At 43.6% G+C, this 55133-nt stretch carries 75 protein-coding genes (2 of these 75 cut by a window edge); 65 read left to right on the top strand and 10 right to left on the bottom strand.

The window, feature by feature from the left end:
* The 10 genes from KFT32_RS06915 to KFT32_RS06870 form a co-directional block, all read left to right on the top strand.
* On the top strand, nt 1-7 hold the end of the coding sequence (locus KFT32_RS06915; protein WP_211746414.1) for a phage tail protein. It extends 398 nt beyond the left edge of the window; the window shows 7 of its 405 coding nt (coding positions 399-405); its start codon lies off the left edge, out of view; it ends in the stop codon at nt 5-7.
* Nucleotides 4-333, top strand: a complete 330-nt coding sequence (locus KFT32_RS06910; protein ID WP_211746413.1) for a GPW/gp25 family protein — start codon at nt 4-6, stop codon at nt 331-333. The genes KFT32_RS06915 and KFT32_RS06910 overlap by 4 nt, the downstream gene beginning before the upstream one ends.
* Nucleotides 333-1457: a baseplate assembly protein gene (locus KFT32_RS06905; protein WP_211746412.1), complete on the top strand. Its 1125-nt coding sequence runs from the start codon at nt 333-335 to the stop codon at nt 1455-1457. Before KFT32_RS06910 ends, KFT32_RS06905 begins: the two co-directional genes overlap by 1 nt.
* Nucleotides 1450-2007: a phage tail protein gene (locus tag KFT32_RS06900; RefSeq protein ID WP_211746411.1), complete on the top strand. Its 558-nt coding sequence runs from the start codon at nt 1450-1452 to the stop codon at nt 2005-2007. The genes KFT32_RS06905 and KFT32_RS06900 overlap by 8 nt, the downstream gene beginning before the upstream one ends.
* 15 nt (nt 2008-2022) lie before the next feature.
* Nucleotides 2023-3600, top strand: coding sequence for a tail fiber protein (locus tag KFT32_RS06895; RefSeq protein WP_249435713.1), 1578 nt, complete (start codon nt 2023-2025; stop codon nt 3598-3600).
* 13 nt (nt 3601-3613) lie between these two features.
* On the top strand, nt 3614-4024 hold the full coding sequence (locus tag KFT32_RS06890; RefSeq protein WP_211746410.1) for a hypothetical protein: 411 nt from the start codon (nt 3614-3616) through the stop codon (nt 4022-4024).
* Nucleotide 4025: 1 nt separating this feature from the next.
* Nucleotides 4026-4169: a hypothetical protein gene (locus KFT32_RS06885; protein WP_211746409.1), complete on the top strand. Its 144-nt coding sequence runs from the start codon at nt 4026-4028 to the stop codon at nt 4167-4169.
* A gap of 87 nt (nt 4170-4256) precedes the next feature.
* Complete coding sequence (locus KFT32_RS06880; RefSeq protein WP_211746408.1) at nt 4257-4544, top strand: hypothetical protein; 288 nt, start codon at nt 4257-4259, stop codon at nt 4542-4544.
* Nucleotides 4545-4557: 13 nt separating this feature from the next.
* Nucleotides 4558-4836, top strand: coding sequence for a phage holin family protein (locus KFT32_RS06875; protein ID WP_211746407.1), 279 nt, complete (start codon nt 4558-4560; stop codon nt 4834-4836).
* On the top strand, nt 4823-5740 hold the full coding sequence (locus KFT32_RS06870) for a peptidoglycan recognition protein family protein (RefSeq protein ID WP_211746406.1): 918 nt from the start codon (nt 4823-4825) through the stop codon (nt 5738-5740). Before KFT32_RS06875 ends, KFT32_RS06870 begins: the two co-directional genes overlap by 14 nt.
* Before the next feature lie 58 nt (nt 5741-5798).
* Here KFT32_RS06870 and KFT32_RS06865 read toward each other — a convergent pair whose 3' ends face one another.
* The 3 genes from KFT32_RS06865 to KFT32_RS06855 all read right to left on the bottom strand — a co-directional run bounded on the left by KFT32_RS06865 (nt 5799) and on the right by KFT32_RS06855 (nt 7309).
* A complete protein-coding gene (locus KFT32_RS06865) occupies nt 5799-6011 on the bottom strand; it encodes a hypothetical protein (RefSeq protein WP_211746405.1) in 213 nt (70 codons plus the stop codon).
* A gap of 101 nt (nt 6012-6112) precedes the next feature.
* Nucleotides 6113-7012, bottom strand: a complete 900-nt coding sequence (locus tag KFT32_RS06860; RefSeq protein WP_211746404.1) for a hypothetical protein — start codon at nt 7010-7012, stop codon at nt 6113-6115.
* 72 nt (nt 7013-7084) lie between these two features.
* Nucleotides 7085-7309, bottom strand: a complete 225-nt coding sequence (locus KFT32_RS06855) for a transcriptional regulator (RefSeq protein WP_211746403.1) — start codon at nt 7307-7309, stop codon at nt 7085-7087.
* A gap of 176 nt (nt 7310-7485) precedes the next feature.
* Here KFT32_RS06855 and KFT32_RS06850 point away from each other — a divergent pair, with 176 nt between their 5' ends.
* The 5 genes from KFT32_RS06850 (at nt 7486) to KFT32_RS06830 (ending at nt 10680) form a co-directional block, all read left to right on the top strand.
* Nucleotides 7486-8295: a ParM/StbA family protein gene (locus tag KFT32_RS06850; protein ID WP_211746402.1), complete on the top strand. Its 810-nt coding sequence runs from the start codon at nt 7486-7488 to the stop codon at nt 8293-8295.
* Nucleotides 8288-8494, top strand: a complete 207-nt coding sequence (locus tag KFT32_RS06845) for a hypothetical protein (protein WP_211746401.1) — start codon at nt 8288-8290, stop codon at nt 8492-8494. Before KFT32_RS06850 ends, KFT32_RS06845 begins: the two co-directional genes overlap by 8 nt.
* A gap of 2 nt (nt 8495-8496) precedes the next feature.
* Entirely contained in the window at nt 8497-8706 is a 210-nt protein-coding gene (locus KFT32_RS06840) for a hypothetical protein (RefSeq protein WP_211746400.1), read from the top strand.
* Nucleotides 8707-8834: 128 nt separating this feature from the next.
* Entirely contained in the window at nt 8835-10082 is a 1248-nt protein-coding gene (locus tag KFT32_RS06835; protein ID WP_211746399.1) for an FtsK/SpoIIIE domain-containing protein, read from the top strand.
* Entirely contained in the window at nt 10072-10680 is a 609-nt protein-coding gene (locus KFT32_RS06830; protein ID WP_211746398.1) for a replication-relaxation family protein, read from the top strand. The genes KFT32_RS06835 and KFT32_RS06830 overlap by 11 nt, the downstream gene beginning before the upstream one ends.
* Before the next feature lie 178 nt (nt 10681-10858).
* Here KFT32_RS06830 and KFT32_RS06825 read toward each other — a convergent pair whose 3' ends face one another.
* Both KFT32_RS06825 and KFT32_RS06820 read right to left on the bottom strand, forming a co-directional pair.
* Nucleotides 10859-11083: a helix-turn-helix transcriptional regulator gene (locus KFT32_RS06825; RefSeq protein WP_211746397.1), complete on the bottom strand. Its 225-nt coding sequence runs from the start codon at nt 11081-11083 to the stop codon at nt 10859-10861.
* Nucleotides 11084-11318: 235 nt separating this feature from the next.
* The gene (locus KFT32_RS06820; RefSeq protein ID WP_211746396.1) at nt 11319-11669 is read right to left on the bottom strand and encodes a helix-turn-helix domain-containing protein; all 351 of its coding nucleotides are present in this window, start codon (nt 11667-11669) and stop codon (nt 11319-11321) included.
* 230 nt (nt 11670-11899) lie between these two features.
* Here KFT32_RS06820 and KFT32_RS06815 point away from each other — a divergent pair, with 230 nt between their 5' ends.
* The 35 genes from KFT32_RS06815 to KFT32_RS06645 all read left to right on the top strand — a co-directional run bounded on the left by KFT32_RS06815 (nt 11900) and on the right by KFT32_RS06645 (nt 29490).
* The gene (locus KFT32_RS06815) at nt 11900-12145 is read left to right on the top strand and encodes a helix-turn-helix domain-containing protein (RefSeq protein WP_211746395.1); all 246 of its coding nucleotides are present in this window, start codon (nt 11900-11902) and stop codon (nt 12143-12145) included.
* Nucleotides 12146-12149: 4 nt separating this feature from the next.
* The gene (locus KFT32_RS06810) at nt 12150-12356 is read left to right on the top strand and encodes a helix-turn-helix domain-containing protein (RefSeq protein ID WP_211746394.1); all 207 of its coding nucleotides are present in this window, start codon (nt 12150-12152) and stop codon (nt 12354-12356) included.
* Nucleotides 12357-12391: 35 nt separating this feature from the next.
* A complete protein-coding gene (locus tag KFT32_RS06805; protein ID WP_211746393.1) occupies nt 12392-13186 on the top strand; it encodes an ORF6N domain-containing protein in 795 nt (264 codons plus the stop codon).
* On the top strand, nt 13183-13671 hold the full coding sequence (locus KFT32_RS06800; RefSeq protein ID WP_211746392.1) for a helix-turn-helix domain-containing protein: 489 nt from the start codon (nt 13183-13185) through the stop codon (nt 13669-13671). Before KFT32_RS06805 ends, KFT32_RS06800 begins: the two co-directional genes overlap by 4 nt.
* Before the next feature lie 16 nt (nt 13672-13687).
* Entirely contained in the window at nt 13688-13849 is a 162-nt protein-coding gene (locus tag KFT32_RS06795; protein ID WP_211746391.1) for a hypothetical protein, read from the top strand.
* A gap of 79 nt (nt 13850-13928) precedes the next feature.
* Nucleotides 13929-14183 carry a DUF7667 family protein gene (locus tag KFT32_RS06790; protein WP_211746390.1) on the top strand — a complete coding sequence of 85 codons (255 nt, stop codon included), beginning with the start codon at nt 13929-13931 and terminating at the stop codon, nt 14181-14183.
* A 156-nt stretch (nt 14184-14339) separates the two neighbouring features.
* Nucleotides 14340-14555 (top strand): hypothetical protein, encoded by a 216-nt coding sequence (locus KFT32_RS06785; protein WP_211746389.1) that lies wholly within the window; start codon nt 14340-14342, stop codon nt 14553-14555.
* A complete protein-coding gene (locus KFT32_RS06780) occupies nt 14552-14815 on the top strand; it encodes a hypothetical protein (RefSeq protein ID WP_211746388.1) in 264 nt (87 codons plus the stop codon). The genes KFT32_RS06785 and KFT32_RS06780 overlap by 4 nt, the downstream gene beginning before the upstream one ends.
* Nucleotides 14745-16274 carry an ATPase gene (locus tag KFT32_RS06775; RefSeq protein ID WP_211746387.1) on the top strand — a complete coding sequence of 510 codons (1530 nt, stop codon included), beginning with the start codon at nt 14745-14747 and terminating at the stop codon, nt 16272-16274. Before KFT32_RS06780 ends, KFT32_RS06775 begins: the two co-directional genes overlap by 71 nt.
* Before the next feature lie 25 nt (nt 16275-16299).
* A complete protein-coding gene (locus KFT32_RS06770; protein WP_211746386.1) occupies nt 16300-16557 on the top strand; it encodes a hypothetical protein in 258 nt (85 codons plus the stop codon).
* Nucleotides 16557-16925: a hypothetical protein gene (locus tag KFT32_RS06765; RefSeq protein WP_211746385.1), complete on the top strand. Its 369-nt coding sequence runs from the start codon at nt 16557-16559 to the stop codon at nt 16923-16925. Before KFT32_RS06770 ends, KFT32_RS06765 begins: the two co-directional genes overlap by 1 nt.
* The gene (locus tag KFT32_RS06760) at nt 16922-17080 is read left to right on the top strand and encodes a DUF6906 family protein (protein ID WP_211746384.1); all 159 of its coding nucleotides are present in this window, start codon (nt 16922-16924) and stop codon (nt 17078-17080) included. Before KFT32_RS06765 ends, KFT32_RS06760 begins: the two co-directional genes overlap by 4 nt.
* A 3-nt stretch (nt 17081-17083) precedes the next feature.
* Nucleotides 17084-17278 carry a hypothetical protein gene (locus tag KFT32_RS06755; RefSeq protein ID WP_211746383.1) on the top strand — a complete coding sequence of 65 codons (195 nt, stop codon included), beginning with the start codon at nt 17084-17086 and terminating at the stop codon, nt 17276-17278.
* 2 nt (nt 17279-17280) lie between these two features.
* Nucleotides 17281-18198: a RecT family recombinase gene (locus KFT32_RS06750; protein ID WP_211746382.1), complete on the top strand. Its 918-nt coding sequence runs from the start codon at nt 17281-17283 to the stop codon at nt 18196-18198.
* A gap of 142 nt (nt 18199-18340) precedes the next feature.
* Nucleotides 18341-18553 (top strand): hypothetical protein, encoded by a 213-nt coding sequence (locus KFT32_RS06745; protein WP_211746381.1) that lies wholly within the window; start codon nt 18341-18343, stop codon nt 18551-18553.
* Entirely contained in the window at nt 18553-18765 is a 213-nt protein-coding gene (locus KFT32_RS06740) for a hypothetical protein (RefSeq protein ID WP_211746380.1), read from the top strand. The genes KFT32_RS06745 and KFT32_RS06740 overlap by 1 nt, the downstream gene beginning before the upstream one ends.
* Nucleotides 18755-19504, top strand: coding sequence for an MBL fold metallo-hydrolase (locus KFT32_RS06735; protein WP_211746379.1), 750 nt, complete (start codon nt 18755-18757; stop codon nt 19502-19504). The genes KFT32_RS06740 and KFT32_RS06735 overlap by 11 nt, the downstream gene beginning before the upstream one ends.
* Before the next feature lie 21 nt (nt 19505-19525).
* The gene (locus KFT32_RS06730; protein ID WP_211746378.1) at nt 19526-20377 is read left to right on the top strand and encodes a replication protein; all 852 of its coding nucleotides are present in this window, start codon (nt 19526-19528) and stop codon (nt 20375-20377) included.
* Nucleotides 20295-20720 (top strand): hypothetical protein, encoded by a 426-nt coding sequence (locus tag KFT32_RS06725; protein WP_211746377.1) that lies wholly within the window; start codon nt 20295-20297, stop codon nt 20718-20720. The genes KFT32_RS06730 and KFT32_RS06725 overlap by 83 nt, the downstream gene beginning before the upstream one ends.
* Nucleotides 20710-22041: a replicative DNA helicase gene (locus tag KFT32_RS06720; protein WP_249435727.1), complete on the top strand. Its 1332-nt coding sequence runs from the start codon at nt 20710-20712 to the stop codon at nt 22039-22041. Before KFT32_RS06725 ends, KFT32_RS06720 begins: the two co-directional genes overlap by 11 nt.
* Nucleotides 22016-22252: a hypothetical protein gene (locus KFT32_RS06715; RefSeq protein WP_211746375.1), complete on the top strand. Its 237-nt coding sequence runs from the start codon at nt 22016-22018 to the stop codon at nt 22250-22252. Before KFT32_RS06720 ends, KFT32_RS06715 begins: the two co-directional genes overlap by 26 nt.
* Before the next feature lie 11 nt (nt 22253-22263).
* Nucleotides 22264-22587 (top strand): hypothetical protein, encoded by a 324-nt coding sequence (locus KFT32_RS06710; protein ID WP_211746374.1) that lies wholly within the window; start codon nt 22264-22266, stop codon nt 22585-22587.
* Complete coding sequence (locus KFT32_RS06705; protein WP_211746373.1) at nt 22572-23138, top strand: RuvC family protein; 567 nt, start codon at nt 22572-22574, stop codon at nt 23136-23138. Before KFT32_RS06710 ends, KFT32_RS06705 begins: the two co-directional genes overlap by 16 nt.
* 83 nt (nt 23139-23221) lie before the next feature.
* Nucleotides 23222-23785, top strand: a complete 564-nt coding sequence (locus tag KFT32_RS06700) for a hypothetical protein (protein ID WP_211746372.1) — start codon at nt 23222-23224, stop codon at nt 23783-23785.
* Nucleotides 23785-24189, top strand: a complete 405-nt coding sequence (locus tag KFT32_RS06695) for a hypothetical protein (protein WP_211746371.1) — start codon at nt 23785-23787, stop codon at nt 24187-24189. The genes KFT32_RS06700 and KFT32_RS06695 overlap by 1 nt, the downstream gene beginning before the upstream one ends.
* Nucleotides 24176-24682 (top strand): dUTP diphosphatase, encoded by a 507-nt coding sequence (locus KFT32_RS06690; RefSeq protein ID WP_211746370.1) that lies wholly within the window; start codon nt 24176-24178, stop codon nt 24680-24682. Before KFT32_RS06695 ends, KFT32_RS06690 begins: the two co-directional genes overlap by 14 nt.
* Nucleotides 24683-24717: 35 nt before the next feature.
* A complete protein-coding gene (locus KFT32_RS06685; protein ID WP_211746369.1) occupies nt 24718-25269 on the top strand; it encodes a hypothetical protein in 552 nt (183 codons plus the stop codon).
* Nucleotides 25270-25309: 40 nt separating this feature from the next.
* Complete coding sequence (locus KFT32_RS06680) at nt 25310-25489, top strand: hypothetical protein (RefSeq protein WP_211746368.1); 180 nt, start codon at nt 25310-25312, stop codon at nt 25487-25489.
* A gap of 35 nt (nt 25490-25524) precedes the next feature.
* Nucleotides 25525-25770, top strand: a complete 246-nt coding sequence (locus KFT32_RS06675) for a hypothetical protein (RefSeq protein WP_211746367.1) — start codon at nt 25525-25527, stop codon at nt 25768-25770.
* Nucleotides 25771-25838: 68 nt separating this feature from the next.
* Nucleotides 25839-26036: a hypothetical protein gene (locus tag KFT32_RS06670; RefSeq protein WP_211746366.1), complete on the top strand. Its 198-nt coding sequence runs from the start codon at nt 25839-25841 to the stop codon at nt 26034-26036.
* Nucleotides 26037-26046: 10 nt separating this feature from the next.
* Nucleotides 26047-26400 carry a hypothetical protein gene (locus tag KFT32_RS06665; protein ID WP_211746365.1) on the top strand — a complete coding sequence of 118 codons (354 nt, stop codon included), beginning with the start codon at nt 26047-26049 and terminating at the stop codon, nt 26398-26400.
* Between the two features lie 80 nt (nt 26401-26480).
* Nucleotides 26481-27167: a putative metallopeptidase gene (locus KFT32_RS06660; protein WP_211746364.1), complete on the top strand. Its 687-nt coding sequence runs from the start codon at nt 26481-26483 to the stop codon at nt 27165-27167.
* 63 nt (nt 27168-27230) lie between these two features.
* Entirely contained in the window at nt 27231-27686 is a 456-nt protein-coding gene (locus KFT32_RS06655; protein WP_211746363.1) for an ArpU family phage packaging/lysis transcriptional regulator, read from the top strand.
* Between the two features lie 51 nt (nt 27687-27737).
* Nucleotides 27738-27983 carry a hypothetical protein gene (locus tag KFT32_RS06650; RefSeq protein WP_211746362.1) on the top strand — a complete coding sequence of 82 codons (246 nt, stop codon included), beginning with the start codon at nt 27738-27740 and terminating at the stop codon, nt 27981-27983.
* Nucleotides 27925-29490 (top strand): recombinase family protein, encoded by a 1566-nt coding sequence (locus KFT32_RS06645; protein ID WP_249435726.1) that lies wholly within the window; start codon nt 27925-27927, stop codon nt 29488-29490. The genes KFT32_RS06650 and KFT32_RS06645 overlap by 59 nt, the downstream gene beginning before the upstream one ends.
* 12 nt (nt 29491-29502) lie before the next feature.
* Here the strand turns inward: KFT32_RS06645 and KFT32_RS06640 are convergent, their stop codons facing one another.
* Nucleotides 29503-29679 (bottom strand): helix-turn-helix domain-containing protein, encoded by a 177-nt coding sequence (locus KFT32_RS06640; RefSeq protein ID WP_211746360.1) that lies wholly within the window; start codon nt 29677-29679, stop codon nt 29503-29505.
* Between the two features lie 278 nt (nt 29680-29957).
* Here KFT32_RS06640 and KFT32_RS06635 point away from each other — a divergent pair, with 278 nt between their 5' ends.
* The 4 genes from KFT32_RS06635 (at nt 29958) to KFT32_RS06620 (ending at nt 33960) form a co-directional block, all read left to right on the top strand.
* Nucleotides 29958-30815, top strand: coding sequence for a MurR/RpiR family transcriptional regulator (locus KFT32_RS06635; RefSeq protein ID WP_211746359.1), 858 nt, complete (start codon nt 29958-29960; stop codon nt 30813-30815).
* A 6-nt stretch (nt 30816-30821) separates the two neighbouring features.
* Nucleotides 30822-31547 carry a glucosamine-6-phosphate deaminase gene (gene nagB, locus KFT32_RS06630; RefSeq protein ID WP_211746358.1) on the top strand — a complete coding sequence of 242 codons (726 nt, stop codon included), beginning with the start codon at nt 30822-30824 and terminating at the stop codon, nt 31545-31547.
* 1 nt (nt 31548) lies between these two features.
* On the top strand, nt 31549-32778 hold the full coding sequence (gene nagA, locus KFT32_RS06625; RefSeq protein WP_211746357.1) for an N-acetylglucosamine-6-phosphate deacetylase: 1230 nt from the start codon (nt 31549-31551) through the stop codon (nt 32776-32778).
* 189 nt (nt 32779-32967) lie between these two features.
* A complete protein-coding gene (locus tag KFT32_RS06620; RefSeq protein ID WP_211746356.1) occupies nt 32968-33960 on the top strand; it encodes a phosphotransferase family protein in 993 nt (330 codons plus the stop codon).
* Nucleotides 33961-34068: 108 nt separating this feature from the next.
* On the opposite strand, the gene KFT32_RS06615 is transcribed toward KFT32_RS06620, so the two are convergent.
* On the bottom strand, nt 34069-35430 hold the full coding sequence (locus tag KFT32_RS06615) for a dipeptidase (protein ID WP_211746355.1): 1362 nt from the start codon (nt 35428-35430) through the stop codon (nt 34069-34071).
* Between the two features lie 233 nt (nt 35431-35663).
* Here KFT32_RS06615 and KFT32_RS27580 point away from each other — a divergent pair, with 233 nt between their 5' ends.
* The 7 genes from KFT32_RS27580 (at nt 35664) to KFT32_RS06580 (ending at nt 48817) form a co-directional block, all read left to right on the top strand.
* Nucleotides 35664-38084, top strand: coding sequence for a helix-turn-helix domain-containing protein (locus KFT32_RS27580; RefSeq protein WP_211746354.1), 2421 nt, complete (start codon nt 35664-35666; stop codon nt 38082-38084).
* 399 nt (nt 38085-38483) lie between these two features.
* Nucleotides 38484-39419 carry an ABC transporter permease gene (locus KFT32_RS06605; RefSeq protein WP_211746592.1) on the top strand — a complete coding sequence of 312 codons (936 nt, stop codon included), beginning with the start codon at nt 38484-38486 and terminating at the stop codon, nt 39417-39419.
* A 54-nt stretch (nt 39420-39473) separates the two neighbouring features.
* Complete coding sequence (locus KFT32_RS06600; RefSeq protein WP_211746353.1) at nt 39474-40358, top strand: carbohydrate ABC transporter permease; 885 nt, start codon at nt 39474-39476, stop codon at nt 40356-40358.
* 31 nt (nt 40359-40389) lie between these two features.
* A complete protein-coding gene (locus KFT32_RS06595) occupies nt 40390-41916 on the top strand; it encodes an extracellular solute-binding protein (protein ID WP_211746352.1) in 1527 nt (508 codons plus the stop codon).
* 24 nt (nt 41917-41940) lie between these two features.
* Nucleotides 41941-45234, top strand: coding sequence for a glycosyl hydrolase (locus KFT32_RS06590; RefSeq protein WP_211746351.1), 3294 nt, complete (start codon nt 41941-41943; stop codon nt 45232-45234).
* A gap of 6 nt (nt 45235-45240) precedes the next feature.
* A complete protein-coding gene (locus KFT32_RS06585) occupies nt 45241-46530 on the top strand; it encodes a Gfo/Idh/MocA family oxidoreductase (protein WP_211746350.1) in 1290 nt (429 codons plus the stop codon).
* 118 nt (nt 46531-46648) lie between these two features.
* The gene (locus tag KFT32_RS06580; protein ID WP_349304872.1) at nt 46649-48817 is read left to right on the top strand and encodes a glycoside hydrolase family 88/105 protein; all 2169 of its coding nucleotides are present in this window, start codon (nt 46649-46651) and stop codon (nt 48815-48817) included.
* A gap of 84 nt (nt 48818-48901) precedes the next feature.
* On the opposite strand, the gene KFT32_RS06575 is transcribed toward KFT32_RS06580, so the two are convergent.
* Entirely contained in the window at nt 48902-49780 is an 879-nt protein-coding gene (locus KFT32_RS06575; RefSeq protein WP_211746349.1) for a DUF72 domain-containing protein, read from the bottom strand.
* 193 nt (nt 49781-49973) lie between these two features.
* Here KFT32_RS06575 and KFT32_RS06570 point away from each other — a divergent pair, with 193 nt between their 5' ends.
* Nucleotides 49974-50969 carry an MBL fold metallo-hydrolase gene (locus KFT32_RS06570; RefSeq protein WP_211746348.1) on the top strand — a complete coding sequence of 332 codons (996 nt, stop codon included), beginning with the start codon at nt 49974-49976 and terminating at the stop codon, nt 50967-50969.
* A 138-nt stretch (nt 50970-51107) separates the two neighbouring features.
* Here KFT32_RS06570 and KFT32_RS06565 read toward each other — a convergent pair whose 3' ends face one another.
* On the bottom strand, nt 51108-51686 hold the full coding sequence (locus tag KFT32_RS06565) for a phosphatidylglycerophosphatase A family protein (RefSeq protein ID WP_211746347.1): 579 nt from the start codon (nt 51684-51686) through the stop codon (nt 51108-51110).
* Nucleotides 51687-51808: 122 nt separating this feature from the next.
* Between KFT32_RS06565 and KFT32_RS06560 the strand changes: the two genes are divergently transcribed.
* The 3 genes from KFT32_RS06560 (at nt 51809) to KFT32_RS06550 (ending at nt 54354) form a co-directional block, all read left to right on the top strand.
* Complete coding sequence (locus KFT32_RS06560) at nt 51809-52864, top strand: GerMN domain-containing protein (RefSeq protein WP_211746346.1); 1056 nt, start codon at nt 51809-51811, stop codon at nt 52862-52864.
* Nucleotides 52865-52964: 100 nt separating this feature from the next.
* On the top strand, nt 52965-53720 hold the full coding sequence (rph, locus tag KFT32_RS06555; RefSeq protein ID WP_211746345.1) for a ribonuclease PH: 756 nt from the start codon (nt 52965-52967) through the stop codon (nt 53718-53720).
* Nucleotides 53721-53727: 7 nt separating this feature from the next.
* Nucleotides 53728-54354: an XTP/dITP diphosphatase gene (locus tag KFT32_RS06550; RefSeq protein ID WP_211746344.1), complete on the top strand. Its 627-nt coding sequence runs from the start codon at nt 53728-53730 to the stop codon at nt 54352-54354.
* A 114-nt stretch (nt 54355-54468) separates the two neighbouring features.
* Here KFT32_RS06550 and asnB read toward each other — a convergent pair whose 3' ends face one another.
* On the bottom strand, nt 54469-55133 hold the 3' portion of the coding sequence (asnB, locus tag KFT32_RS06545) for an asparagine synthase (glutamine-hydrolyzing) (protein WP_211746343.1). 1180 nt of this gene lie beyond the right edge of the window; the window shows 665 of its 1845 coding nt (coding positions 1181-1845); its start codon lies beyond the right edge, outside the window; it ends in the stop codon at nt 54469-54471.

The following is a 55133-nucleotide window of genomic DNA, read 5'->3' as shown; positions in this document are numbered from 1 at the left end:
CGTATGATTGAACATAAAGTATTAGGCCAGCAGCCAGCAATGCGCTTTGGTCTTACGGGTATTGATTCAATAAAACAAAACATACAGGTCGTAGCAACTACCTTTGCTGGCACGGTCCCTTTGGATCGTGCCTTTGGTATATCTGGGGATGTTATGGATCGACCTTATCAGGTAGCGCAGGCACTCCTGATCAATGAATTGATGGCTGCAATCACGGAGTTTGAACCACGAGCTGAGGTGATCAGCATTGAGTTTGAAACAAGCACAGAAGAAGCAGAACAAGGCAAATTGGTCCCGATCATTAAGTTTGTAGAGAAGGAGGTGGTGCAATAATGGCACTGGTCGAGTTACCGGAAATCAAATTTGTTGAAGATGATGCGGAAAAAGTTTTTGGGGAAATGGTTACTGTCTTTCAGGGATTTACAGGGGAAACGCTTAACCGAGCGGATCCGGAAATGTTGGCTTTACGATCCTTTGCTCAAATCATTATCCAGCAGCGTGTATTGATCAACAGAGTTGCAAAGGGCGAGTTGCTAAGGTACGCAAAAGGAATTGTACTGGATTACTTGGGTGATCCTAAGACACCGATATTACAGGCAGAGCCTGCAATATCAATTGTACGGTTTACATTGTCCATTCCGCTTGTAACACCGCAGACGATCCCAGTGGGGACCCGACTCGCACCGGAAGGCGCGGAAGGATCGTTATTATTTGCAACGAAAGTATCTTTAACGATTCCGGCAGGGAACACAACGGCTGATGTGCTTGTCGAGTGTTTAACTCCTGGTGTGATAGGTAATGGCTTTTTACCTGGACAGATCAATACCTTGATTGATCCGCTGCCATTTGTGGCTTCAGTGACCAATCTTACGACCACAGCAGGCGGTGCGGATACCGAGGATGATGATTCATACAGAGAACGTATTAGAATGGCACCAGAATCATTTTCTACGGCAGGACCAGAAGAAGGTTATAAATATTGGGCAAAAACAGCCAGCGCAGCTATCGTGGATGTAGCAGCTGTCTCTGAGGCACCGTCAGAAGTGACGGTCATACCTTTGCTGGAAGGTGGAATAATCCCAACACAAGTGGTTTTAAATGCAGTAGACGAAAAGATCAATTCTCGAAAGGTACGACCATTAACAGATAAGGTCACGGTCAAAGCTCCTACAGCTGTCACGTACAATATCAATATTACTTATTACATCAACAGAGATAGAGCGTCAGAGTCCGAAATAATCAAAGCGGCAGTAAACGAAGCTGTGAAGTCTTATCAGCTTTGGCAAAAGTCCAAGCTCGGGAGGGATGTAAATCCATCGGAGCTTATTTGGCGTGTTATGTCTGCTGGAGCGCTCAGAGTTGTGGTAACAGCTCCGACCTATGTAAATATAACGGAGCTTCAGGTCGCTCAGGACGCGACAGTTAATGTGATCGATGGAGGGCTGGCCGATGACTAATATCGATCAGATCAGCGTTTATGATTTACTGCCACCTAATGCACAGGTTGATCCAACGGTATCGGCTGCAGCTCGTGCACTGGATAGTCATGTTCAGCAGCTGACTCAGGAAGTTGCGGACCTTTCCTTTTACCGCAGATTGCTGAAGGGGCAGATCACGGACGCAGAGGCAGATGAACGAGCTTGGCAGGAGCATCTTGATTACTATGACACCTCGTTACCTTTGGAACAAAAAATACAACTACTCCTTAACGCTAAGGAGTTTCATAGGATTAAAGGGACGCCTGCAGCTATTGAGGACTTAATCACGATTCTCTTCGGCGAGGGTAAAGTCGAGGAATGGTTTGAATACGGTGGGGAACCAGGAAAATTTCAGGTGACAACAAATAATCCAGCAGTCACGCAGGAGCGTGCTCAAGAGTTTTATCGGGCTGTTGAATCGGTCAAACGACTAACTGCTCACCTGGAACGAGTAGTTCTTTCTCAGGTCGAAGAGATACGTCTATATACCGGCTTTGTTTTTCAGGTAGGAGAATTTATAAGAATTTAGGTAGGTGGTGTGCGAATGTCAGTTTTTACGAAATCATTAACAAATAAAGGTATCGCACTGCAGGCCAAAGCACAGGCGGGAAGGGAATTGAGATATACCCGATTTGTAATAGGTGATGGACGCCTTTCGGGACAATTACTTCCAACGATGACGAATGTAATTAGCCAGAAAAAAACTATCCCTGTCACCAAACTACAGATGCGTCCACCTAATGAGGCTATTGTAGGTTTCTCGTTATCAAATCAGGATGTAACTGCTGGTTTTTACTTCCGTGAACTTGGTTTGTTTGCCATGGATCCCGATGAAGGAGAAATATTGTATTTGTATGCCAACGCTGGTGAGACAGCTGATTACATTCCTCCTGCTGGTAGCGATGATGTAATTCAAAAGAGTTTTGATACCCTTGCCTTTGTGGGGCAGGCGCAGAATGTAACAGCGAATATTGATCATTCACTCGTATATGTAACTCATCCCGAATTGGCTGAGGCTATTGCTGGAGTAAAAATCGAGGTGCCAGACGCGTCCCTAACAAAAAAAGGTATCACGCAACTGTCAAATGCAACAAACGGGACAAGGGAGAACGTAGCGGCTACGGAAAAAGCAGTTAAGACCGCTTACGACAAAGGAGCTAAAGCGGAAACAGATGCGGCTACAGCTCAAGCGAGAGCAGCAACAGCTGAATCGAATGCCAAGGCGTACACAGACGCTCGTCCGTGGCAGAAATCAATGATGACGGCGGACAGTGGGACCGCAATTAATATGCCAGCAGGAACTGATCTGCATACGTATGCATTTAGTACGGGGTTTTATATGGGATCTGGGATTGTGAACGCGCCAAATTCGGGGTGGTTTTACTTCGAGGTGCTTAAGCACAACGATATGTTTATGACGATCAACGCTTACAACCTAGATAACTCAAGCCACTCATACAGACAGAAGAAAAAAATTAACGGAATATGGGGTCCTTGGTCAGACGATCTTTTTACCTCTGTAAATGATGGTAAGGGCAGTCTTGAGACAATCATCATTGGTAAAGGCGGCACAGTCTCTAAAGCTGGAAGTGTCGCCACGTTCCCTGAACTGGTCAACGGAGTCAACTCGATTCAGCAAGGAGTGTATCAGAACCTTGTAATTAATACGGGGGGGACACAATACTATTCAGTTGCACGCGGATTCACTGGTGTGGTGAAAACACTTGGAACCATACCTGCCAAAACCAGACTGATCACTATGTCACCGATTATCTACGCAGGTTCCACCTCAAGCTGGCAATTATCCGCCATGAACGGGCTCAATGCGGCTATTTGTCTAGTAGACTCAAATGGGGTTAGATGGCAAATTGGAACAATAGCCTACGGTAACGAGCTTGAAGTAAACTTCTACTACAATATTTTAAGCGTAGATACAGGTAATTGTGACGGAGCGTACTACCGCAGGGAGAATGGAAATCTAGCTAAGGTCAACATTTCAAAACCTGCGAATTTTAGCAACAATGGACCTATGACGCTTGCTATTGTGTGCATACAAAACACTCGAACTGACACCGCAGATATTATGTTCTACGCATCATCTTTATCAGTTATATCAATGTAAAGGAGGATTTTAAATGAAAAGATATATCACGTGGGAACCATACTCCCCGAATGTCGGCAACGTAACCGGAATCTATGAAGGTGCTGTTGATGAGTCAATAACGGAGGGTCCAAACACTATTGAGTCTGAATCGCCTACACCAGACGGTGCTAACGCAGTCAATGGTCTGACGTCAGTACTTCGTATCAATCTTGAAACAGGCGAGTTGTATTATGACTATATAAAAATAGAATCAACGGAAACACGTTTGGCAGCTACGCAAGCAGAATTAACTCAAGTACAACAAGCTTTAGCAGATGCTTATGAACAACTTACGATTGCTCAAAATGAAAGTACTACTACCCAGCAGGCATTATCAGATCTATATGAACAGCTTCTAAAACTCCAGGAAGAAATCGCAGCACTAAAGGGAGGGGGTGATTAACATGTTATCTATGGTCCCTATTTATGTATCTTTAATCAAGAAGATTGTCCGTACACTTGAAAGCATACCGCATGTGGTTGTGGATGAGAATGGAACCACTCTCCGTGATTTGGTTGAAGAAAGATTGATCAGCAATGCTGCATAACAAGCACGCCTCAAGATGAGAGCGTGTTTTTTTGTGCCCTTGTGTGGTCCGGGGGTTCTTTTATTTAGAGAGAAGGGGGAAGGAAAGGTGGACTGGAGCGTGCTTACAACCATAATCGCAGCATTAGCTGGTGTCAGTGGTATTTGGCTGGGATGGACAGGTAAAACAAAAGCCTTCCGAGCAGAAGTAGTGCAGGAAGCGACAGCGGATGCATCGTTGCATACGGATGTGTCTTACATCAAGCGAGGAATTGATGACATTAAAGTTGATGTCCGAATACAAGGGCAACGTATGGATGGTTTTGCTGAACGTTTAACGAGGGTTGAGGAATCAGCTAAACAGGCTCATAAGCGGATCGACAAAATAGAAGAATAAGGAGATGGACCATATGGAATGGAGTAATATTTTTAATCTTATTGATCCTAGACTTGTCATTGTAGTGGCGTTTTGCTGGGTAGTGGGCTTTATCCTAAAACAAACACCGAAAGTGCCGAACTGGACTATTGTATATGGAGTAACTTTATTCGCTTTGATCCTAACTGTATGGATGCTTGGTTGGGGTCCTGATGCTCTTATTCAGGGTGTGTTAGCTGGTTCCTTTGCTGTTTATGGGAATCAACTGTTTCAACAAACTAAACAGGGAGTTGAAAAGGATGGACATAACTAAATATAAGATCGAAAGACGTTATATTAACAAGCGTCCAAACGTGAGACCCGGAACCAGATTAGTATCTGGCACTCCGGGTTTCTTTGTTGCTCACGATACTGGCAATCCTGGAGCAGATGCTGAGCAACACTTTAAATACTTTAACAGCATGGTAGATCGTGAAGCTTCGGCACAAATATTCATTGATGACAAGCGTATACTGGAGATCATCCCAACCGGAACTGGTCCAGATCCTGCTGAGAAGGCTTGGCATGTCCGTTATAATGTCACCACCGACAATGATAAATATGGTGATGACGCAAACGACATTGCTCTTGGCGTAGAGCTCTGTTATGGAGGAAAGATAAACACGATTGAAGCATATAAGAAATTTGTGTGGTATCTTGCCTATTGCTGCTGGAAGTGGGGGAAGAATCCTTTGATTCATATCCCTACGCATAAACAGCTTGATCCATCGCGTAAAGCTGACTGCGAACAGGCTCTTAAGTCGGTCGGAAAAACTATGAAGGATCTTATATATGACGTAGCGACTGAGCTAGAAGGCGAGAAGGTCGTTCCTAAAGCACCATCATTCGTGGCATTGACACCTTACATTGCAAATGCGTTGATCACGAACTATGTACGACCTGCGTGGAAAGCATCTAAAGATGCAGGGGATATCGATGGAGCAGGTCACTTCCACCGTTTAGCAAACAATCTTAGGAGTGCGGCTGGCATCGATGCTGAGGGAATGAAATTAGCAGCTGCAGTTAAACTGCACAAATCCAACGCTCAAGAAATTATATTTCGGTGGCTCAAACCTGCATGGCAAAAAGCTCATCGAGCAGGTGACCAGGCAGGCAAGACACATTATAACAACTTAGCCAAGTATCTACGGCAAGCTGCAGGAATGCCTACTGAATAAACATGTCGGAATGAGAAAAAAGCCCGGGGGGGGGGAATCCTCGGGCTTTTTTGTGTTTCTATCCAGCATATCTAAACATGCAAGCTCCTCGAATGTAATGCTCACCTTTTATCGTAATGTGAGTCTCCGTAATATCCTCGATTACACCACTGCCAACAAGTTCAGGACCAAAAAATATCACAATCGGCGTTTTATTCATTTTCGCTGAATGCAATTGTATATCGTTGGTCAGTGGTTGCATGTGTCGTTTTGAATAACGTGTATGATGCATGTAAAGACCACCTTTCGTATTCAATGCGTTTCGACAAAATGCTATAATATTCCTGCTTAATTATCAATAACCCTGCCATAGATTGCCGGCAGGGTCATTTTTTATTTTAGTGATTCATTTGCTTCGAGCTGGTTGTTGTAATCATATAAAACCATTTTGTAGTCAGTACCCCACTTAGAAGAGGAACTAGAAAGTATTTTTTTCTTAACCTTACTATTGTCTATGTCCAGCTTTTTTATTTGAATATAGGCTTCTAGTTGCCCCTGGAAATCAAATCGTACCATCTTAAAATCGTGGTCCCACTTCTCGTAACTGGTATCTAAAATTCCTTTTAGTACATCATCATCAATAGACAATTCTGCCAACTCATTATAAGCGGTTGTCTGCTCCTTAATTATGAAAGCTTGCATCTCGTAGTCGTCTTCCCAATCTTTTTCTGCGTTAGCTTTTATAATGCTCTTTACCTCATTAGGATCTAGGGAGGCAATAACATTAGATTGTGCCGATTCAGAACCTTTTTCCTTTGTATCGACGTTGTTAACTGTGACTGATGAATCGTATTTCTCTTTTAATGAAGCGAACAAAGGTAGTATCTCTTTTTTATTTCCATCACGAATGAGTTCAGTAATATCTAAGAAATCTTTTCTGTTAGTTACGCTAAGGAGGTCAACAGTGGATTCTATAGTCTCGGCTATTCTCAATTCAAGTTCCGGAGGAGTTTCTTTTAATAAGTAATTCTCAACAACCTTTAATATTTCCGCTGTTAGCTCTTTTTCGGCATCGGATATGGGTACAATGTCATCTTTTACGATGTCCGTTTTAGCAGTTTCGTTTTTGTTCTCATCAATAACCAATGATGGTTCAGAATCAATGGTTCCATTGCTTTCATTGCTTTCTTGCACCGATTGTTGTATATCTTCTTGTTCACTGTTGGTGCAGGCTACAAGAACTGAAAAAGAAACGATCAGGGACATAAACAAAATAATTATCTTGCGCAACATCTCACCCTCCTATAATTCCATTAATGAAAATTAGTCTACCAGACCTATAAACATTTTTCTATATATTTCCACTCACCAAAAATCAGAAGCCATTACATCGTATCCATGTTTTCTTAATGCTGAAATAACTTTGGATTTAGATTTTATTTGAAGTTTCTCGTGATCTCTATTCCCATCACAAAGTCTTGAGACAGCATCCCTACTAAGACCAGAAGTACTTACTAACCACTCTTGAGTGATTCTATTCCTATCCAAAAAAGCCCCTAGCCTAGAACGTTTCTTTCCTAACCCATACATAAAGTAACCCCTCCTAATAGTAATAGGATGGGACAATCTATGAAAATTTATTCATGAGTTAAGGAAACATAGGCAAGCTGTGCCCATAGTTATAGAACTAGATACCTAACCAAACCGGATCAAGGCGCCTGGTTACGTATCTGGATATATAACCAGACATCAGGAGTGTGATCCTTATGATAAGCGCAATCGATCCAGGAGGACGTAATACAAAGTACTTTGACAGCCGTTTGCCTAAGCCAGTGATGTTTCCGTCTGCAATCGGCATTAATGATCTGGACCGTAACCTAAAAAGCTCAGGAGAATTTGATTTTGAATGGGAGTATGACGGTCTTACTGGCTTTGCCGGCAGTCTTGCGCTCAGAGAGTCGGAGTATGTAGAAAGTCGAAAAGACGAAAGCAAAGCTCATTTTGATGCGAAGCTACGGACGCTCATAGCACTGCACCAATACGGATCCGGAAACGAACATCAAATCTTAGTTGGCCAACCGATTGATACTCATACTGAAACTGAAAAGCAGGCAATTAAGAAAATGTACATCGGCAGCCACGATCTGACTGTAAACGGTAAGCGGAAAGTCATTGTAATCAAGAACTGTGAGGTTGGACCTGAAGGAGCTGCTTCTGGGCTTTTGGTAGCTCCTGCAGTCGGCACTATAAGAATCATTGATATCGGAAGCGGTAGCGTGAACTTCGCCACGATCACGGACCGGCAGTTTATCAATAAGAGCAGTTTTACACTGCCTGAAGGTATGGAGAGCAAGAGTAAGCTAGATCCACGATCCTTTGGACGACAAATAGCTGCTAGGGCAATCGCTCGGAAATGGGATAAGAACGATGTGGTTTATGTAACTGGAGGCGGTGCTAATGAGGTTCTACCGTTTATACAGCAACTCTTTCCATTAGCAGTGCTCCTAGATCCTGATCCTTTTACTACAAACGTCAGGGGACTCCTGATGATTGCAAGGAGGGTATACGGTGGCTAAGCAAATTAAGATCATCCAAGTAGCCTTTAACCTACTCGATCCGGAACAAAGATACTGGCATGAGCAAGTGTCGTGTAAACCTAATTCGTCCGGATACATCAAGCGGCTGATCCAGAGGGATATGGAAGGTAGCAGCATTACTATTCAGCTGCCAGAGGTTAAACGATCAGAAGAATTCAGCGTGGAAGGGTGGATATAAAAATGAATTTCTTCATCCCATTTGCAAGTATTGCTGCCGTAGGAATCGTTGGACATATCATTGAACGAAAACTTGAGATGAGCGGTAATGCCGGAAATGTGATCATGGTAAGGATCGGTGCGCAGGTGAGCTACTTCTTGATTGCCTTTGCTACCTGGAAAGATTTCTTCAAGGTCGCGGGGCAATATCTCGGTGTACATGTATCTTGGTAAATGTTTTAGTAATCATTTAATTAAATGTTTGAGTGAATATGTATTAAGAAATGTTTAATACAAGCCAAAATCATTGATATAGAGCCAAAAATCAAATTTGTTTCAAAGAAGAGGAAGCAGGTGGAATTATGCTGTTGAGTTCAGCGGGTATTGCGAAGATGGTGGGCGTTGTGGGAAGTATAGGTGGAGCATATGTGGCTTATGCGACACATCCAGTAAATGTAGCGTGTGGGAAGTTAAACACTGTCCTGCGCATGGGTAGCATCTATATGAGCATCCAGGGATATAAGGGTAGGCAGATCAAGAAGTATCCTTCTTTCAGTAAAAAGGATATCCGAATTTATCTGAACCGAACAGAAATCAGTTTCATGTTACCCATTGGACTCCTGCCGGATGAAGTTTATAAGAAGAAGGATTTGTTTTACCAAGCGTTCGGGTCGGAACTGGAATTCGAATTATCAAAAGATAAGAGAAGATTTTTCATCAAAGCATATAACCAAGAAGTGAAAATGTTTGATTACGATAAAGAGAAAATTGCAGAAGCTGTGAAAGATATCCCTCTCCCTATCGTTGTAGGAAATACACAATCGGGTCTTGTGGTTTATAACATGGTCGAGAATCCCCACCTGCTCATTACTGGTGAAACAGGAAGTGGTAAATCAATACAGCTTCGCTCCATCCTTACAACGTTGCTTACCCAGTGCAAAGACCGTGTAGAGCTGTACTGCGCCGATTTAAAACGCACAGAGTTTCACATCTTTAAAGGTGTAGCGAATGATGTGGTTATCGAAGTTGACGACCTACGAAAAATAGTTAATAACATCAGCAGTGCCATGAATCACAGAGGTAAGCTACTCAATAAATATGGTCTTGCTCATGTGGACGATCTGCCGGAAGATGTGAAACCGAAGTATATTGTCTTTGCGATTGACGAATTTGTTTTGTTGAAAAAACAAAATGACATCATGAATAAGTTAGAAGAAATATCATCAGTCGGTAGAGCGTTAGGCGTGTTCCTGATCCTCTCTTTGCAACGTGCCGACAGTACCACTATGGACGGAATATTAAAGAATAATCTAACCGTCAGAATGGCGTTTCGTGCCAGTAGTGCAGTTAACAGTCGGATTGCTATTGATAGCGGCGAAGCATCAGAAATCATGAATAAGGAGAAAGGGAAGTTTGCATTATCTTTGGATGGTATCAGGTTTGCTCAGGCTCCGTTATTAGCCCTTGATGATGCCAAGGCAATGTTAGAACCACATAAGTGGAAAGAGGTCATAGAATCGAAAGTTGTTGATCTGACAGAGGAAGAATATAGTACGGAAGATGCGAACGAAGACGATGAAGTATTTGGGGTGTTGGCATATGAGAACTAGAGATCGAGAGATCATCAACAGTCTGCATGAGTTCCGGTTTTTAACTGGAGAAGATGTCGCAGAAATGTACTTCTCCCACACGAAACATCCAGTGATTCACGCGAATTCTACACTCAAAAGGTTACGCCGGGATGGATATATTAAATGCTCCACGGAACGCAGGAAATATGTGTATTACTGTGCCGAACGCAAAGTTAAATCAGACTCACAGAAAATAGGTCATTTCCTTTCGATATCACAGTTCTATAGGGATATATTCCGCATTGAAAAACCAAGAGCTTTTGTAGTCGAACCGAAGCTTGGCGGTAAGGGAATGCCTGAACCTGATGCATTCGTAATTTGGAAGAACACACCTTTTTACGTAGAGATCCAGCGTTCAAAATATACCAAACCACAAATGCAGGACAAAATGAACCGTTATGAAAAGTACTATCTATCAGGGGATTGGCAAAATGAATCTTGGCAGATACCACAGAAGAAGATCTTTCCGCCAGTTTGGATTATCGGGGTTGGTTCCGGATCGTATGAGACAAATAAACAATCGTTCAAAGTGTTTCAAGATACTGTGGAATCAATGCTCAGTAGGTTTAACAAATAGGGGAGTGGCTGTTGGCCGTCGCAGTTTAGAGAATGGTGATCTCATTCTTTGAAATCTGTGGCGGCCTAATTGCATTTACTCATTGTAAGGAGAAGTATGTTCGTAAACATGATGAGGAGTTGTAACCCATATGGTTGACAATTTACTCAGGGGGAGAGGTGTTTGAAATACAACACGCTCAGTTCCTTTTTCGAACGACATTGAGGATGTATAGATCTGTTACGCGGCAGCCTAAAATGTTAGCAGCATTTATAGCGAATTCTAGGGACATTTTACGATCTCCACTGACAAGTTTGCTTACATACTGGCGAGTTACGCCCATACGCTTAGCAAATTCAGCTTGAGTCCAGCCCTTCTCATTTAGTCGTTCCAGCAGGAGACAATCCCCGAGCCGGAAACTCATTGGGTACTCCTTTCATTACAACTCTATGTATTTGATTAACAAAGAACGTTTGTTCTCGTTTTTTGGCGAATTTTGTGGTATGCTCATTTTAAATATTTATCGGAAAAATTTAACAAACAACCCCACAACTAGGAGGACAAGCAGATGCCGAAAGAAATTGATCTAAAAGTTTTATTAAGACAGCTGAAAGAAAAAGGTGTTCAAACACAAGAGGTAGAGGCTTACTTAGAATCACTTATTTCTTCCAACGTTTTAAAGCTGCCTCCAAAAGATCGATAACATCGTCGGCTTCTTCTTTACTCAGTGTGTGCCCTTTGTAGGTAAGGGTGTATTGGTTCAATTTTTCTATAGGTATATCCGCTAACTCCGATTCCTCGTGAAGATCGGGGTTTTTGCTTTCTATAAGATCAGAAATCTTTATGTTAAGTACTTTCGCAAAAGCCTCAAGTGTTTCGACACTTGGGTTGTAACGATTTCTTTCTAAATCAGCAACATAGGAACGTGATAAATTAGTCTTTTCTGCTAATTGCAATTGAGTTAATCCTCTGATCTTTCTCCACTCTTTTATGTTTGCTCCAATAGACATTATTTTTTACCCCTCCACACACAATTTCTTATTATAGATGATTATAAGTTTAAAATGTCGGTAATACAAATCATTTAAAGACGGAAAAACACGTAATATTTAGCAAAATGACGGTAATACGAGTATTTATGGTGGTATTTCTCTCATTTGCTTGATTTTGGAGTTTTTTAAAACTTTACTAAAATGACGGTTATACACTACATTATGTACAGGAGGTGAGCAAAATAACCATGGATAAGAAAAAACTTGGCAAGGTCATACAAGATCAACGAAAACAAAAGCACATGAGGCAGTATCAAGTGTCAGAAAAAACAGGTCTCTCCCGGAATTATATCTCTGATATAGAGAACGGGAGGTACATGCCAAGTGTGGAAACATTGGCAAAGCTAGCGATTTGTCTTGATCTCGATCTAAACATACTCACAATGACGGAAATACACGTACAACAAGGCAAGATATGCTGCAGAGAGGGATGAGTTAATGAATTTTTCAATCATGCTCAAAGTTGCAATGTTGAGGTTGGGAGTGAATAAAGCAGACTTATCTAGATCGACGGGATATTCGTACTCCTACATTTCAGATCTCTTTAAAGGTAGACGCAGGTGGAATGAAGAGTCGCTGGATAAAGTTTGTAAAGCATTAGGTGTTGAAATCAAGATTGCGCACTCCGATGAATCGCGGAGCTAGATGTAATCAATAAATTCGAAGGGAAGAGAACGCAAATGTATCAATTACAAGTGATCGAACACAACGGGCAAAGAGTACTTACCACGGCGCAACTGGCCGAATCATATGGTACAGATACAAAAACCATAAGTAAAAACTTCGAACGTAATGAATCTAGATACACGGAAGGAAAACATTTTTACATGCTTAAGGGGATGGATTTAAAAGAGTTCAAAGCCTCTCGTCAAAATGACGACACCCTTAAATTCACCTCGATCCTTTACCTTTGGACCGAAAAAGGCGCTTGGCTCACTGCAAAATCATTAAACACTGATAAGGCATGGGGAGCTTATGAAATGCTCGTCGATGACTACTACTTTAAAACCGATTTCCTTAATAGCAATCCTCAATATCAATCAATGAGCAGTGACGATCTGCTCCACTTTAGGAAAGAAGCATACATGATCGAAGTTTCAGCTAATGTCCTTCGATTGCCTGACAGCGGACGCTTAAAACTTCTAGGCGATTTCAACAAGCAGCACGGACTTTCAGTACCTCTACCAGGATATGCAGACGAAGCAATTACAGAGTCAGCGAGTGCCCTTCTTAAGAAACACGGTGTAGGCATCCAAACACAAGCCTTCAATCAATTGCTTATCAGCCAAGGGATCCTAGAAGAAAAAGAACGTCCTTCCAGTAAAGGCGGTTCTAAAGTGTTCAAGTCCATTACGGATGTTGGTCTAGAGTACGGCAAGAACATAATCAGTCCAGCCTCACCAAGAGAAACAGCACCACATTATTTCCCTAATCGTTTCGCTGATCTATTGAAGAGAGTGGGGTTGTCATCATGACCGCGAATGAATTTGGAGACTACTTTCGAAGTCTGCGCAGATCTAAGGGGTATAAAACGCAAAAATCACTAGCGCATGCTTCGGGGATTTCTCAAGCCACTATTTCTCGTATCGAAGATGGTATACAAATTCCACTGGGAAAAACAATGGCGATATTTGCTGAACTATTCGATGTGAATTTATCTAAGTTGCTTCCAAACTTTGAGCGCTCGGTGGATTCATCCTCAAATGAGGATTTCGGTGATTATCTGCGGAGTTTGCGGAACACAAAAGGGTTCACACCTACAGAGATTGCGCACTCCGCCGGACTTTCACAGCCATTCATTTCACAACTTGAAAGTGGACAGAGAAATCCAGCACCTGAAACACTCAGAAAATTATCAAATGTCCTTAATGTAAGCTACATCGGTCTTATGATCAAAGCCGGCCACCTAACAGAAGCGGAAGTGTTGGAATGCCGCAGAGAAGCCGGAATAATCGATTAGTTGAGGAGATGACCAAATGTCACATATCGAAGGCATTGAAACAGAAACGGTAAGGCACCTAAACAAACTCATCCAGTTCCGTAACAACGGACAAGTTCTTGAAGCAGCTAAAGATTGGCTTGATAAAGAAATCTCTGATCTACAAGGCTTGCTTGGACTAAGGGGGCTGACCGCATGATCTGGTTGGCTATTGTTCTACTCATAAATGTCTGGTTCGTTGCAATGAGATGGTCAGCAGTAAAGGAGCGTGAAGACCAGTGAGTGTAGCAATTCACGACATTCACAGAATGCTAGCAGCGATCTACTTTAGAAGCCTAACACCTGAAGGAAAGCTAAAGGTCCACTGGCTAGATCAAATTAGCATTGTTGCAATCCTTCAAAAGAATGCTGAGCTAGTACATCAATTGGATTCCCTTAAATCTCTTGCCTTCCACGCTCATGAAATCGGGGACATGGATTGGCAACAAGAAATCTGTAAGCAGATTGAGGAGCTAGAAGCCCAATGCATATAAGACCTCGATTAACGCTTGTTGGTGCATTGCCTACTTGTAACGTATGTAGCAAGGAAATGGACCCAAAGTTCTTACGGGATTGGAACGACCAGAAAGTATGTAGACATTGCATCTCAGATCTAACGGTAGATTACCCGGAAGGGGGTGACGAAGAACATGACCGCAAAGCAAAGACCAGATCTGGTCGGCAAAGTCGGCAGGGTGCAGTTGGAAGATGAAGCGGAACAAGGACACTTTGAGTTTGAAGTGATTTCAGCTGAAGAGGATGAGATCGGCAACATAGACATTCAAATCCTTACAGACTCAAATAAGAAGTTTTGGATCGAATTTGATGAAGAGATCAAGCTCAGGGATAAGGAGGGAACGAAGTGAAACAGTTCAGATCAGAATCAGAGCTTTTCACAAGCTTTAGAAACGAATTGCCTGAAGAGGTATGCAAAGATATAGACCGTTTGCTCTTTATGTACGACATGTACCTGGATGAAACAGACCCAGAAGCTGAAGCGGTACTCATTGAGGGAATGAACATTATTGAACGCAAATACAACATGGAGGTGACTCATGGAGCAAGCAAAGCAAATATCAATCAAACAAATCAAAGCGAGAAACTTCAAGAATCACAAACAGTTTAATCACGAATTCGGATTATCTACTAAAGCAGCCGGCAAGAACGGCGAAGGAAAGTCATCCATCGGGGAAATGATCACATGGTGCTTGTACGGATGCGATACTTTCGGAAGCCAAATGATCAAGACTTTATCACCTGTACCAACGAATTATGAATACGACTCAGTAGAGGTTCACCTGCTTATTGAAGTAGACCAGACGCCTTACCTACTCAGCCGGACCATCGAAAACGACAATGCAAAATATTACTTCAACGAAGTTCCGAAGAAAGCGAAGGAGTTTGACTCCATAGTATCGGACATGTTCGACAAGAAATTATTCCTTTCATTATTCACTCCAGGCTATTACTTCGCACAGAAGTGGGAAGAGCAACGAGCGCAACTACTCAGTTACGTGTTACCACCTGCAAACTTAGAAGTACTTAAACACCTACCTACACCTCAGTCAGACAAGCTTTCCGAACTACTCAAGAAAACAAACATCAACGATCTGGAAGCGAAACATCGCGATAACAAAAACAAAAAAGAAAAGGCTCTGATTGCTGCTAAGTCACGAGCGGAAACATTGCAGGAACGACTAAGCACAACAAAGCAATTCACTGATTCTGAGCTAGTTAATCTTAAGAACGAACTTCAATCGATCAATGAAAAGCTTGAATCACAAAAGGAAAATGTCGCTCAAGCAAGAGAGCGTAACAGCAAGATTGAGCGAATGAAAACTCAGATGAAGGTGTCCTTTAACGAAGCGAGCAACGTCAAGGAGCAGTTTACATCAATTAAAAGCCAAGAAGTGGACGAAACCTGTGTCACTTGCGGTCAGTTGCTTACTGAGGAAAGCCGTACTCATGCTCATCAATCAAAACAAAAGCAACTGGATGAACTCAAGGCTAAGTACACCATCATGGTGGATCAATATAAACGAATGAAAAGCGAATTTACCACTCTTGAAGAGATCGAGGTTCCAGATACAAATGACCTTGTGAATATGAAATACAGCATCGAATCAAGCCTCAAGGATGCTGATGCATTAAGCAATCTTGCTGGAGATGTAGATGAAGCGAAGCAAGCAGCCAAAGACATTCATGAAAGCTTCGCGGAATCGGTATTCGTACTTGATGCAATTAAGGCATTCAAAGCAAAAGAAGCTGAGCTCATGGCATCCAAGGTATCTAGTCTCTTCACAAACTTAACTCTTAAGCTGTTTGAAACAAATGTCGGTAACGGTGAACAAAAGCCTTATTTTGAAATTGAAATGGATGGAAAGCCATATCGGAAGTTGTCAGTCGGAGAGAAGATCAAAGCTGGTTTAGAACTCATACAAGTCCTATCAAAACAAAGTGGCACTATCGCACCGTGCCTGGTGGATAATGCCGAGTCATACACAAGCGCAGTTGAAACGCTTGGTCAGATTATAGTCTGCATGGCCGTGCCTGGTCAATCCCTAACAATTACGGATATCCAATAAAACAAACTAATGGAGGGTTCTCCCTATGATAAAAGATAAAAAAGTTGCTCTTACTGCTGCAAGACAAGCTGGTGCTGCGAAAGCTTATGCACTCTACAAAGCTAATCGTCAATTTAAACGTGAAAAGATCTTGAAGGATCCTTATGTACCAGGAACAATCGGGCTGTCTGAAGTTTCAACAGCAATCAAGAAAGAATATGGTGTTATCTCTGACAGATGGACTAGAAAGATGGTTGCTGAAGCAACTGGACGGCAAATGAAGTTCTACGGAGGTAGCCAATAATGATTAGACTCGTTCATTTCAAAGGTTGGGTTCGTGGTGAAGATGACGCGGTATTGGTGAAACGTGTACGTGATGGAAAAACCATCATACTCGCCCTTCCTTTTTGGGAAGACACTCCAAATATTGAACTTAGTTATTCCGAGGCTTTAGATCTTAAACATGCATTATCAGAAGTGATTGGGGAAATTAAGTCTCTTCCAGCACCAGAGCTTTTCCCAGAAACGTTTATCTCTATTGCTGATCAAAGCAGATTGAGTGCATTAATTGACGACTACCCATCTTCATCTGATACCGATAGAGCAGCGCGCATTGCTTTACGAAAGGTATTTAGCCTCTTTGGGCTTCGAGATGGAGGTCACCCATATTGAAAAACGGAAAAAATCCAACACTCAAGCATAAGCAGGCTATCAAGGCAGCTCGTTTAAACCCAGACAATTGGCTCGTTTTCAAAATAGAATCAGATCGCATTCATATTATTCATCGTTACTCGGATACAACAAAAACAGTTTTTATGGAGGGTTAACAAATGAAGGTTAAAGAAATCAGCGTTGGATTCACCTATACAAAGAACCTAGGAAACTACGAATCCTTAAAGATAGATGCAGGTGTTGTTGTCTCAGTAGAAGACGGAGATACGACAGATGAAGTTTACAGTCGTGCATGGAACACAGTTAAGAAACAGATCAGCAATGGCATTGAAAAACATCAAGGGGGCAAATAAACATGGCAGCACAACAACAATCTACTAGCGTGCAACTGCAGGCAATCGGTAATTTCACAATCGAGGAGCTTCAAACCATGAAGCATACCCTCGCAAAGGATGCCTCCATTGATCAGTTCAATCTTTTCGTTCGGACAGCGGCGGCTGCAGGGCTTAACCCATTCCTTAATCATATCTATTGCATCATCTACGGTGGCAAGATGTCTATCCAGATCAGTGTTGAAGGTATCACCTTCCTAGCGAAGCGAGTAGAAGGATATCAAGGAATCGATGTACAGCTAGTGTACGAAGGTGACGAGTTCAAGGCTAAACGAGTTCGTGATGAATCAACGGGCCGTTATTACTGGGATGTTGAGCATGAAATGACTGCGAACCCTGGTAAGGTTATTGGGTGTTACGCTCTGGCTTACCGTGACGGATTCTCGCCTGTTTATGAGTATCTGAAAGTTGATGAGGTAGACCATCACCTGTCCGGTAACAACGCTGCAAACTGGAAGAAATACTTCAATGACTTCTTTAAAAAGACAGTTGTTAAAAGAGCTGCAAAACGTCAGTACGGTATTGAGATTAGTGAGGATGAAGCTCCAGCATCAAGTGGTGATGTACAAGCATATGAACCTCGACGCGTAGATATTACCGATGAAGCTAATGCCGTCCAATCTGAACCTGCTGCTACCCCTGAAAAGACGCAAGAAGATAAAGAAGCCAAGGAGATCAAGGCTGTTCGTGCCAAGATTAGTACAGCATTCAAGAAGCTTGGAATCACTGACGACAATGAAAAAATCAAATATATGAATGACAACATCACTCCGAAAGGTGATTCTCCATCTCTCCAAGAGTGGAAAGCACTTCTGAAAGTCATGGAGATGGACATCGAGGAAAAAGAATCTGGTGGCGAATTAGACCCAATATTGGTGTAGGCCATGAAGCAGACTCTCATGGTCGAGATTTATGAACGTGCCCCTGATTGTGAGATATGCGGCAATGAAATCAATCCAGGCAAAGAGGAATACACCAGGCGTAAGCGGGTGTGTCCTCGATGCTACGAGGGGCTGGCGGTGAATGTTCGTGACAAGAAGGCAAAACGATCCGGTGCAGCTCGACTTATTCGAAATCGATGAACCAGCACCAACACTGAACGGAATGTACTACGAAAAGGCGACAGATAAGTTTGTATCCTTTGTTCTTGGTCGTCGGTACTATGAAGAACCTGCAAAGGGATGCCCTCACCTGAAAGAGTGGCAAGATCGGATAAAAAGGGAGCGTGCAATTTAATGAGGGATACTCAACTTACAGTTAATTGTTTCTCGTGTAAGCAAGATCAAGCAGTCAAGGTGAATGAGAAGGATTTGGAAAATTACAATAATGGTGCGCACGCTCAGCATGTGTTCCCTTATCTTTCAGCAGACGAAAGAGAATTGCTTATCTCAGGAATTTGTGGATGTTGCTTTGACAAGATGTTCGAGGGTGATGAGGATGAAAGTTAAAATCCTAGCAACCGGCTCTGACGGAAACTGCGTGTGGATCTCTAATGGAAAGGTCAATATCCTTGTGGATGTTGGCCTGCCAGCAAGAAGTATCGAAAAAATTATGCTTGAGAACGACGTTAATCCCTCTGAGGTAAAAGCAATATTTGTAACCCATGAACATAAGGACCATGTGAGCGGAGTAGGGATTGCAAAGAAATATCTGATTCCAGTATACGGATCAGAAGGAACCTTGAAGAAGATCAGCAAGCTAGAAGGTGCAGAGGTCATGAATAAGCAAAGTGCCATCACCTTCGGTCTTGGTTCCCCTGAGTTCATGACAATCAAGAGATTCGATGTTCATCATGATGCTCTCGAACCTACCGGCTTCGTTATTGAGTCAGCAGGCGAGAAAGTATCAGTCCTTATGGATACTGGCAAGGTAACACCGGATATGATCCATGCAATGTCCTACAGCGACATCTACATCTTTGAGTGTAATCACGATGAGGACATGCTTGCTAACGGAGAATATCACGATTCGTTGAAAGCTCGGGTGTTATCAGATAGTGGCCACTTATCAAACAAGGCTGCTGCTGAAGCTTTATCCAAGCTAATCAAGGGCAAAGGCGAGCAGATCTACTTAACCCACATGAGCAGTAAGAACAACCTTCCTGCATTAGCAGAGCGGATCGTAAAGAGGGCACTAAGACAACGAGGATATGAAGCAGGGACGCATTATTCCCTTGTGACAATATAAGGCTTGGAACGGGTGAGGTGAATGGCAAGTCCTCAAACTCAAAATGGTTATACCAGTATAGCTAACGAAATCTTGGAACAAATAGCGCGAAGAAGATTCAACGGGGTCCAGCGCTCTATTATCGATGTGATCTGGCGCTATACCTACGGATTCAGGCGAAAGGAACATCAGCTGGCAAATGGTTTTATTGCTGAAGCGATTGACGCGGATCTGAAAGGCGTGAAAGTAGAGCTAACCAGGCTTATTGAATGGAATGTAATAACGGTAACCAAGGAAGGTGCAGGTTCTCGTCCTCGAACATTGTCCTTTAATAAGAATTATGATCAGTGGATAGTGGGCGGGAAATCTGAACCTAAGAAGATTAAAAACTCAGGTGGAATTGAGGATAGTTCAGCGCTAGAAGAGGACGACTCTCCACCGATTAACAAAGAAGGAGATGCGAAAGTTATGGCTCCGAAAGGCAAATTGGAAAAGAGTCGCATAGGTAAGCAGGAGTATGCTGAATCCGTTTGGCTCAAACCTGAAGAACACGAGAAGTTGCTCAGTGAGTTTGGTCAAGAGGGTGTAACCTGGATGATCGATGTACTCAGCTCGTACAAACTTTCTGTAGATAAATTCTATGCCAGTGATTACGCCGTTTTCAAACGGGGTGGGTGGCTTAGACAAAAGTATGAAAAGTATATTTCTATTTCTGAAATGAACAAAAACGGCGGATATAAAAATAGATCCCAACAGGCTCATGACGACCTTGATGACTTGAAAAATCTGTACTTGAACGAGGTGAACGGGGATGGAAACAATCACAATGGCTCAGATTCTAGGATTGTTAGCGAAGATCAAAAGGGCCTACCCGAATTTCGTCAATATCGTTAAACGCAGTCCTCATACTAATCAGGTTCAATCCAGTCCTACTGCGGACTTGTGGTACGAACGACTTAATATGAACGGAATTACTTTTGATAGAGCATTATCTGCAGTTGATTATCACATTGATACATCGGATTTTGAACCAAAGATATCGAGCATCATCAACTATCAATGGAGAAACGGATCCGAGCACAGTCTTTATGAGGTCCAGCAGCGTCAACGGGAACAAGATATTTTGGAGCTGAAGCAATATCACTCCTCTGAGGATGTTAAACCAATGCCAGATCATATTCGCAAGCGTATAGAGCGAATAGCAGGAGCAGAAGCTGGTGATCTCTATGAGTCTTGAAACAGAACAAACAGTACTCGGATCGTTGTATCTCAAGCCTGACTTAATGAAAACATGCATTCTTGAATCGAAACATTTTGATCACGAGCTTCATGCACTTATATATAAAGTTTTTAGGTTTGCTTGGAAGAAGTTCGGCACTCTCGACATTATGGTTCTCGCTAATCATTACCAAGGTCATATGGAGAAGATTGGCGGTATCTCATACATTACTAAACTCGCTCAATCAGTGCCGACAGTCGCTAACTTTGAACATTATCAGCGCATCATTCTTGAGGAATACTTCGACCGGCAGAAATCCCAAATCGTAGCCGAGGCTAACGGTGCAAATGGCGGAGATTTGGATGAGATTGTAGAAAAATTAACAGCTCTTAAAACGGACAAGGATTTTTTAGCAGATGATACCGGACCAGTAAAGATGTCGGAAGTGCTGGCGGATCACTCGAAGATACTCTTAAAACGAGCTAGCAGCGGTGATGGAGTAACAGGAGCAAAGACCTTCAGCGCAGACTTAAACAACATCAGCGGTGGGCACCAGGATGCAGACTTAATCATTGTTGGAGCTAGACCGAGTATGGGTAAAACACAGGCGGTGCTGAATGATATGAAGTCTGTTGCAATGAACGGCAGACCAGCCTACCTTTTCTCAGCAGAGATGAAGAAGCTCTCTGTAGTAGAACGTATGGTGTCTATCACTGGAGGAATTGACGGTAAGAAGATCAGGTCCGGACTGATGTCTGATTCGGACTGGGATGCTTACTCGAAGGCGCTAGATATTATTGAGAGCTTACCACTTTATATAGATGATCGGCCGAGGATGACAGTCGAGTATATATTACGACAAGTTGAAAAGATTGCTCAGAAACATTCTAATGCAGTCATATATATCGATTTCCTTCAAATGCTCGAGACAGAAAAGAAGATTCAAGATCCAAAAGCGAAAGCCACATATATCTCAAGAGAACTAAAGGCGATGGGAAAAGAATTCAATACGCCTGTGATAGCACTCTCTTCAATGGGACGAAAAGTGGAAGAGAGAACGGACAAGCGACCGCTGATGTCTGATCTGAAAGAATCAGGTGATATCGAATCTGATGCAGATGTAGTGATATTGCTCTACAGGGATGATTACTATAATGCTGATTCGCCTATCCCTGGAATCGTGGAACTCATTTTAGCCAAAGGAAGAAACATTGGCAGCGGAACGATAAAGATGTTCTTCAACCGAAAGAACGGCCGTTTTACAGATCTCACTGATGAACAAAAGAATGCTGTAACTGAGAAGGTGAGGGAATATGAAAAAACAAATCGAAAACGATGACCAGTATGAGAAAGCGCGTATCGCTGTATTAGAACTTGCTGAGTATCTAGATAATCCTGATCCACTCGATGAAGCAGTTGAAAAGAAACAACTCATCTACGATAGGACAACTGACCTCATGCTGCTGTACAGCAGAGGACATAACGTTAAGGAGTATCCAGCTTACTACAAACCTAAGTACGATCGAGCAGGCTGGGCTTATCAAGAATAGGAGTGGAACGAATGAATGACATGTTGGCTATCGTTGTACCGATAATGGATTACCCAGTTCAAGGACATCAGCCTGGAGACATGCGAGTTAAGCTGCAGGAAGCTCTGGATAAGATGATTGATCAGGTAGAGAGTGTGGACTTTAACCAGCGTCAAGCAGTATACGACCTTCTGGAAGTGATCCAAGCAACTACTGGGTTAATACGGAAACAGGCAAGAGAAACGATGAGTGGTGACGATGCCACATCGGATGTAATCAAAAAGTTCAAAAAGGCAAACAGGGATCACATTTTACGTCATACAGATGATGAGGTGACATTGTGCTTCGGTTTGTAGGTATTGATCCAGGAACTACAACAGGGCTCGTGATATTTGGGCCAAACGGAGAAGTCTTGCGGGCAGAAGCTATCAAGGGTGAGGGTAAACCGCCCCTAGATGCCAAGCAACTTGTATCGCTTGAGAACGAACTGTACAAGCGTCTTAAACCAGAAGATGAAGTTAGTATTGAATCCCCTGCGGTAGGTACTCAGAAAGGGGTAACCACTGGAATGATACATGGTGGTCTTCAGTCGATGGTTGTTCGTAAAGGATTAGCGTTCAACCTGGTTAACCCTACTTGGACGAAGAAATATGTAGGTGTTACAGGCTGGACTGGAGAGAAGGGAAGCAAGCGGCGCCTCAATGATAAAGAGAAGAAAGCAGCGGTTAAAGCTGCGGTCCTTGAACACTTTAATTGGACTCATAAAAATCATAACGTAGTCGATGCGTACATCATTGCTCGGATTGCATATAACCTATTCCGCGTTCGTGAGTATTTAGAACCGATTGATACTAAGCCTTATCAACTCGAAGTCATACAAAGCATACTCGATCAAACGGAACTATAACCCCAGTCAAATGCGACTGAGGGCGGGAAGACTCATGCCTTTTTCAGAACAAATGATCTTATTTTGAGGAGATGAAATCATTCATGGGAACGTCAATTCCACGTAAAGAAACTGAAATCAAAGGCACTAACCGTCCACGAACGAAAAACAGCAATAAAGAAACACTGAAAGCTGTAGAAGAGACCAAACCGCTACTACGAGAAAAAGACGTTTCTACAAAGAAAACTAATCAAGGTAGGCCACCTGGTTCAGTCAATAAGGTTACAGAAGTTGTGGCTGTGAAAGAAACTCCTAAGCCTAAAGTCGTAAGTAAAAAAGTTGAACCTGCTGCTGATCCTGCTGAGCTAAGTAAGTACGAAGCAATGATTCTTCAGAGAGCAGTTGATGAATACGGCCTCGATGGAGTGCTACTCATAGCAATTTCGAGACAACCTTGGCCCGATCGAATAGAGGATCTCGCTAAGTTACCACCTACTACGCTTGCAAGAGCATTGTACTCAGGATACGCAATCAACCCTACACCAGCTGAGAAAGTTATTGAAGAATTATCTGCACAGAGAACATCAGATTACAATGACGGCATGCTGTTCGTTATTAAGGCTTTTGGTCTTAATATTCCAGGTCTGCCTATGGAGGAGATTTCATAATGGATGATCGCGAGAAAAGACGTCAGTTCCAGTACGCAAAGAGCCTAAGCAACGACAACTTTTGGACCTGGATGAACCATATTCATACCAAAGTGTACGCGTTAGCTATAGAGCACATGACGGATGCTATGAGCTGCCATCAAAGAATATCCAAATCGATGATAGCTGATGTGCTTCGGAAAGCTGAAGAGATCCGTGAGATGTGGGACGGGATGAAAACCATTACTGTGGACGATTCCGTTAAGAAGGATTTCAGGACAGCAGATGAGATCATACTTGGCCTTACACCAACTGAGGGAGCTATTTACAGACTTGAAAAGGAAACAGTCATTCAGATCGTCGGCAGAGACTTCCTTGTTGTACCAATACCATCCAAGGAGGGAAAAGCAGATGAGAACAATTGACCTGTACGAAATGCAAGTGGAACTCGATGAGCGGATCATCAAAGAGAAAGGACTTGAAGGTCAGGATCTGATCTCTAACACAGCCCTTGCTCTCCAGGTTGAGGTCGGAGAGTGTGCAAATGAATGGAGATACTTCAAGCACTGGAGCAATGATCGGCTGCCACGCAGGTCAAAGATGCTTGTCGAGTACGTAGATTGTCTTCATTTCATCTTAGGTTTAGCGAGACAGCTACATGTTAATCCAGAAGATCTCTTTTCACTCGACTTCGCTTATGAAGGAAAGACTGCTTCGCTCTTTACAAGATTGCTTACTACTATTGGGAAAATCGAGCAAGTATCGGATCCGGATTCAAAAGTAACCTTCCTATTATTAGCGTCAAATTACTTCATCTATCTAGGTGTTGACCGTCTTGGATTTACCTGGGGAGAGATTACCGCAGCTTATGTCACGAAGAACGCTGTAAACCATAATCGGCAAGCAACAGGATATTAAGAGAAGATACAGCCTAATAAGGGAGAGATAAACACATGAACACACTTAAATTGATTTATTTCAATCAACAATGGAATCCATACTTTCTTTTGGATGAACCAAAAGAAAAAGTTTACCCAGGCAAATTGGATAATACATTTAAATTCGGTGATGGAGATTTTCTATATAGTTTTAGCGAACTAGGTCTTTGTGATTTTGGGTTTCGCGCTCATAAAGAAAAAGACAAGCCGGGTCACGGTGGTTTGTGGTCTAGCAATTCCGGAACACTCACTTTCGTTCTCAAAAAGAGCATGAAAGAGGTAAGTGTGAAAACGACAGAAGAAGTAGGATTTGTTAGATTGGCCATTTCGGTTGAAACGCTAAAAAACATCCTTCCCTCGGAAGGTTACACAATCGTAAATCATCCGTTTTCAGACGGAATGGAATATTGGAATATACATCATGAAGATGATGACAATTTAGACCTCTCAGGATACGGATACTACGGCGGTCCTACCAGAGAATTCGAATTTGAAACAGCAATGTTGCAGAATTGGCCGAAGGCGACCGATTCGACCGAATCACCTAGCGAAGCGGCAGCCGTATAACATATTTCAGGCTATACAGCCCTAAAGGAGAGATAACAGAATGTTAGGTACAGGCAAAGAGATCAGAACACTGTATGTCCGAGAGACAGCTGACAAGAACATAGACCAAGTAATAAATGAAGCGTTGAACCAAATGGCTAACCGGGAAATCGTTGATATAAAAGTTATGGCTGGGGAAGAAGTTTGGCATTCTGCTTTAATCATTTACAAGGTGGTTTGAGGCATAGCCTCTTTCCTGGGAGGGGATGAAGAAACATGACTATTAAAAAGAACGTTGAAATTGAAATAGAACTTGATGTTAGCCAGAGATTTTGGATCGAGTCTGAGAGTGACGGACAGTTGTTGCTAGTAAGTAAAATAACCATCAACCCATGGGGGAACATAATCAACTTCGAAGGCAAGTCTTTCTCCATTGATTACGAGAGCATGAGTATTCAAGGAGAGTCAGCGGCGCATATGAATATTGATTACACTGAACGAGCCTTTTTCGAGGAAGATTAAAAAAATGGAATTGTATAGATCGTTATTGAGGATCGATCTGGAACCCAGCTGAAGGGGGAGGTAGACCAATGAATCTACTCGAGAATTACATCGAAGAAATCATCAGTGTTGAACCATACGAAGAAGAGTGGACAAAGGAATTTGATAAAAAGTTTTTAAAAGTCGTCATCGTAGTCGATTGTTACGGAATTGTTGAGACAAGAGATACAGTCGTTTCAGAAGAAGAATGGGGAACCGCAAAAGATCGCGGATATTTTATGTGGTAGGAGGTAGAGCATGAGTAAACAAGAGCATCTTATATCAGAGTTGATAGAATATTTGGAAAGAAAAATAACTGAGAACAAAGAGTCAATTGAAGATGGAGCTGAACCCGATTATGTAAACAGTCTGTACGGAAGAATCGAAGGAATGGATATCGCAATTGAAAAGATCAAAGAACTGTTTGATCCAGTAACCACCATTAAGCCGGGAGATAAGGTGAACCATCACGGAGAGCACCTTCCATTCTTAAAAGGCGTGAAAGTGAGCTACTTGATGGTAACTGAATCTGCAACACTTGCAGTCCTTAGTTATAGAGGACAAAGCTATCCAGTGACTTTGGACAGTCTGGAGGTAGTAAAGGATGAATAGAAACTGGCAGCAGGACAAGTAAATTCACTTATGAAAAACAATGATTACCTATAAAACATTCCGAGAGGGGAAACCACACCATGGCTAAAGCAGATAAATTCCACACTGAGGCTATAGAAGAAACTTATGACTTACTCCGTAATATGATCGAGGAGCATCATGATCATTTCGAAGATACAGAAATCTTGATTCTAATGAAACACGGCGGGTGGAAATCGAAAGGGAAAACAGTGTTCGGTAAATTCAAGGTTCTCGGCGATGATCTAAGAAGTACCTGGGGCAAGGATGCAATTCTATATCTGAATGCAGAGATATGGAACAGAACTTCAGAGCCACAGCGGAGATTCATCTTGGATAACGCTCTTTATTCTTTAGATCTAAAAACGAACAAGCATGGGGATACGTTAGAGGCTGCTGATGGACGACCGTTGCTTAAGACAATCCCACCCGACATTGAAGCCTATGTTGAGGTAATCAAGCGACACGGTACGGTTACGGAGGATGTTAAGCGCCTTGCTCTTGCAATCAAAGAGGTCAATGTAGTGCAACTGACTATAGAGGATGCTGGTCGATCGCAAGAACAACAACCGCAACAGGAGCCGAGAGAAGGCAAGCGTGGCAACATTAATCTGGATGGAACTGTTGAGGTTGAAGATGATCCTAACCAAGTAAAGCTTGAGGAAGCAATCGAAGCTGCTGCAAAGAATGATCCAACATCAGAAGAGGATGATCTGCCGCCACTACCTGATGAAGATGACTCGCTCTAATACAATTCATAATCATACAGCCCCGGCTTAGGTCGGGGAATCTAACAACAAGAGGTGAAAAGGGTGGGGCAGCTAAGTTTTTTTAAAGAAGTTGATCAAAAGAAAACTCAACAAGCTGTAGTTGATGCCCTTGAAAGATATCGTTTTTATAAGCACATGTACTTTGAAGAACGAGAAACATCTGTAACAGCGTCTTATGGTGAAAGAGTTGGGGGTTCGAGTAACAGTATCACAGATCAGACAGCAGAGATCGCAATTTATAATGTTGATGAGAAAAAATACCGACATGAATTTTGTGAAAACGTTGAAAGAATAGTTGAAAGTATGCCTCGCCTTGAACGGTTGCTAATAAAAGAAAGATATTTAACAGTTGAATATGAGTACATTACCGATTTACATGTTTATACATTCGTTTTTGATCCTCCTATAAGCGAACCGACATACAGCAAGATAAGATGGAGAGCCTTCATGAGGCTAGCTACGAAATTACAACTAGTAGTAAAAAAAGATGGAGACTAGGGGCAAGTTGTTCAAGCCCCTCTTCATAGCATAATAGTGGGTGATGATAACATGGAGAGCAGGAAGAAATCTTACAGTTTACATTTCGTCGGTTGCGGGAATCCTGAACAAGTCAATTCAGTTATCAAGGGATTGGTAAAAGAATCTATCCAGAAAGTACTAGATAAACACGGAGCAATAGCTTATAATCTGGACGAAGTTTTGGATGAATATATTTCGGAGGAAAAACACAATGGTGATGAAAGAAGATCGAGCTTACGTGAGGGTATCGACACAAAAAGACTCGCAGAAGGATAGTCCTGAACACCAAGAAGCATTCATTAAAGAACACGCTGCGCGTTCAAATACAACGATTTCATATGTTTATCAGGACCGTGATTCTGCAACAAGTATTGTAGCTAGGGAAGACGTACAACAGATGATAACCGATGCTAAAAGAGGCGAAATCAGATCTTTATGGTTTGCCTCTCTTTCTCGTTTTAGTAGAGATGCTCTTGATGCGATCTCGCTAAAGCGGATATTAGTGAATGCCTTGAAAATTCGGGTTGTTTCTATTGAAGATGGCTATGACTCAGCAATCAAAGATGATGAACTACTGTTCGGTATTAAATCGGTTATAAACCAAAATACAAGCGGCGACATCAGTATTGCTTCCAGAAGAGGTAAAAGGCAGTCTGCTATAGAGGGAAACTTTACTGGTTCGATAGCTCCCTTTGGATATCGAAAGGTAACTGATGGCAAAAGGAAAACGCTAGAAGTTATCCCTGAACAAGCTGAAATAGTAAAGAAAATATTCGATCTATATTTAAACGGTTATGGCGACAAAGCAATTGTTAAGTTTTTGAATGGTGATAATGATCAGCAGAAAGTTTATCCTTCATCTAAAGGTGGAGAATGGGGGCTATCGAGTGTACAGCGCATATTGAAGAATGAGAACTACACTGGGTATACAGTCTTTGGTAAACATACAACAGAGGTTTCCTATAACGATCTAGCGGATCTTATGGATAGAGGAAAGAAGCTTGTGAATTTACCACCTGAGAAGTGGGAGCGGACAACCTTCCAGACTCATGAGGCGATAATCTCTCAAGAGGTATTCAATCAAGCCCAAGAAATAAGGTTGCTTCGTGGAGGTAAAACAAGGGGCGGAAGAAGAAGTTATGTGAATGTATTTGCTAAAATGTTTTTCTGTGCTGAGTGTGGATCTGCTATCGTATGTGGAAAATCAATAGCACATGGAAGAGAGTACAGATATCTTATTTGTTCCCGTAGACGGAGGATGGGAGAAGCGGGGTGTAGTAATGCTAAATGGTTACCCTATCTTCAAATACGAGATGAACTGATTGAGAAGCTTCTAAACCTTATGGATGAGAAAATAGATATTGTCGAAAATATCATCCTAAAGAAATTAAAGATCGGATTTATAAACAACGATTTTGAGAAAGAAAAACGCAAGTTGGAGAAACAGATAGAGAATAATAGAAAGTTGCTATTTGAAATACGTAAACAGAACATGCTCGGGGAAATAGATAAAAATCAATATGAATTCGAGAAGACTCAATATGAGAAAGAGATAACTGATTGTGAAAATCAACTTTCCATAGTCCGCGTAAATGAAAAGAAGACCATGAATATCGAGCAAGTATTCAAAGAAGCTAAGGAAGCTACCAATAATATCAGAAAGTTAAAATCGTATGATGATGTTGATACAACTAGAGGGTTGCTTATGCAAATTATCCAAAGGATTGAAACTGATAAATACGGAAAAGTTGAGATAACCACTAAATTATTACCGGACTTATAAGGTCCAATTTTTTTATGTCTTCTTGTGTGCTTGAAGACACGTCACATTTGAAATATGATTGCGCACCGTTTTCTCGCTGATAAAAAGAAGTCCTGCGATATCACGCGTCGTTTTGTCCTGCACCAGAAGCTCGAATACTTCGCGTTCACGGTGGGTCAACAAAAATTTGCTCTTGTGGTCACCCTTCAATGTTCACCCCTCCTTGCCCGGGTTTGTATGGTGTAACAAGGTTAAGGGATACAGTCAAATCATCTTATGTAAAGTCACCTATAATGGTTCGGTATGTGCAAAAATTTGGGCTAAATCATGTTTTCGTTGTACATGCTACAAAAAGGACACAAAAACCTAGTTGGAAACGGTTGATTTCAACTTCTGTTATGGATTACTATGAAGGCATAGTTAAAATAATTTTCTTTGATTTTTATTTATTGATTAAAATAATTTTCGTTACGAGGTGTAATCACATCATGGCTGCTATCTTACATGCTCTCTCGAAAGAAATGGAACAACTCCCTCCTCAGGAGAGAAGGATTGCTGAGGTTATTTTGGAATCACCTTCTGAAATCACGCAGTTGTCTATTAAGGAACTAGCTGAAAAAAGCGGAACCAGTCCTGCTACGGTGACTCGGTTTTGCAAATCAAGGCATTTTCGAGGTTTTCCAGATTTCAAAATGAAACTTGCCGCAGAGACTTCGCAGCCTTCCGGTGTTACGGCTTATCAAGATATCGTAGCGGGCAATTCCCTTTCTACAATTGTAGAAGCGATTGAAGCGAATCATCTAGCTTCCATTACGGATACGACTAGGATGCTGGATATGGAACGACTTCAAGAATCGATACGACTGCTATGCCAAGCCAGACGTGTGGATCTGTATGGAGTTGCGACTTCATCCATCGTCACACAGGATTTGTATCAGAAGCTAGTTCGTATCGGTGTTTCCTGCACTGCTTTTTCGGACGGACATATGCAGGTGACCTCAGCTTCATCGCTGGGTCCACAGGACGTTGCCTTTGCCGTTTCTTATTCTGGCGAAACACAGGATACGATCGATGCGCTCGCCTGCGCCCAAGAAAACGGAGCGAAGACGATATCCCTTACATCGTATGGGCATAATACCCTTGCTTCCATAGCGGATATTCCTTTGTTCACTTCCTCACTCGAACAAGGAATGCGCCGAGGAGATATGGCTTCGCGAATTGCACTTTTACATGTCATTGATATTTTGTTTACGGGTATGATCAGTCAGGAATTTGAGCGGTTTGTTCCTAGACTCGATGGTTCATATGAGCAAGTACAACGTGTGAAATTACGAAATGGAGGATGATTGGATATGAATATATGGACTTTTGATCAAGAGAAAGATTTAAACACAACAGGAGCTGGCCTTATCGCAGCACTTTTACAAAGTAAACCGAAAGCAGTACTGGGCCTTGCAACAGGGAGTTCCCCTGTCGGAATATATAACGAGCTGATTGATATGTATCGTCGCGGTCTCGTGAGCTTTGCGAATGCTTCTTCTTTCAATTTGGACGAATATGTGGGCTTGCCTGTAGATCATTCCGAAAGCTATCGCAGTTTTATGAATGAAAAATTGTTTAAACATGTAGATATTAAGCTTGAAAATACACATGTACCTGATGGTAATGCACCAGACCCGGATGCTGAATGTGCACATTATGAGCAGCTCGTGAACGATCATGGTCCTGTTGATATTCAGCTTTTGGGAATCGGACATAACGGACATATCGGATTTAATGAACCAGGAGCGAACCTGACTGGCGGCACCCATGTAGTAGATCTAAAAGAAGAGACGCTCAAAGCGAATGCTCGTTTCTTCCCTTCCTTTGACGATGTACCTAAACAAGCGATGACCATGGGCGTTGCTTCTATTCTTAAAGCAAAACAAATCCTGCTCGTTGCTCGCGGAGAAGATAAGGCGGAAATTATTCGTACAGCGCTGAGAGGTCCAATTACAACGGAATGCCCGGCTTCTCTTCTACAGTGCCATCCAAACGTGATCGTGTTGTTGGATCGTGGAGCTGGGAGGTTCATGTAATATGATCAACCAACTTTTAGACAATAGCGGGCATTCCGATACGAGTGTGCAACATGCAAACGGTCTGACGACCATTTATGGAAATGTGGTCACAAAAGATCGCATCATCGAAGATGGCGCAGTAATTATGCAGAATGACAAAATTGTTTATGCAGGTCCTGCCTCCGAAATTCCACAAAGATGGGTGGAAGAAAAGGGAGAAGTAATCCAAGGAAATGATGGTTATATCGTTCCTGGTTTTATTGATATCCACGTCCATGGCGGCGGCGGCGAGGACTTCATGGATTCAAATAAAGAAGTGATCGACACCATTACTTCTTTCCATGCAACACAAGGTACAACGACCATGCTGGCTACGACGATGACTGCTCCAAAAGAGTGGATTGATAAAGTACTTCGTGAAGTGAATGAATATCGATCCCAGCCGATGCCTTATGCGCAGCTTGCTGGTGTTCATTTGGAAGGTCCTTTTATTAGCCCGAAATGGCCGGGAGCACAGAACCCTGAACATATCTCTCTTCCGGATGTGAACTGGCTAATGGCTTGGGAGAAGATGTATCCAGGTCTGATTCGCCAAGTAACTCTTGCTCCAGAACGTGAGGGTGCTCATGAAGTGATCGCATGGCTTAAGGAACATAAGGTTATTGCTGCACTCGGTCATACAGATGCGACATATGAAGAAGTAGAAGCTGCGGTTGAAGTTGGGCTTCACCATGCGGTGCATACTTTTAATGCAATGACTCCTTTGCATCATCGGAAACCGGGAACTGCAGGAGCCGTACTCGGTGACAAGCGTATTAGTGCAGAGGTAATCGCAGATGGGATTCATGTGCATCCTGGTGCAGTTTCTTTGATAGCTCAGCTCAAAAGCAGTATCCAAAAGCTTGTCCTGATTACGGATGCGATGTCTGCTACCGGTCTTGAGGATGGTAACTACACTCTAGGCGACCTACCTGTTGTTGTAAAAGAAGGGGTAGCACGTTTGGAAGATGGTGTAACGCTAGCGGGTAGCACGCTTACGATGATTCGTGGTTTCCGCTTCTTAGTAGAGGAAGTGGGACTTAGCATCGTAGAAGCTTCTCAGGCGGCAAGCCATAATCCGGCCAGCCTGCTCGGATTGCTGGATGTGACAGGTACCATCGAGCAAGGCAAACAAGCAGACCTGTTGCTGCTTGATTCTTCTCTTGCGCTTACAGACGTCTGGATTAAAGGTTCAAAGTTAGGCAAATGATTTAATAACTAGATTAAGAATTGTATTCCATAGAATAGAAGAAACCTCTACGATCATTGTGTTCATTGATCGTGGAGGTTTTTTGTTATCATGGCAGATGAATTTCAGGCGTTTGCTTTATCCAATTTCTGTTATAATATGCTGTAAAATAACCTTTGGTAGTGTACGTAAATAAAGGGGGAACATCAGATGGAAACCGCTACGAAACGAAAACTCAGTGAGCATGAAATATATAACGTTGCGGCACGTGCTTTTCCCGGATCTACTCTCGTAAATGCAACAGAACTTACAGATGGTTGGGCAAATTCAGCCTATGTATTAACCGTGCAATTAATAGATAAGGAAACAAAACAATCGGTATTAAAAGTTGCTACAACGAACACAGCCTCCTTGTTGCGATATGAACGTGATCTAATGACCGCAGAAGTGGAGGCATTTCGGTTATCTAAAGAAGCGGGATTATCTTTTATACCGGAAGTGCTATATCATGATGTATCCCGTGAAGTCATTGATGCTGAGTATTTTGTAATGAGTTTTATTCCGGGACGAGCTTATAGTAAGGTGAAATCGGAACTGTCAGCGAAGCAGAGAAGCAGAATTGAACACCAACTGGGCGTGTATAACCAGGTCATAAATGAAATTACAGGGAGTACATTCGGGTACCTTGCTCAGAAAGAACGGCAATGTAGCACCTGGCGTGAAGCTTTTTTAGGCATGTTGGATGACCAGTTCGCGGATGCTGCTGATAGTGGAGTGGCGATGCCTGCTAGCATTGAGGTCATGCGCGAAGCTATGTACCGAATCGCGGATTGTTTGGATGAAGTAACCGTGCCACGTCTTGTCTTATGGGATTTGTGGGATGGAAACATCATGGTAGAAGATGGGGAAATCTCAGGTTTAATTGATTTCGAGCGAGCTTTTTGGGGCGATTCACTCATGGAGTTTTATTTTAATCATTTTCAGGACTCGCAAGACTTTCGGAATGGCTATGGTATTGGAGTACTGACGGAGACAGAAAAATCACGCTTAGCTTTGTACAATCTGTATTCGGATATTATTATGTGGGTTGAGTGTGATTTTCGGAAGATCCCAGATGAGGGACATGTGAAGTGGGCATGGGGCAACCTCGTGCAAGGCTGGGAGAAATTTAATAGACAATATGGAGTAGAACGAACAGGTTAATATTATCTAACAATCTTAAAAAAACCTCTGTTAAAGAGGGACAACTTAGCTTTTTGCTAAAAATAAACCACAATCCCTTGGGACTGTGGTTTATTATTTTAACAATAACTATGCACGCTTCAAATACTCGACAATCGTCAGCAGACCTTTATCGAAATTCTCCAAGTTAAAATGTTCATTCGGTGCATGCAGATTTTCATCTGGCAAGCCGAAGCCCATCATAACAGCAGGAGCGTTCAGGGTACTGGACAGTTTTTCAACGATCGGAATGGATCCTCCATCTTTCGTGAAGAGCGCGCGAGTACCATATACCGTTTCAAACGCATCTGCCGCTTTTTGCAGCATGGGGTGAGAAGGATCAATGTTAAACGCGAACGCTTTTTCTTTAGGAGTCACAGTGAGCTTTGCTCCTACTGGTGTATGCGCATGTAGATGTGCTTCAATTGCATCAAGGCAAGCTTGCGGATCTTGATCCGCTACTAAGCGGCAAGTGATTTTGGCATGCGCTTCTTTAGGAATAACCGTTTTGCTACCTTCTCCTTGGAATCCGCCGTATACGCCATTCAGTTCCAGCGTAGGACGTGCACCGATTCGTTCCACGAAAGAGTAACCTTCTTCACCAAAAAGAGCATCAAGACCGAGATCTTGTTTCAGCTTCTCCTCGTCAAATTGCTGTTTCGCAAACTCTTCACGCATTTCGGAAGACAGCTCTTGTACTCCATTGTAGAATCCTTCTACACTGACGCGTCCTTGTTTATCATGCAATGTGGACAACAGTTCAACGATCGCATGAAGTGCATTCGGTACACCACCGCCAAAGGAACCGGAATGCAGATCCGTATTTGCTGTATTTATAGACAATTCAAGGGAGCAAAGTCCGCGCAGACCTGTAGAGATCGCTGGTTTCCCTGGCGCAAGCAACGAGGTGTCTGAGATCACGACGACATCAGCAGCAAGCTTGTCTTTATTCTCTTCAAGGAAAAGTGGAAGGTTTGGACTGGATACTTCTTCTTCACCCTCAATACAGAACTTGATGTTAACCGGCAGTTCTTTTTCTTGCTTCAAAATCGCTTCAACAGCTTTTACATGTAAGAACAATTGTCCTTTATCATCTGTTGCACCACGTGCATACAATTTGCCGTCACGAATGGAAGGCTCAAAAGGAGGAGTATCCCACAAATGTAATGGATCAACGGGTTGTACATCATAATGTCCATAGACCAAGACTGTTGGTTTACCTTCCGCATGCAGATAGTCTGCCGTTAGCAGAGGGTGACCTTTGGTTTCATGGATTTCTACATGTTCAAGGCCCGCCTCTGTCAGTTTCGCTGCAAGCCATTCAGCAGCTTTGTAGACATCTCCTTTATGTTCAGATAAGGCAGAGATACTCGGAATGGACAACCATTCTTGTAGCTCGTTCAGATGTTGTTCACGATTGTTTGCAAAATACGTTTTGTAATCAATACTCATAGTGAAAGAATCCTCCTCAAATAACGTCTTCAACGATTCCTTATTATTCTACACTCTTTTTCCAGGAATACGAAATACCTAGTAAGTTAAGAACAGAATAATCTATATTTGCAGGATTAAGGATGGGGGATAGCGAAAAAACAACATACTACCACATTTGTATGTTTTGCACCCAACATAAAACAATACTCCCAAAGGCTTATGACTTCGTGAAATAGGTAGGTGAAGCTAAAGTGATTTCTCATCCCCGCTCCGTAAAAAGAAGGAAGTTGCCCCCACTTGGTTCCATGAAGGGCGGACCTCGCAAAGGACGCTTTTATCGAAAAAGTTTAATTACCATTCTGCTGATCGCTAGTATTCCAGGTCTGATCACAGGGATGACGATGTACTGGCTCGTTATAGGTCAGATGGAAAAAGAGTTTAACCGGCTGCATCAAAATCAAATTCAGAACCGGGCTGAAAATATTGCTGACCAGTTCAGCTTTATGGAGCTCAGCCTATCTCATTGGGCTTTTGAACCTCGTTTTGGTGAAGATTTGAAAGAAATGAACTATATCTATCATTTTGATCAGACCGAAGATATCGTCAAAACACTATACGTGCTGCAGGGCTCAAATCCATTAATCCAAAAGGTCGAGTTGTATGTGAATGAACCACAGCCGATTTTGTTCAACCGCTCTTATGGGGAACTGACAGACGCCCGGCTCATTGACTCTTACAACCAGTACTTGAGAGAAGGGAAGCATATTTATTGGACGGACCGAAGTCCAGGACAACCTTTAACAGGACAGAGAAATGAGGGTACATCAGATGAGGCTAGTGCTCTTCTGTATAGTGATCCGGGGGAAGCCTTAGTTCTTGTTCATAAAATTCCGGGAGGAAGCGTAGCCCCTTTTGGCGCGCTTATTGTAAAGCTGGATAACAAAAAAGTGACCAACCTCCTGAAAACGCTTACCCCTTACGATCAAGGATCGACCTTTCTATTAGATCAAAAAGGGAATGTACTCATTTCCACAGGGGATCCTGATGCCAACTCCTCTATACGATTAAATGAAGAAATCAGACAACAGGTGGACCTGTCCCAAGACAGTGGTTCGTTACTCTATACCTTTGAAGGAACAACATACTCCGTATCTTATGGAAAAATCAACCGCATCGATTCGGACTGGGTTTATGTGTCTGCTGCACCCGTTACAGACATTACGGCTCCGATGTTATCGGTATCCAAGGGCGTTGTCTTCATGAGCGCAACGGGATTACTTTTGGCTATCGTTTTGTCCTGGTTTGCATCCCGCCGAATCTATACACCCGTCGAACGGTTATTGACGTTACTTTCTACGGATTCATCAGGTAGTAATCCTGTGCATTCGGCAGTAACCATTGATGAGTTTGAGCTGTTTGAAGACCAGTGGAACGAACTACTTACGGAAAGAAGCACGGCTCGAAAAAGATTAGAACTTCAGCTGCCCCAGTTGCGGGGCGGATTTATCATGCAGCTAATTCAGGGGCATCTGTCTGCACATTCGGAAGAAGATCTTAGGGAGCGACTTCAGGATCTTGGATTTCAGATAGTAGGTCAACATTTTGTACTGGTGAGGTTACAGCTTACCGGTTATTCCAAGCTTAGCGGAAGATTCCTGGAACAGGACAAAGGGCTTGTTACCTTCACAGCGGTTAATATTATTGAAGAATTTGCGGAACAACGTTTTGAACAAGTTTCTGTTTTGAACTTCCACGATCTGTCGGCTGCCATACTTTTGAGCGGTGAGGAAGCAGAGTTAAAAGCCACGGTCCTTGATTGGTCTGAAGAGCTGATGCTTGTTATCAATCAGATTATGAAAATGAATGTGACCATTGTGGTAGGCAGGTCTACAGCTTCCGTTAGTGAACTGCCTTCCCTGTTTCTAGAGCTTGAGCAAGCAGAAGCTTTTCATAGTATTGAAGAGCTGAATCAACTTCTTGATTTGGATAATGAGATTCTACTTCATGAGATGGGGCAATCAAGTTACCCGTTTTTACTGGAAAGGGATCTGATCCATGCGGTTCGAACCGGAAAAGAGGAGGAAGCAGCACACCTCCTCCATGATTTTGTGAAGGAGGTAACACAGCATCAATGTACCAAATATCAGTTGCAACAAACGATGCTGCAACTCCTTGCAAGCATACAGCACATGATGTTACAGTCCGGTATTCCTCCTTATGAATTGTTTAGCGGCCGTAATTTATATGAAGAGCTTGCACAGCTAAGGGAACCAGCACAAATCCAGTCCTGGCTGAAGACCGAAGTGATTGCACCTTTTATTACGTTTATGGAGCAGAGATCTCATTCAGGACTAAAACCAGCTATCGAACGAACGATGGAGCGCATCAATCAGCAGTATATGACCGATATCTCGCTTGAAGCTTGTGCAGATTTGGAAGAAATGACCCCTTATGCGCTTAGCAAAGCTTTTAAACAAGTTGCTGGAATTAACTTTATTGATTACGTCACTTTTCGGCGTATGGATATGGCAAAGCGTCTACTGCGTGAAACGGATTTGAAAATAAATGAAATTGCGGATCAGGTTGGCTACCAGCATAGTTACTTTAATCGAATATTTAAAAAGCAGGAAGGTTTGACTCCAGGGCAATACCGTGATCAGTGGAATCGATAAGTACGTGTGAGCATATAAGAAGCAAACTTCATCTTAAGTGAAAATACCGCCTTCACTCCAGAGCAGATCTGCTAAAAGGAGCGGGCGGATTTTTTTATACAAAAAAAGAGATGAGTGCAAAAAAGTGATATAGGCTTTGAACAAAAAAGGGGTAGAGTACGGAAAAAGGTTGATATATCAACGCTTTTATTCATTTTGATGTGATGCACAAAAATAGCTAGTTGCTGGAAATCGGCGTGACTCGGTAAAGTAAGGATCAATCAAATGTTAACGCTTCCAAAAAATGAGCCTGATTAATCCATCCAAGAAAGGAGAACGCTCATGAACCAACATTCACCAGGAGAACTGTCTTCAGGTTCACCAGATTCTACAACGGTTTCGAATTATTCGCCTGATGGTATGACGAAGGCTGAATCAAAACGAAGAGCAAGAAACAGATGGCTGTCTCAGTTAAAACGAAACAAGTGGCTTTATGTTCTACTAGCTCCCGGACTGCTTTATTTTCTTATCTTTAAATATGCACCAATGTGGGGAGTCGTTATCGCATTTCAAGACTATCAACCTTTTCTTGGCATCCGTAACAGCGAGTGGGTAGGGTTTGATAATTTCACTACATTTTTTCAGAATCCCGACTTCTTCAGGCTACTTCGAAACACCCTGATTCTGGCCCTATATGATCTGATCTTCTTCTTTCCGGCACCGATTCTGGTGGCCTTACTACTCAATGAGATATCGAGATCATGGTTTAAAAGAACGATTCAGACGCTTGTTTACGTACCCCATTTTGTATCCATGGTCATTATTGCAAGTATTACGTATGTATTTCTAACACCGGATGGCGGGGCCTTATATGAACTCATCGCCCAAATTACCGGGAAGCCCGTTGATGTACTATCAAATCCAGATTCGTTCCGGCCTCTCATTATTATCCAAATGCTGTGGAAAGAAGTTGGCTGGGGCACCATTATATTCCTTGCGGCACTCGCTGGTGTAGATATGGAACAGTATGAGGCTGCCATCGTAGATGGAGCAGGACGGATGCGAAGAATATGGCATATCACGCTTCCGGCAGTTCGCAGCACGATTATTATTTTGTTGATCCTGCGACTTGGTAACTTCATGGACACCGGATTTGAGCAGATCTATTTGATGACGAATCCCTTGAACCGGGATGTAGCAGATGTGTTTGATACGTATGTGTATCAAGTCGGTATCACTCAAGGAGCTTTCAGCTACAGTACAGCCGTTGGATTGTTTAAATCTCTGGTTGGCATTGTCCTGATTCTCGGAGCAAATAAACTAGCCAAAAAGTTTGGGCACTCTGGTATCTACTAGTACAAGGCCGGTTAGCTGCCTCGATCCTAAATTTTTAGTAGGAGGGTCCGCAAGATGAACAAACGATTTAATACCCCAGGCGGCCGTGTGTTTGATACGTTCAATTACATGTTCTTGGGCCTATTTGGACTTGTCACAGTGCTGCCTTTTCTGTATATCATCGGCAATTCATTTGCCACCGAAGCAGAGATTACAACTCGTAGTTTCTTCCTCATTCCCCAAGAGTTTTCCTTCAGTGCTTATCAATATATTTTTTCTTCGTCTACGATTTTTAGAAGTATTGGAAATTCCATTTTTATTACGGTTGCGGGTACGCTGGTTAACTTGTTTTTTACACTCACGATGGCTTATCCACTGTCTCGCAAAGACTTTTGGGGACGAAATGTAGTGATGAACCTAGTGATCTTTTCTATGCTTTTTGGTGGAGGGATGATTCCAACTTATCTTGTCATTCGGGGACTCGGCCTCCTGGATAGTTACTGGTCATTGATTTTACCGGGGGCGATTGGAGCTTTTAACTTAATCGTAGTTAAAAATTTCTTTCAGGAACTTCCAGCAGGCTTGGAAGAAGCGGCTCGCATCGATGGATGTACCGATCTTGGTGTCTTATGGCGTATTGTTCTTCCGCTATCTAAGCCTGTCATTGCCACCTTTGCTCTTTTTTACGCGGTAGGACATTGGAACAACTTTTTCTCAGCTCTCCTTTATCTATCAGACAGTGCAAAATGGCCGCTGCAGATTATGCTGCGCCAGATTGTACTTCTATCGCAAGGGACTGTAGGAGATATGTCCAATATGGATCCAAACTTTGTCCAGCCACCAGAACAGTCGATTAAAATGGCGGTCATTGTAGTCGGGACCATTCCGATTCTGCTCGTGTATCCATTCCTTCAAAAGCATTTTGCAAAAGGGGTTCTGCTTGGTTCGATCAAAGGGTAACAAGAAATTAAAATAATGGGGGTACTTGTTCATGAGAAAAAGCAAAAGTACGTTATCGTATTCTGTAAAAATGGTGAGCACTGCTTTCTTGGTTACGTCCTTGCTTGCTGCCTGTTCACCTGGGGGAGAACAGAACAGTGCAGAATCTGGCACACAGAAAAGCCCTGATTCCAAAAGTCAGATCAGCATTATGGTTCCTAACTTTGCAGCAGAGACGCCTGCAGATAACAATGCGGTTCTACAGAAACTAGAAGAACTTACAGATACAGACGTAGAGTTTCAGTGGGTACCAAGTAGTTCTTACGATGATAAATTTAATATCACACTCGCATCTGGGAAATTACCAAGTGTTATGGTCGTGTTGGGCAAAACCCCAAGTTTTATTAATGCAGCCCGCAGCGGTGCTTTTTGGGAACTCGGTCCTTACTTGAAGGATTATCCGAATCTATCGGGTGCCAACGAGATTATTCTGAACAATGCCTCCATTGATGGGAAGACATATGGTATATACCGTGCTCGGGCGCTCGGAAGAAATGGCGTTTCGATTCGGAAAGACTGGTTAGATCATCTTGGTTTGGAAGCGCCGACAACGATTGATGAATTTTACAAAGTTATGAAAGCGTTCACGGAAAATGACCCAGATGGCAATGGCAAGAAGGATACGTACGGCCTCATTGCAAGTAAATTTAACGGTCCATGGGATATTATGCAGGTGTGGTTTGGGGCGCCAAATGGATGGGGAGAAGAGAATGGAAAGCTGATTCCGGCGCATACGACTCCTGAATATTTGGAAGCGCTGAAATTTTTCCGTCAGCTGTATGCGGAAGGTATCGTGAATCAAGATTTCGCTGTCATGGATGCTACGAAAATGACAGATTTGATGGTTAATGGAAAAGGTGGAGTGATGGTTGACGTAGCAGACAATGCACAACGTGTAGAAGCAAAAATACTGGAGAAAGACCCGAATCATACGGATGCTGTCGATGTTCTGCCTGCGATGGTAGGTCCAGAAGGACATCGTGATCTTCCGACTTCAGGATATGCCGGCATGATTGCGATCTCTAAGAGCGGGGTGAAAACGGAGGAAGAGCTTAAGAAAGTACTTGCTTTTCTTGACAAGCTCAATGATGAGGAGCTACAGATGCTAATGTCATCAGGTCTAGAAGGCACTCATTACGAGAAAAAGGATGACTACATCGTGCCGACTACGGATAAGCAGAAGCTGAGAGATTTGAACGGAACGAACCAGATTCTGATGTTTATTCCGGAGACACGAGGACTCACAGTAGAGCAGACACCACTACGCAAAAAAGTAGCTGAACTGCAAAAAGAAAATGAATCGATTGTTATTCCAAATCCAGGTGAACCACTCATTTCGGATGTCTATGCACAAAAAGGACCACAGCTCGATAATATCATTAATGATGCGCGCACGAAGTTCATCGTAGGCCAGATTGATGAAAAAGGATTACAGGATGCTTTTGCCTTGTGGGAGAAAAACGGAGGTACAGAATATGTAGCAGAGGTGAACAAACTGTACGCCGAGCTGCAGAAATAAACGTGTTACAAGGAGGTTGTCAGGATGTGGAATGCCGAAACATTCCAGAATCCAGGGAATGAATATCGTGTTCATCCTTTCTGGTTCTGGAATGGTGAGATGGATGATGAGCAGATCCGTCACCAGATTGATGAGATGGCAAAGCAGGGAGTAGGCGGTTTTTTTATCTGTGCGAGACAGGGACTCACCATCCCTTATCTCTCACAGTCTTGGTTTGATAAGGTACGGTTTGCTGTCCAGGAAGCAAAGTCAAAAGGGATGCAGGTTTGGCTGTATGATGAATATCCGTATCCAAGCGGTATGGCAGGGGGCGAAGTGACCCTTGAGATGCCGGAAGCGAAGCAGCGTATGCTCGTTCATCACAGCGGTAAGGTCAGCCATGGCGAAAGCGTGTCATGGACCTTGCCTTGGGCTGTAATTCTGTATGCAAAAGCAGTCCCGATCAGCACGGATGGGAAGCATCAATGGGATAAGGCGATTGAACTGCGGAAACAGATCGGAAATGTCCAATTAGATCAGATATATCAGGAAACAGGACTTACTTCGTATAATCGCAAACGCTTCTTTACTTATGAGACCGCTTTCTGTCTGGAATGGGCAGTGCCTGAAGGGAATTATGAGATCTTCATTTTCATGGAACAAGAGATTGATGATTTTAAATATTACGGTAATTTTGTGGATCCGCTGAATGAGAAGGCAATGAAACGTTTTATTCAGCTGACACATGAGCGATATCAGGAAGAGCTTGGAGAAGATTTTGGAACAGTGATCAAAGGAATGTTCACGGACGAAATTGCTCCTCTTGGTCGTATCCCTTGGTCTCCCCAGTTACCCTCCTTTTTCAAGGAGAGCATGGGTTATGACCTGCTGGAACAACTTCCCGCTTTGCTGCGAAGCGATGTGCCGCAGGCAAAACAAACTCGTTATGACTTTTTTCAATCGGTTCATTTGCTGTTACGAAAGTCAGTCCACAAGCAAGCCCATGATTTCTGTGAACAGGCTGGTATTCAATATGCAGCCGAAGTTCCTTCCTTACGGATGACAACCCAGCTCTATAGTCATCTGCCGGGAGGAGATTCTGCCCATGAAAAAACCGGCCGTTCTCTAGCCTATATTCTGGAGCGATATGGACTAAACATGCGGGACAATCCGAAGATGGTAAGTTCCCTTGCCCGCCAGCTAGGCAGACCCCGTAATATGATTGAATGCTTTCACAGTGTAGGCTGGTCCATGACATTGCAGGATGCGAAGTGGATGATTGACCGAATGGCTGCGCTTGGAACTAATTTTTATAATTTTCACGCGTTTTTCTATACGATTGGCGGGCTTGCGAAACATGATGCGCCACCATCGCAATTTTTGCAAAATCCGTATTGGCCTTATTTCCGACAGCTCGGTGATTATGTTGGACGCATCAGTTACTTGATGAGTGAAGGGAGGGCTGATATTCGAATAGCCTTGCTAGATCCTACGACGACGTTTTGGACGCTGATGGGCAACCCGCTGCATGGCTTCCAATATGGGGGAGAAGTTGAGAAGGAGCGACAGCTGCTGGATCAGCTGAAGTCTGACTGGCTCGCACTCTCGAATCAGTTACTTCGCTATCGCCGTGATTATGATCATCTCGATCCAGAACTGCTGGCAGAAGCACAGATCGAAGATGGGAAGATTGCGATTGGTACGGCATCTTATGAGGTACTGATTTTGCCTCCAATGATGAATCTTGAAGCAGCAGCTTGGGAACAGATCGAGGTATTCGTAGCTTCAGGTGGAAAATTGATTACGACCGGGCAGCTTCCTGTCGAATCCGTACAGCCAGGATCTCCTACGGTAGAGGATTGGGAAGAGTTTTGTAAAAAAGAGCATGTTCACTCGCTCCCCTCGGACTTGTCCATGGAAGAAAAGATACCGAAGTTACTTCTTCCGAAGCTCAATGAATGGGTGAGTGATGCGGCCGTGTTGAAGTTGGAGAATGATACCCTGACAGTACTCCAGCAGTTCCGGATCATTTCCGAGCATCAGGCTTTTTTGTTCCTGACTAATCAGGAAGGGGAAACCTTACAAGGTCATGTACAGATTGATTTGAAAGTACTACTGGACCGACTAGAGACAACAAATAAGGAGATCAGTAAGACCGAAGTAACGGTTCGGAACTTGTCACTGCGTACAGGAGAAGCGAGCGAAGAGATACCGGTCATTCTTTCTTCAACAGATCCATTAGGAAAAGAACAATATGAAATGCAAGTAACGCTGGCTCCTTATGAAGCAGTGATCTTCCTCTTGGATGTTGTACCAGCAAAGGTGGAGGCCTCATCACCTGATGAAGTAATCTTGCCAAGTCGTCATCGCATTGAACTTCCTGTCAGAGGGCAATGGAAAGTGACTCCAGAGCAAGACAACAAACTGCGAATAGGCGAGTTTATTTTGACCGTTACAGGCGCACAGGGACAGGTACATATTCAGGACCTGAAAGTACAGACCAAAACTTTCATTGAGCAGGTAGCCGGTGATGCTGGAAGCGGCTTACCACTACGATTTGATCAAGTATTCGGTACACCGAAGAAAGCGAAATTAGCCTATCCACTACGTGCCACTTATGTATCTCAACTGGAATGTAAAAGAAAAGAGCAAACCTGTCTTCTGTTTTTTGATCAGAACGCTATTTCAGGGGAGTATGTCATCGAAGTGAATCAGCATCGTCTATGCCCGTCCGATTTTTCAGCTGTCTGTATCACGGATTATAACAACAAGGGGGCAGATATTGCTCCTTACCTGCAGATTGGCACAAACGAAATTACCATTCAAATTGAAATTACCAAAGACCATGATGGCGTTGTTGACCCACTCATGTTGTCTGGTTCCTTCGGTGTATATTACGAGGACGGAAAGTCAGTCCTGGCAAAATTGCCGGAGTATACCGATGCGCTACTCCCAGAGCCAATCGTTGGTTTTCCTTATTATTCTGGGACCTATCGTTTGGAACAGACCTTTAACTACAGAGCTTCGGAAGGGAAAGAAGTAGACCAATTTGAACTGTTGTTCTCCGACTTTCGGATACAGGATGTCGTAGAGGTATTAGTGAATGGCAAGTCTCTAGGTATTCGTGCTTGGTCACCTTACTTCTGGGAGGGAAGTACATCCCTTCTATGTGAGGGAGACAATCAGTTGGAAGTGAGAGTCACCGGAACTTTAATCGGACTCCTCGAAGGGACTTATTTTGATCAAGAGCAGCATGCTGCAGTAGATGTGAGAACAAAACACAATGAGAGCCGTTTATTACTTGCCGAAGTACAAAATAAGGGGCGATTTAGGAGGTAATATACAATGAGCAAAAAAACGTATGCAATTGTAGGTACAGGGGGGCGAGCCGGATTCTTTTATACGGCACTCGCCCAGGATTTTCGTGAGCAATCCGAACTGATCGCCTTTTGTGATTCCAATCAGACAAGAATGAATTATGCCAATGAGGTTCTTAAGGAGAAGTGTAACTATCCTGAAGTCCCTACTTATAAAGAAACTGAATTCGAGAACATGATCGAGAAGCATCGGCCGGATACCATTATCGTCACTAGCATCGACCGAACACATCATCGCTATATTATCCGTGCGCTGGAACTTGGGTGTGATGTGATTACAGAAAAGCCGATGACGGTTGACGAAGAGAAGTGCCAGGAAATTTTGGACGCAGTAGAAAGAACCGGACGAAACGTGCGGGTGACTTTTAACTACAGGTATGCCCCGCATCACACCAAAGCCCGTGAACTCATCATGAACGGGACGATAGGGGATGTACATTCGGTTCACTTTGAATGGCTACTTAATACTCGTCATGGCGCAGATTATTTCCGCAGATGGCACCGGGACAAACGAAATAGCGGGGGACTACTCGTACATAAATCGACGCATCATTTTGATCTTGTTAACTTCTGGATCGGATCCCAGCCGGAGACGGTCTTTGCTTTTGGTGATTTACTTTTTTACGGCAAGGAAAATGCCGAGAAACGCGGAGAGCGTCATCCGTATCAGCGAGCAACGGGTAGCGAACTCGCTAAGGATGATCCATTTGCATTGCATCTGGATGAGAACGAGTCTTTAAAGGCGATGTATCTGGATGCAGAGCACGAGGATGGATATCAGCGGGATCAGAACGTTTTTGGAGACGGAATTAGCATTGAAGACACGATGGGTGTCCTTGTCAGATACAAAAACCGGGCTGTCCTTACGTATTCACTGAATGCATATATGCCGTGGGAAGGATACCGTATCGCTTTTAATGGCAGCAAAGGGCGTATTGAAATGAATATCGTGGAGCAGTCCTATGTAAATGCTGGCGGAGATCGTGCGAATGAGGGTGCACTACAAGGCCACAGCATCAAAGTGTTTCCGATGTTTGATGCACCGTACCCAGTAGAAGTGAAGGAAGGCGAAGGCGGACATGGCGGAGGCGATCCGGTCCTTCTAAATGATCTGTTTGGCGAGCCCGTGCATGATCCATTTGAACGTGCAGCAAATCATGTGGATGGCGCACGTTCTATTCTGACAGGGATTGCTGCGAATAAGGCGATTCGTACCGGCCTTCCGGTTCGGATTGATGATCTTGTGAAGTTTTATTAGGTAATTCAGCTTTAACTGACCCTGGATTCCTACAATAAAGCAGAAGGGGCTGATCCTCATCCGATATTTTCATGCAAATGAATCAATAGCTAGCCGTGTATCTGATTCCATATCAGATGTGCTTGAGACCATTGCACAACGTTATATTGGCGATAATCCCAAACAATCGTTTACCTTCCGAGCTTTTCATAAAGAAGGTTTCAAAAGGCTCCCGGATTACAGATATGAGATGGATCTCAGCCATCGTCTGCCAGAAGCGACTACTGGAACTTATGCTTATGTATGGGGAAAGTTATGGAGCGGACAGCAACAGGAAACGAAACTTAATATGAGTCTTAGCTGTTATAGTCCGGTGAAAATTTATGTGAACGGAGCTTTGTTTTTTACGTCGGATCTGCATCAAGAACTGTTTCCGGAAAGACGAACGGCTTTGCAAATCCCGGTCCAGTATGGCTGGAATGATGTGATCCTTCAGTTTGTGAAAACAGATGTCGGGTTCGGCGGTGTGTTTGGAACGGGTTCATTCAAAAATTTCCCCCTTCACTTTATTGTCCCTAGTCAGGAGCGAGATGGAATGGAAGGGTGGTTGTACTCAGAGGCATTTGAGGAGCCGCCCCTACATCTACCTCATCAAGGGATGAGAGAAGAAGACACGGGTCTGAACTGGTATCCTCGGCAGCAATGGACTGATCTTGAGCATCGTATGGGAGTGTTCGGGAGGTTATATGGTACGAAGCAACAAGCAGAAGCCTATGCTTGGACAAAGGTGATGGTAAATAAGCCAAACAACACCCCTCTGATATGGAGAGGTCGGCATGAAGGGCCGATCACAGTTTATCTAGATGGGGAAATAATCTATCAATCACAGGCATCAACAGGTGAGATGGAACTGAAACTTCTGAGAACATACGGTGTTCATCATCTGGTCATGAAGGGGAGTTGTATTGGTTCTGGGGCGTCTAGGTGGGGATTTGATCTAGAGGAGCTGAAGACGGACAGTGGAGTTCAGCTCCTTGCTCCTCATCCAGTTGCCGGAAGTAGTGAACCTTTTCTTTATTTAGGTCCTTTTACGCCAGAAACCAATCTGACCCCTGCACAGGTTCAGGAGGTTCACTGTGTATTTGACGATGGCAAACAAGGGCTGTACTACGAGCTCGATCAGCCGGAAACGACGATTAGACCTTATCTCGAAAATACGCATTACGGCAAATGGAATTATCCGCTTGGTGTGACGTTACTTGGCCTTCTTCATACAGGAACAGAGCTCGGAAGAGAAGATTATATCCGTTACGGCGTAGATCATATTTCTCTCAGTACGACCTTTGATCATTATGGTTTGTGGGATAGGGCTGTGTATGGAGCGGCGGGGATTAATAATCAGCTGTCTGCGATCGACAGTCTTGATGACTGTGGTTCCTTTGGGGCAACGATGCTTGCTGCGATGGATTTGCAGGACATCCCTTATGGAAGAGAGACGGCGGACCGCATTGCTGCATATATCTCCGAAGAACAGGAACGTTTAGCAGACGGAGCTTTTTTTCGGCAAAGAGGCAGTGGAGAAATGCGGCAGGAGACGATGTGGTGCGATGATTTGTATATGAGTACTCCTTTTCTGTCGCGATATGCGGCACTTACGGGGGAGTCAGGATATTTAGAGGATGCCGTTCAGCAATTTCTGCTGTTCCGAAAATATCTGTATATCCCAAATCTGCAAATCATGTCTCATGTGTATGACTTCGTGAGAGGCAGTGCAACAGGAATTCCGTGGGGACGGGGAAATGGTTGGGTGCTGTTTTCGCTCACTGAACTTCTAGATATCTTGCCGGAGCACCATGCAAAGCGCACAGAACTGATGTCATTTTACAGGGATTTGTGCGAGGGGTATCTTCGTTTGCAAGGGGAGAATGGGTTGTGGCATCAGGTGCTGAACCGACCTGACAGTTACGAGGAAAGCTCCTGTACCTCGATGTTTGTCTATGCTTATGCGAAAGGGATTCGGAACGGCTGGTTTACGGAGCCTGCCCCGTATATAGATGCCGTATTTCAAGGCTGGAGAGGGCTAACTCGTGTAGCGATTGATGCGAAAGGGAATATCTACGGCGTCTGCCGCGGTTCGGGTTATTCTTTTACAGCTGCTTACTATAAAGATGATCTGGGCTGGAATCTGAACGATACCCATGGAATTGGTATTGTACTGCTCGCAGGGGTAGAGGTGCTTCGCTTGCAGAAAGAGCTGAGGAAATCGGGAGCTGCGCAAGTTGAAACCGTGTCACCTCGTTCTTCTTGAGGATCAGGATTTTCGTTGACAGGAATGAGGAGGGCAAGACGTTCAGTGGACGTCTTGCCCTCTTTCTATTGCCCTACACGACAGCTAAAATAGTTCCAGTTGTTCGGGTTCCTCTTCCTTCCTCTGCCTGATGATGTCTGAAGCGAGTGGCTGCGGTGACATGCCGAGTAGAGTCATCAATTGTTTGGCATTCGCAGCAGCATCCCCGCCAGAGTTGTTATTAAAGACGATGCTGATTTCCTTGCTCTGCTTAGATAGCTCGTTCAATTTTTGCTTCCAGTCGGTAAGTTCCTCTTCGTTATAGCGGTATAAGTACCTGACTTCTCTCCAGTTCGGGGCTCCACTTTGATGCCATCCTGAAGCGTTTCTTCCATGGAAACGGACGATGGATAAGGCTTCATCCGTTGCGGAAAGAATGGTGGGCACTGAGCCTTGTCCGGCATCTGGCTCATCACAGATGCTGTGAATCCACCCTTCGCGGCGCATGAAAGCAAGTGTTTTTTCTTTCATGTCCCCTTCAAACCAGCTTCGATGACGAAACTCAAGCGCACAAGGTATCCCTGTCATGCGTTCTTTGACTTCGCGTAGCATCGTTACATTCTCGCGAGTACAATCAAACCAAGGGGGAAACTGAAAAAGTACGGCTTTCATTTTTCCGCACTCCATCATCGGTTCTAGAGATTCTTTAAAAGCAACATACATACTTTCCACGTCTGTAAAGTACGGTTTGCCACGAAGGTGGCCCGTCATCCCCTGATACGCTTTAACAATGAATGAGAAGTGATCAGGTGTTTCCTCGGCCCATCTGGCCATCCGTTCTTTCGGTTGTACGGCATAGAAACTGCTGTCTACTTCAACAACCGGGAAATGGGAGCTGTATTCTATCAGTTTATCTTTTGATTTGGTGCCGGGCAGGTACAGATCATCATGGTCACCCCAGCCCGTTAGACCAATATGGATCATTAGGTGTACCTCCTTGGTCTTGAATTATCTCGTATGATTCCTTTATTCGAACATTATATAGTATGGTCTATGAGAGGGACAAACAGGAATCACCTATGGATTTTTTATACGACCTCACGTATCATTTTGAAACAGAAGGAATCGAAATCATCGTTTTCCATAAAACGAATTTGTTTAGAAAAGAGGGTATAACATGAAATTGCCTGAATGGACAATGCACGAGGAAGAACAAATAGTACAGGTCAAGATTTCCATGTCCTACCCGTTAAGATGGGTTAATAGTTATCTTTGGAGAGGGGAAACAGGGGTTGTTATCGTGGACCCTGGTCCTCGCAGTGAGCAGACGGAAGAGGAATGGCGGATCGTATGGGATGCACTTTCTATTGCTCCGAATGAGATCACAGATATTGTGCTTACTCATCATCATCCGGATCATTACGGTCTAGCCGGCTGGATGCAGGAACAGACAGGAGCTAAGGTTTGGATGTCTCAGCGAGCACATCAGGAAGCCGAGTTTATGTGGGGAAAAACGGCAGATATCAATCAGGTGTTGCCCGATTTTTTTCGGAGTCATGGAATGACCGAGAAGTGGGCGGAGCAGCTATTTTCACATATGGAAAGTTTCCAGCCACAAGTTACGCCATTCCCTAGAGTCCAGTACATAGAAGAGGGTGCGTTTGAGGTAGGGGGACGCAAGTTCCAGGCGATTGAAACTGCTGGGCATGCACCCGGACATTTGTCATTTTATGATCCAGAGCGAGAGCTGATTCTATGTGGAGATGCGGTTCTACCTCAGATTTCGCCCAATGTAAGCTTGCTTCCGGGTAGTGATCCAGAACCGTTGCTACATTTTCTCGAAGGATTAGAACGGATGGAGGGGCTAGAAGTGCGAAAAGCTTTTCCCGGTCACAGGCATCCTATGGTCTCTTATCAGTCGCGCTTAGGCACCCTGAAGGCCCATCACGGAGAACGTCTTCAACAGATGGAGAAAATGCTTACGGGTCAGCCCCTGACTGCGTTTGAGGTATGTGTAGCACTGTTTGGAGAGAAATTTGGAATTCATCAGATGCGTTTTGCCATGGCAGAGACGTTAGCCCATCTCTATGAACTCGTTCGTCAGGATCGTGCTAAGGTCTGTCAGAAAACGGATGAGGACAGCAAACGAATCGTCATTGCTTTTCGTATCTAGGTTTTAGCAAAATATATAAAGGGACAACCTTCTGCTTATCAGGCTTCTTGAAGAGTAAACACTCAATTACGTGTTCGTTCTTTTTAGATGCGCTGGTCCATGATCAGAAAGGCTTGTCCCTTTTTTTATTGAGTAAGCTTATTTTTCTTTTTTTATTTGCTCTTCCATGTCATCTTTTACGGGATCTCCACCAAGCTTGGCTTCTCGTTCCGCCTGTTTGCGATGAGCAATTCTACTGCTTGCCGAGGCAGCAACGGCTCCAACAATATCATCGAGGAACGTATGGATGTGACCGTCATTTTTGTCATTTAGTCTTTTGAGAATCCCCGGTTTCAATTTATCGATATAGCCGTAATTGGTAAAGCCAATACTGCCATATACGTTAACGATAGAAAAGGCGAGTACCTCATCTACCCCGTAGAGTCCTTCATCATTTTCAATCATATCCTGCAGCGGTTGAATCAGTTTGCCTTCCTCAGCAAGAATATCCAATTGAATTCCTGTAATGACCGCATTTTGTACTTCGCGTTTCTTGAGCACTTGTTCTACGTTATGAATGCACTCTTCCATCGTGAGTCCTGGAAAATATTTAGATTGCAGCATGAAGACAAGCTCGGCAATCTCTTCGATTTTTACACCGCGTTTTTCCAGCCATTCGTTTGTTGCATCGGACACCTTTCGGCTGTTTAGGCTGTAAGGCACTTTTTCCAGTGTCATCTAGTTCACTCCTTTGTCAAAGCACAGTTTATCCCGTTTCCATAAAATTTAGTTATTTTTTGATCAAGGGCTCGTATACATAGTAGTACAATCTGTACAAAATTGTTAGGAGGACTATAAATATGAGTCGTTTCCAGCGCAAGGTTAAAATGATATCTGCAGTGGGTCTGATTACGGTCCCTGTGATGCTTACTGGGTGCGGAATATTCCCATCCCAGACTTCTGAATCCATTGATCAGCCGCCGTCCATTATTGAGTCTGCCATGATGAAAGCAGCTGAGGGCGAAGGTCGCATCCCTCAAACGGCACAAGCTACGATTTATTTGAAGGATCAGAATGGTCTTTTGGCTCCCGTATCGATGTCACTACCTACACTCGGAGATTTGACTTTTGCGGAGTCTGAGCTTTCTGCACTCGTAACAGGTGGAGCCTACTCGGGGTATTTACCAGAAGGGTTTACAGGTGTACTGCCACAAGGAACGGAAGTTAAGGATGTAAGTATTGATACAGATAATAAGCTGGCAGTCGTAGAATTCAACTCCAAGTTTACGGAATACAAGCCGGAAGAGGAGCGGCAAATACTTGAAGCATTAACCTGGACACTAACTGGAAATCCGGATGTACAGAGTGTGCAGCTGTGGGTAGATGGCAAAAAGCTCAACGAAATGCCAGTCAACGGGACACCACTCGCCCAGTCTCTGACTCGAGGCATGGGTATCAATCTCGATCTTGGCAGTACACTCTCTACGAACTCAAGTCCAGTTACCGTATATTTCACTGATTTGTCACCGGATGGAGTGCAGTACTATGTGCCTGTGACAAGGCTGGTTGAACCGAGTAATGACCGTCTCAAATCGGCATTGAATGAGCTTATCAAAGGACCTGATTCCGATGGGCTTGAAATGGTGCTGACAGCAGGGACCCTTTTAGATTCGGTCGTTACTGGGGAAGATGGAACGGTGACGGTAGCCCTGCAGGATGATATCTTTGAAGAAGGCGCGGTTATCCCTACAGAGCTGTTGCAGTCGGTCGTCATGACAGTTGCAGATAACTCAGGTAATCCGGAAACAAAGGTGAAAATTACGATGAATGATCAAAAGACGGTGATGGGTGAAGATGAACAAAACTATGGCGAACCGGTAACCAAACCGGAGTATATTAATGAAATTCCAATCTAATGAATAATTCTTGATTCGTAAAAGGATGCTTTTGATGGACCATTTTGGTAGAATAATAAGGACTATTACAGGACGCTTAAGACGTAGGAGGCAGTAAAAGATGAGATCTAACGGACGTACCAGTGAACAGCTAAGGCCGATCACGATGACCGCAGGTACCAACAAATTCGCAGAGGGTTCCGTATTTATTGAGGTGGGTGACACCAAAGTAATTTGCACAGCCACTGTGGATGAGAAGGTACCGCATTTCATGAAGGGACAAGGCAAAGGCTGGGTGACAGCCGAATATTCCATGCTTCCTAGGGCAACACAAACCCGGAATCAGCGCGAGGCAGCTCGCGGTAAATTAACTGGACGTACCATGGAAATTCAGCGCCTCATCGGACGTGCTTTACGTTCAGTTGTTGATTTGCATGCCCTTGGAGAACGTACCATTACGCTTGATTGTGATGTGATTCAGGCGGATGGAGGAACCCGCACGACTTCTATTACCGGTTCCTTTGTTGCAATGGCTATTGCGATCGATAAGATTGCTCAGCAGCACCGCCTGCCTGTGTTTCCGATTACCGATTATCTTGCTTCGGTGAGTGTTGGTGTGGTGGGACAGGAGGCTTTGCTGGATCTGAACTATGAAGAAGATTCCAAAGCGAAAGTCGATATGAACATCGTCATGACAGGTAGCGGAGAGTATGTAGAACTTCAGGGTACGGGCGAGGACAGACCTTTCAGTCGTAAAGAACTGGACGAACTGCTCGGTCTTGGAGAGCGCGGTGTACTTGAGATGATCAAGCTGCAGAAGGAAACACTAGGTCCCATCGCGCTGAAAATCGGTTCACGCGGGATTGGGGAGGCCTGAGTCTACCATGTTTCAGCTAGATAGTCCTATTCTCATTGTCGCAACCAAAAATAAAGGGAAAGTCCGTGAGTTTTCTCATGCCTTTGCTGCACTTGGGAAAGAAGTAAAGAGCATGTATGACTACCCGGACTTACCCGATGTGGTGGAAGACGGGGAGACGTTTGCAGATAATGCGTTTAAGAAAGCAAAGGCCGTAGCGGATGCTTTACAGCTTCCCGTACTCGCCGACGATTCCGGCTTATGTGTGGATCGATTGGACGGGGCACCAGGCGTATACTCTGCGAGATATGCCGGTGAGGGTGCGACGGATGCGGATAATAATGAGAAGCTGCTTAGCACCCTTGAATCTCTTCAGCTTGGAGAAGATACGGAGCAGCCACTCTTGAGCCCAGCTCGTTTTGTATGTGCGTTAGTGCTGTACGATCCTTCGACTGGAAAGAAAGTAGAGTCCTTCGGTTCTGTAGAAGGATTCATCACATCGGAACGTGCGGGTGAAGGTGGCTTTGGGTATGATCCACTCTTTTATTTGCCAGAGTACGAAAAAACTATGGCAGAGCTTAGTTTGGATCAAAAACAAGCCATCAGCCACCGGGGAGCAGCGCTTCGCGAGCTGATGGCCAAGCTAAAAGCTTAAAATCTAACATTGATTGAAACAGTCAATCCGTATTGGGTGGAAGCAAATATGATATACAAGAAGAGAAAGACCTGCCGATTGGCAGGTCTTTTTTTGATATATAGCATCTATATTTCAGCGAATAGAAACCTTATATGTCTTGAGCCAGTAGTTAACCTGGGTAAGGTAGGCAAATAGTTGAGGGCCAGACATTAATTGGCCGAACCATGGCAAGTTCGAGGAAGCATCCTTAGACGAGGCAAGTTCTTTGATCTTCTTGACATCCAGCAGAGGGAGTACCGGTGAAGTCGGGTCGTCGAGTACTTCCAGCATTTGTTGGCGGACCATAGCCAAATAGTTCGGATTGTGTGTTTTGGGATAAGGGCTTTTTTTACGATAGAGTACGTCGTCGGGTAGGATGCCCTCCAGTGCTTTTCGCAGGATTCCTTTTTCCCGGTCTCCAGTGACTTTAATCTCCCAAGGGACATTGAATACATATTCAACAAGTCGATGATCACAGTAAGGGACACGGACTTCCAGACCCACTCCCATACTCATGCGGTCTTTACGATCCAGCAGAGTTGGCATGAAGCGGGTAATGTTCAGATACGACATGACACGCATTTGAGCCGCTTTCCCGCTTTCGCCTGCAAGAAGCGGAGTTTCAGCAACGGCATCAGAGTACCGATCATTTAAATATTCGAGAGGACGAGTCCACTCCGCGATATCAGCGGATAAGAGACTTGCTCTCATTTTGGGAGCGACCGCCCATGGGAAGGTGCCGGAGTTCAGCATATCTT

Source organism: Paenibacillus sp. Marseille-Q4541 (assembly GCF_018310695.1).
Taxonomy (GTDB): Bacteria; Bacillota; Bacilli; order Paenibacillales; family Paenibacillaceae; genus Paenibacillus.
Note: the sequence above shows the minus strand (reverse complement) of the source record. Positions and strands in the feature narration are given on the sequence as shown.

Coding starts and splice junctions, on each gene's coding strand:
- KFT32_RS06910 (WP_211746413.1), top strand. CDS start 4: ATGATTGAACATAAAGTATTAGGCCAGCAGCCAGCAATGCGCTTTGGT.
- KFT32_RS06905 (WP_211746412.1), top strand. CDS start 333: ATGGCACTGGTCGAGTTACCGGAAATCAAATTTGTTGAAGATGATGCG.
- KFT32_RS06900 (WP_211746411.1), top strand. CDS start 1,450: ATGACTAATATCGATCAGATCAGCGTTTATGATTTACTGCCACCTAAT.
- KFT32_RS06895 (WP_249435713.1), top strand. CDS start 2,023: ATGTCAGTTTTTACGAAATCATTAACAAATAAAGGTATCGCACTGCAG.
- KFT32_RS06890 (WP_211746410.1), top strand. CDS start 3,614: ATGAAAAGATATATCACGTGGGAACCATACTCCCCGAATGTCGGCAAC.
- KFT32_RS06885 (WP_211746409.1), top strand. CDS start 4,026: ATGTTATCTATGGTCCCTATTTATGTATCTTTAATCAAGAAGATTGTC.
- KFT32_RS06875 (WP_211746407.1), top strand. CDS start 4,558: ATGGAATGGAGTAATATTTTTAATCTTATTGATCCTAGACTTGTCATT.
- KFT32_RS06870 (WP_211746406.1), top strand. CDS start 4,823: ATGGACATAACTAAATATAAGATCGAAAGACGTTATATTAACAAGCGT.
- KFT32_RS06865 (WP_211746405.1), bottom strand. CDS start 6,011: ATGCATCATACACGTTATTCAAAACGACACATGCAACCACTGACCAAC.
- KFT32_RS06860 (WP_211746404.1), bottom strand. CDS start 7,012: ATGTTGCGCAAGATAATTATTTTGTTTATGTCCCTGATCGTTTCTTTT.
- KFT32_RS06855 (WP_211746403.1), bottom strand. CDS start 7,309: ATGTATGGGTTAGGAAAGAAACGTTCTAGGCTAGGGGCTTTTTTGGAT.
- KFT32_RS06850 (WP_211746402.1), top strand. CDS start 7,486: ATGATAAGCGCAATCGATCCAGGAGGACGTAATACAAAGTACTTTGAC.
- KFT32_RS06840 (WP_211746400.1), top strand. CDS start 8,497: ATGAATTTCTTCATCCCATTTGCAAGTATTGCTGCCGTAGGAATCGTT.
- KFT32_RS06835 (WP_211746399.1), top strand. CDS start 8,835: ATGCTGTTGAGTTCAGCGGGTATTGCGAAGATGGTGGGCGTTGTGGGA.
- KFT32_RS06830 (WP_211746398.1), top strand. CDS start 10,072: ATGAGAACTAGAGATCGAGAGATCATCAACAGTCTGCATGAGTTCCGG.
- KFT32_RS06825 (WP_211746397.1), bottom strand. CDS start 11,083: ATGAGTTTCCGGCTCGGGGATTGTCTCCTGCTGGAACGACTAAATGAG.
- KFT32_RS06820 (WP_211746396.1), bottom strand. CDS start 11,669: ATGTCTATTGGAGCAAACATAAAAGAGTGGAGAAAGATCAGAGGATTA.
- KFT32_RS06815 (WP_211746395.1), top strand. CDS start 11,900: ATGGATAAGAAAAAACTTGGCAAGGTCATACAAGATCAACGAAAACAA.
- KFT32_RS06810 (WP_211746394.1), top strand. CDS start 12,150: ATGAATTTTTCAATCATGCTCAAAGTTGCAATGTTGAGGTTGGGAGTG.
- KFT32_RS06805 (WP_211746393.1), top strand. CDS start 12,392: ATGTATCAATTACAAGTGATCGAACACAACGGGCAAAGAGTACTTACC.
- KFT32_RS06800 (WP_211746392.1), top strand. CDS start 13,183: ATGACCGCGAATGAATTTGGAGACTACTTTCGAAGTCTGCGCAGATCT.
- KFT32_RS06795 (WP_211746391.1), top strand. CDS start 13,688: ATGTCACATATCGAAGGCATTGAAACAGAAACGGTAAGGCACCTAAAC.
- KFT32_RS06785 (WP_211746389.1), top strand. CDS start 14,340: ATGACCGCAAAGCAAAGACCAGATCTGGTCGGCAAAGTCGGCAGGGTG.
- KFT32_RS06775 (WP_211746387.1), top strand. CDS start 14,745: ATGGAGCAAGCAAAGCAAATATCAATCAAACAAATCAAAGCGAGAAAC.
- KFT32_RS06770 (WP_211746386.1), top strand. CDS start 16,300: ATGATAAAAGATAAAAAAGTTGCTCTTACTGCTGCAAGACAAGCTGGT.
- KFT32_RS06765 (WP_211746385.1), top strand. CDS start 16,557: ATGATTAGACTCGTTCATTTCAAAGGTTGGGTTCGTGGTGAAGATGAC.
- KFT32_RS06755 (WP_211746383.1), top strand. CDS start 17,084: ATGAAGGTTAAAGAAATCAGCGTTGGATTCACCTATACAAAGAACCTA.
- KFT32_RS06750 (WP_211746382.1), top strand. CDS start 17,281: ATGGCAGCACAACAACAATCTACTAGCGTGCAACTGCAGGCAATCGGT.
- KFT32_RS06745 (WP_211746381.1), top strand. CDS start 18,341: ATGTTCGTGACAAGAAGGCAAAACGATCCGGTGCAGCTCGACTTATTC.
- KFT32_RS06740 (WP_211746380.1), top strand. CDS start 18,553: ATGAGGGATACTCAACTTACAGTTAATTGTTTCTCGTGTAAGCAAGAT.
- KFT32_RS06735 (WP_211746379.1), top strand. CDS start 18,755: ATGAAAGTTAAAATCCTAGCAACCGGCTCTGACGGAAACTGCGTGTGG.
- KFT32_RS06730 (WP_211746378.1), top strand. CDS start 19,526: ATGGCAAGTCCTCAAACTCAAAATGGTTATACCAGTATAGCTAACGAA.
- KFT32_RS06725 (WP_211746377.1), top strand. CDS start 20,295: ATGGAAACAATCACAATGGCTCAGATTCTAGGATTGTTAGCGAAGATC.
- KFT32_RS06720 (WP_249435727.1), top strand. CDS start 20,710: ATGAGTCTTGAAACAGAACAAACAGTACTCGGATCGTTGTATCTCAAG.
- KFT32_RS06715 (WP_211746375.1), top strand. CDS start 22,016: ATGAAAAAACAAATCGAAAACGATGACCAGTATGAGAAAGCGCGTATC.
- KFT32_RS06710 (WP_211746374.1), top strand. CDS start 22,264: ATGAATGACATGTTGGCTATCGTTGTACCGATAATGGATTACCCAGTT.
- KFT32_RS06700 (WP_211746372.1), top strand. CDS start 23,222: ATGGGAACGTCAATTCCACGTAAAGAAACTGAAATCAAAGGCACTAAC.
- KFT32_RS06695 (WP_211746371.1), top strand. CDS start 23,785: ATGGATGATCGCGAGAAAAGACGTCAGTTCCAGTACGCAAAGAGCCTA.
- KFT32_RS06690 (WP_211746370.1), top strand. CDS start 24,176: ATGAGAACAATTGACCTGTACGAAATGCAAGTGGAACTCGATGAGCGG.
- KFT32_RS06685 (WP_211746369.1), top strand. CDS start 24,718: ATGAACACACTTAAATTGATTTATTTCAATCAACAATGGAATCCATAC.
- KFT32_RS06680 (WP_211746368.1), top strand. CDS start 25,310: ATGTTAGGTACAGGCAAAGAGATCAGAACACTGTATGTCCGAGAGACA.
- KFT32_RS06675 (WP_211746367.1), top strand. CDS start 25,525: ATGACTATTAAAAAGAACGTTGAAATTGAAATAGAACTTGATGTTAGC.
- KFT32_RS06670 (WP_211746366.1), top strand. CDS start 25,839: ATGAATCTACTCGAGAATTACATCGAAGAAATCATCAGTGTTGAACCA.
- KFT32_RS06665 (WP_211746365.1), top strand. CDS start 26,047: ATGAGTAAACAAGAGCATCTTATATCAGAGTTGATAGAATATTTGGAA.
- KFT32_RS06660 (WP_211746364.1), top strand. CDS start 26,481: ATGGCTAAAGCAGATAAATTCCACACTGAGGCTATAGAAGAAACTTAT.
- KFT32_RS06650 (WP_211746362.1), top strand. CDS start 27,738: ATGGAGAGCAGGAAGAAATCTTACAGTTTACATTTCGTCGGTTGCGGG.
- KFT32_RS06645 (WP_249435726.1), top strand. CDS start 27,925: ATGAAAGAAGATCGAGCTTACGTGAGGGTATCGACACAAAAAGACTCG.
- KFT32_RS06635 (WP_211746359.1), top strand. CDS start 29,958: ATGGCTGCTATCTTACATGCTCTCTCGAAAGAAATGGAACAACTCCCT.
- nagB (WP_211746358.1), top strand. CDS start 30,822: ATGAATATATGGACTTTTGATCAAGAGAAAGATTTAAACACAACAGGA.
- nagA (WP_211746357.1), top strand. CDS start 31,549: ATGATCAACCAACTTTTAGACAATAGCGGGCATTCCGATACGAGTGTG.
- KFT32_RS06620 (WP_211746356.1), top strand. CDS start 32,968: ATGGAAACCGCTACGAAACGAAAACTCAGTGAGCATGAAATATATAAC.
- KFT32_RS06615 (WP_211746355.1), bottom strand. CDS start 35,430: ATGAGTATTGATTACAAAACGTATTTTGCAAACAATCGTGAACAACAT.
- KFT32_RS06605 (WP_211746592.1), top strand. CDS start 38,484: ATGACGAAGGCTGAATCAAAACGAAGAGCAAGAAACAGATGGCTGTCT.
- KFT32_RS06600 (WP_211746353.1), top strand. CDS start 39,474: ATGAACAAACGATTTAATACCCCAGGCGGCCGTGTGTTTGATACGTTC.
- KFT32_RS06595 (WP_211746352.1), top strand. CDS start 40,390: ATGAGAAAAAGCAAAAGTACGTTATCGTATTCTGTAAAAATGGTGAGC.
- KFT32_RS06590 (WP_211746351.1), top strand. CDS start 41,941: ATGTGGAATGCCGAAACATTCCAGAATCCAGGGAATGAATATCGTGTT.
- KFT32_RS06585 (WP_211746350.1), top strand. CDS start 45,241: ATGAGCAAAAAAACGTATGCAATTGTAGGTACAGGGGGGCGAGCCGGA.
- KFT32_RS06575 (WP_211746349.1), bottom strand. CDS start 49,780: ATGATCCATATTGGTCTAACGGGCTGGGGTGACCATGATGATCTGTAC.
- KFT32_RS06570 (WP_211746348.1), top strand. CDS start 49,974: ATGAAATTGCCTGAATGGACAATGCACGAGGAAGAACAAATAGTACAG.
- KFT32_RS06565 (WP_211746347.1), bottom strand. CDS start 51,686: ATGACACTGGAAAAAGTGCCTTACAGCCTAAACAGCCGAAAGGTGTCC.
- KFT32_RS06560 (WP_211746346.1), top strand. CDS start 51,809: ATGAGTCGTTTCCAGCGCAAGGTTAAAATGATATCTGCAGTGGGTCTG.
- rph (WP_211746345.1), top strand. CDS start 52,965: ATGAGATCTAACGGACGTACCAGTGAACAGCTAAGGCCGATCACGATG.
- KFT32_RS06550 (WP_211746344.1), top strand. CDS start 53,728: ATGTTTCAGCTAGATAGTCCTATTCTCATTGTCGCAACCAAAAATAAA.